At 63.7% G+C, this 56568-nt stretch carries 51 protein-coding genes, 1 tRNA gene and 1 pseudogene (1 of these 53 only partly in view); 20 read left to right on the plus strand and 33 right to left on the minus strand.

Translation table 11 applies throughout. The annotated features are described in order from the left end of the window. A pseudogene (locus tag J9892_RS10910) lies at nucleotides 1-132 on the plus strand (IS5/IS1182 family transposase); the annotation flags it as partial. Nucleotides 133-141: 9 nt separating this feature from the next. On the opposite strand, the gene J9892_RS10915 reads toward J9892_RS10910, so the two are convergent. The 7 genes from J9892_RS10915 to J9892_RS10945 all read right to left on the minus strand — a co-directional run bounded on the left by J9892_RS10915 (nucleotide 142) and on the right by J9892_RS10945 (nucleotide 5910). Continuing rightward, nucleotides 142-561, minus strand: a complete 420-nt coding sequence (locus J9892_RS10915) for an META domain-containing protein (protein WP_052815785.1) — start codon at nucleotides 559-561, stop codon at nucleotides 142-144. Nucleotides 562-739: 178 nt separating this feature from the next. Continuing rightward, nucleotides 740-2101, minus strand: coding sequence for a molecular chaperone (yegD, locus tag J9892_RS10920; protein ID WP_210538313.1), 1362 nt, complete (start codon nucleotides 2099-2101; stop codon nucleotides 740-742). A gap of 106 nt (nucleotides 2102-2207) precedes the next feature. Beyond that, complete coding sequence (locus tag J9892_RS10925) at nucleotides 2208-3197, minus strand: 2-hydroxyacid dehydrogenase (RefSeq protein ID WP_042878605.1); 990 nt, start codon at nucleotides 3195-3197, stop codon at nucleotides 2208-2210. 77 nt (nucleotides 3198-3274) lie between these two features. After that, nucleotides 3275-3754: a CreA family protein gene (locus tag J9892_RS10930; protein WP_041211972.1), complete on the minus strand. Its 480-nt coding sequence runs from the start codon at nucleotides 3752-3754 to the stop codon at nucleotides 3275-3277. Between the two features lie 21 nt (nucleotides 3755-3775). Beyond that, nucleotides 3776-4222, minus strand: a complete 447-nt coding sequence (locus J9892_RS10935) for an Mpo1-like protein (RefSeq protein ID WP_043153437.1) — start codon at nucleotides 4220-4222, stop codon at nucleotides 3776-3778. A gap of 284 nt (nucleotides 4223-4506) precedes the next feature. Then, entirely contained in the window at nucleotides 4507-5367 is an 861-nt protein-coding gene (locus J9892_RS10940; protein ID WP_210538314.1) for a hypothetical protein, read from the minus strand. Nucleotides 5368-5523: 156 nt separating this feature from the next. Beyond that, nucleotides 5524-5910 (minus strand): TraR/DksA C4-type zinc finger protein, encoded by a 387-nt coding sequence (locus J9892_RS10945; protein WP_010676061.1) that lies wholly within the window; start codon nucleotides 5908-5910, stop codon nucleotides 5524-5526. A gap of 462 nt (nucleotides 5911-6372) precedes the next feature. On the opposite strand from J9892_RS10945, the gene J9892_RS10950 reads away from it, so the two are divergent. From J9892_RS10950 to J9892_RS10990, 9 genes are all read left to right on the plus strand, one after another. Next, a complete protein-coding gene (locus tag J9892_RS10950; protein ID WP_010676060.1) occupies nucleotides 6373-7704 on the plus strand; it encodes a glutamine synthetase family protein in 1332 nt (443 codons plus the stop codon). A gap of 290 nt (nucleotides 7705-7994) precedes the next feature. Then, nucleotides 7995-9356 (plus strand): aspartate aminotransferase family protein, encoded by a 1362-nt coding sequence (locus J9892_RS10955; RefSeq protein ID WP_010676059.1) that lies wholly within the window; start codon nucleotides 7995-7997, stop codon nucleotides 9354-9356. A gap of 54 nt (nucleotides 9357-9410) precedes the next feature. Then, nucleotides 9411-10508 (plus strand): polyamine ABC transporter substrate-binding protein, encoded by a 1098-nt coding sequence (locus J9892_RS10960; protein WP_039039663.1) that lies wholly within the window; start codon nucleotides 9411-9413, stop codon nucleotides 10506-10508. A gap of 117 nt (nucleotides 10509-10625) precedes the next feature. Then, nucleotides 10626-11711, plus strand: coding sequence for a polyamine ABC transporter substrate-binding protein (locus J9892_RS10965; RefSeq protein ID WP_201890749.1), 1086 nt, complete (start codon nucleotides 10626-10628; stop codon nucleotides 11709-11711). A 76-nt stretch (nucleotides 11712-11787) separates the two neighbouring features. Continuing rightward, nucleotides 11788-12942 (plus strand): polyamine ABC transporter ATP-binding protein, encoded by a 1155-nt coding sequence (potA, locus tag J9892_RS10970; protein ID WP_010676056.1) that lies wholly within the window; start codon nucleotides 11788-11790, stop codon nucleotides 12940-12942. Continuing rightward, entirely contained in the window at nucleotides 12939-13844 is a 906-nt protein-coding gene (locus tag J9892_RS10975; protein WP_010676055.1) for an ABC transporter permease subunit, read from the plus strand. Before potA ends, J9892_RS10975 begins: the two co-directional genes overlap by 4 nt. Then, nucleotides 13841-14683 (plus strand): ABC transporter permease subunit, encoded by an 843-nt coding sequence (locus J9892_RS10980; protein ID WP_010676054.1) that lies wholly within the window; start codon nucleotides 13841-13843, stop codon nucleotides 14681-14683. Before J9892_RS10975 ends, J9892_RS10980 begins: the two co-directional genes overlap by 4 nt. A gap of 48 nt (nucleotides 14684-14731) precedes the next feature. Then, entirely contained in the window at nucleotides 14732-15457 is a 726-nt protein-coding gene (locus J9892_RS10985; RefSeq protein WP_210538315.1) for an MOSC domain-containing protein, read from the plus strand. A gap of 140 nt (nucleotides 15458-15597) precedes the next feature. Further along, nucleotides 15598-15674: transfer RNA gene (locus tag J9892_RS10990), tRNA-Pro, on the plus strand. Between the two features lie 235 nt (nucleotides 15675-15909). Here the strand turns inward: J9892_RS10990 and J9892_RS10995 are convergent. Next, the gene (locus tag J9892_RS10995; RefSeq protein ID WP_010676052.1) at nucleotides 15910-16437 is read right to left on the minus strand and encodes a hypothetical protein; all 528 of its coding nucleotides are present in this window, start codon (nucleotides 16435-16437) and stop codon (nucleotides 15910-15912) included. Between the two features lie 123 nt (nucleotides 16438-16560). Further along, nucleotides 16561-17025, minus strand: coding sequence for a thioesterase family protein (locus tag J9892_RS11000; RefSeq protein WP_039039661.1), 465 nt, complete (start codon nucleotides 17023-17025; stop codon nucleotides 16561-16563). A gap of 131 nt (nucleotides 17026-17156) precedes the next feature. Between J9892_RS11000 and recQ the strand changes: the two genes are divergently transcribed. Beyond that, the gene (gene recQ / locus J9892_RS11005; RefSeq protein WP_039039660.1) at nucleotides 17157-18992 is read left to right on the plus strand and encodes an ATP-dependent DNA helicase RecQ; all 1836 of its coding nucleotides are present in this window, start codon (nucleotides 17157-17159) and stop codon (nucleotides 18990-18992) included. 99 nt (nucleotides 18993-19091) lie between these two features. Here the strand turns inward: recQ and J9892_RS11010 are convergent, their stop codons facing one another. Then, nucleotides 19092-19394 (minus strand): cytochrome c, encoded by a 303-nt coding sequence (locus tag J9892_RS11010; protein WP_128272669.1) that lies wholly within the window; start codon nucleotides 19392-19394, stop codon nucleotides 19092-19094. Between the two features lie 104 nt (nucleotides 19395-19498). Here J9892_RS11010 and J9892_RS11015 point away from each other — a divergent pair, with 104 nt between their 5' ends. The 3 genes from J9892_RS11015 (at nucleotide 19499) to J9892_RS11025 (ending at nucleotide 22043) form a co-directional block, all read left to right on the plus strand. Further along, nucleotides 19499-20926, plus strand: a complete 1428-nt coding sequence (locus J9892_RS11015) for a protein adenylyltransferase SelO (protein WP_161469567.1) — start codon at nucleotides 19499-19501, stop codon at nucleotides 20924-20926. A gap of 10 nt (nucleotides 20927-20936) precedes the next feature. Further along, nucleotides 20937-21224 (plus strand): DUF3630 family protein, encoded by a 288-nt coding sequence (locus J9892_RS11020; protein WP_041211964.1) that lies wholly within the window; start codon nucleotides 20937-20939, stop codon nucleotides 21222-21224. Nucleotides 21225-21368: 144 nt separating this feature from the next. Further along, nucleotides 21369-22043 (plus strand): 7-cyano-7-deazaguanine/7-aminomethyl-7-deazaguanine transporter, encoded by a 675-nt coding sequence (locus J9892_RS11025; RefSeq protein ID WP_103243904.1) that lies wholly within the window; start codon nucleotides 21369-21371, stop codon nucleotides 22041-22043. A 271-nt stretch (nucleotides 22044-22314) separates the two neighbouring features. Here the strand turns inward: J9892_RS11025 and rraA are convergent, their stop codons facing one another. The 12 genes from rraA to J9892_RS11085 all read right to left on the minus strand — a co-directional run bounded on the left by rraA (nucleotide 22315) and on the right by J9892_RS11085 (nucleotide 36903). Beyond that, nucleotides 22315-22800: a ribonuclease E activity regulator RraA gene (gene rraA, locus J9892_RS11030; RefSeq protein WP_010676045.1), complete on the minus strand. Its 486-nt coding sequence runs from the start codon at nucleotides 22798-22800 to the stop codon at nucleotides 22315-22317. 154 nt (nucleotides 22801-22954) lie between these two features. Next, nucleotides 22955-24379, minus strand: a complete 1425-nt coding sequence (gene mgtE, locus J9892_RS11035) for a magnesium transporter (RefSeq protein ID WP_043153452.1) — start codon at nucleotides 24377-24379, stop codon at nucleotides 22955-22957. A gap of 132 nt (nucleotides 24380-24511) precedes the next feature. After that, nucleotides 24512-25918: a siroheme synthase CysG gene (gene cysG, locus J9892_RS11040; RefSeq protein WP_043153455.1), complete on the minus strand. Its 1407-nt coding sequence runs from the start codon at nucleotides 25916-25918 to the stop codon at nucleotides 24512-24514. Nucleotides 25919-25930: 12 nt separating this feature from the next. Continuing rightward, nucleotides 25931-26743, minus strand: coding sequence for a nitrite transporter NirC (gene nirC, locus J9892_RS11045; RefSeq protein ID WP_210538316.1), 813 nt, complete (start codon nucleotides 26741-26743; stop codon nucleotides 25931-25933). 136 nt (nucleotides 26744-26879) lie between these two features. After that, the gene (nirD, locus tag J9892_RS11050) at nucleotides 26880-27197 is read right to left on the minus strand and encodes a nitrite reductase small subunit NirD (protein WP_043153488.1); all 318 of its coding nucleotides are present in this window, start codon (nucleotides 27195-27197) and stop codon (nucleotides 26880-26882) included. Next, nucleotides 27197-29743 (minus strand): nitrite reductase large subunit NirB, encoded by a 2547-nt coding sequence (nirB, locus tag J9892_RS11055; protein ID WP_043153460.1) that lies wholly within the window; start codon nucleotides 29741-29743, stop codon nucleotides 27197-27199. The genes nirD and nirB overlap by 1 nt, the downstream gene beginning before the upstream one ends. A 295-nt stretch (nucleotides 29744-30038) precedes the next feature. Continuing rightward, a complete protein-coding gene (locus J9892_RS11060; RefSeq protein WP_210538317.1) occupies nucleotides 30039-31139 on the minus strand; it encodes an ABC transporter permease in 1101 nt (366 codons plus the stop codon). Nucleotides 31140-31142: 3 nt separating this feature from the next. Continuing rightward, the gene (locus J9892_RS11065; protein WP_210538318.1) at nucleotides 31143-32252 is read right to left on the minus strand and encodes an ABC transporter permease; all 1110 of its coding nucleotides are present in this window, start codon (nucleotides 32250-32252) and stop codon (nucleotides 31143-31145) included. Beyond that, a complete protein-coding gene (locus tag J9892_RS11070; protein ID WP_210538319.1) occupies nucleotides 32249-34018 on the minus strand; it encodes an ATP-binding cassette domain-containing protein in 1770 nt (589 codons plus the stop codon). Before J9892_RS11070 ends, J9892_RS11065 begins: the two co-directional genes overlap by 4 nt. Further along, the gene (gene hlyD / locus J9892_RS11075; protein WP_210538320.1) at nucleotides 34015-34983 is read right to left on the minus strand and encodes a secretion protein HlyD; all 969 of its coding nucleotides are present in this window, start codon (nucleotides 34981-34983) and stop codon (nucleotides 34015-34017) included. The genes J9892_RS11070 and hlyD overlap by 4 nt, the downstream gene beginning before the upstream one ends. Before the next feature lie 85 nt (nucleotides 34984-35068). Then, a complete protein-coding gene (locus J9892_RS11080; protein WP_043153473.1) occupies nucleotides 35069-35710 on the minus strand; it encodes a helix-turn-helix domain-containing protein in 642 nt (213 codons plus the stop codon). 272 nt (nucleotides 35711-35982) lie between these two features. Then, entirely contained in the window at nucleotides 35983-36903 is a 921-nt protein-coding gene (locus tag J9892_RS11085) for a LysR family transcriptional regulator (RefSeq protein ID WP_210538321.1), read from the minus strand. A 168-nt stretch (nucleotides 36904-37071) separates the two neighbouring features. Here J9892_RS11085 and J9892_RS11090 point away from each other — a divergent pair, with 168 nt between their 5' ends. After that, nucleotides 37072-38496 carry an MFS transporter gene (locus J9892_RS11090; RefSeq protein ID WP_210538322.1) on the plus strand — a complete coding sequence of 475 codons (1425 nt, stop codon included), beginning with the start codon at nucleotides 37072-37074 and terminating at the stop codon, nucleotides 38494-38496. An 88-nt stretch (nucleotides 38497-38584) separates the two neighbouring features. Here J9892_RS11090 and hslU read toward each other — a convergent pair whose 3' ends face one another. The 4 genes from hslU to argS form a co-directional block, all read right to left on the minus strand. Continuing rightward, nucleotides 38585-39913: an HslU--HslV peptidase ATPase subunit gene (hslU, locus tag J9892_RS11095; protein WP_010676031.1), complete on the minus strand. Its 1329-nt coding sequence runs from the start codon at nucleotides 39911-39913 to the stop codon at nucleotides 38585-38587. A 92-nt stretch (nucleotides 39914-40005) separates the two neighbouring features. Beyond that, a complete protein-coding gene (gene hslV / locus J9892_RS11100) occupies nucleotides 40006-40539 on the minus strand; it encodes an ATP-dependent protease subunit HslV (protein WP_005306539.1) in 534 nt (177 codons plus the stop codon). Between the two features lie 186 nt (nucleotides 40540-40725). After that, a complete protein-coding gene (locus tag J9892_RS11105) occupies nucleotides 40726-41574 on the minus strand; it encodes an SPOR domain-containing protein (RefSeq protein ID WP_010676029.1) in 849 nt (282 codons plus the stop codon). 3 nt (nucleotides 41575-41577) lie between these two features. Continuing rightward, nucleotides 41578-43323 carry an arginine--tRNA ligase gene (gene argS, locus J9892_RS11110; RefSeq protein WP_171864734.1) on the minus strand — a complete coding sequence of 582 codons (1746 nt, stop codon included), beginning with the start codon at nucleotides 43321-43323 and terminating at the stop codon, nucleotides 41578-41580. Nucleotides 43324-43637: 314 nt separating this feature from the next. On the opposite strand from argS, the gene J9892_RS11115 reads away from it, so the two are divergent. The 3 genes from J9892_RS11115 to J9892_RS11125 all read left to right on the plus strand — a co-directional run bounded on the left by J9892_RS11115 (nucleotide 43638) and on the right by J9892_RS11125 (nucleotide 45556). Continuing rightward, on the plus strand, nucleotides 43638-44204 hold the full coding sequence (locus J9892_RS11115) for an LON peptidase substrate-binding domain-containing protein (RefSeq protein ID WP_210538323.1): 567 nt from the start codon (nucleotides 43638-43640) through the stop codon (nucleotides 44202-44204). Between the two features lie 124 nt (nucleotides 44205-44328). Further along, complete coding sequence (locus J9892_RS11120; protein WP_010676026.1) at nucleotides 44329-44898, plus strand: sigma-70 family RNA polymerase sigma factor; 570 nt, start codon at nucleotides 44329-44331, stop codon at nucleotides 44896-44898. After that, on the plus strand, nucleotides 44891-45556 hold the full coding sequence (locus J9892_RS11125; protein ID WP_210538324.1) for a ChrR family anti-sigma-E factor: 666 nt from the start codon (nucleotides 44891-44893) through the stop codon (nucleotides 45554-45556). Before J9892_RS11120 ends, J9892_RS11125 begins: the two co-directional genes overlap by 8 nt. 111 nt (nucleotides 45557-45667) lie before the next feature. On the opposite strand, the gene bacA is transcribed toward J9892_RS11125, so the two are convergent. The 6 genes from bacA to galE form a co-directional block, all read right to left on the minus strand. Next, nucleotides 45668-46483: an undecaprenyl-diphosphate phosphatase gene (bacA, locus tag J9892_RS11130; protein WP_010676024.1), complete on the minus strand. Its 816-nt coding sequence runs from the start codon at nucleotides 46481-46483 to the stop codon at nucleotides 45668-45670. A gap of 254 nt (nucleotides 46484-46737) precedes the next feature. Next, nucleotides 46738-47733 carry an aldo/keto reductase gene (locus J9892_RS11135; protein ID WP_210538325.1) on the minus strand — a complete coding sequence of 332 codons (996 nt, stop codon included), beginning with the start codon at nucleotides 47731-47733 and terminating at the stop codon, nucleotides 46738-46740. 143 nt (nucleotides 47734-47876) lie between these two features. Then, on the minus strand, nucleotides 47877-48944 hold the full coding sequence (galM, locus tag J9892_RS11140; protein WP_272939651.1) for a galactose-1-epimerase: 1068 nt from the start codon (nucleotides 48942-48944) through the stop codon (nucleotides 47877-47879). Between the two features lie 27 nt (nucleotides 48945-48971). Then, the gene (galK, locus tag J9892_RS11145; protein ID WP_043153961.1) at nucleotides 48972-50120 is read right to left on the minus strand and encodes a galactokinase; all 1149 of its coding nucleotides are present in this window, start codon (nucleotides 50118-50120) and stop codon (nucleotides 48972-48974) included. Further along, the gene (locus J9892_RS11150; RefSeq protein ID WP_210538326.1) at nucleotides 50117-51175 is read right to left on the minus strand and encodes a UDP-glucose--hexose-1-phosphate uridylyltransferase; all 1059 of its coding nucleotides are present in this window, start codon (nucleotides 51173-51175) and stop codon (nucleotides 50117-50119) included. The genes galK and J9892_RS11150 overlap by 4 nt, the downstream gene beginning before the upstream one ends. A gap of 49 nt (nucleotides 51176-51224) precedes the next feature. Next, nucleotides 51225-52238, minus strand: coding sequence for a UDP-glucose 4-epimerase GalE (galE, locus tag J9892_RS11155; protein ID WP_210538327.1), 1014 nt, complete (start codon nucleotides 52236-52238; stop codon nucleotides 51225-51227). 216 nt (nucleotides 52239-52454) lie between these two features. On the opposite strand from galE, the gene J9892_RS11160 reads away from it, so the two are divergent. After that, the gene (locus J9892_RS11160) at nucleotides 52455-53459 is read left to right on the plus strand and encodes a substrate-binding domain-containing protein (protein ID WP_010676018.1); all 1005 of its coding nucleotides are present in this window, start codon (nucleotides 52455-52457) and stop codon (nucleotides 53457-53459) included. A 122-nt stretch (nucleotides 53460-53581) separates the two neighbouring features. Here J9892_RS11160 and J9892_RS11165 read toward each other — a convergent pair whose 3' ends face one another. Further along, entirely contained in the window at nucleotides 53582-53782 is a 201-nt protein-coding gene (locus J9892_RS11165; RefSeq protein ID WP_210538328.1) for a hypothetical protein, read from the minus strand. A 335-nt stretch (nucleotides 53783-54117) separates the two neighbouring features. Between J9892_RS11165 and J9892_RS11170 the strand changes: the two genes are divergently transcribed. Further along, nucleotides 54118-56568 carry the 5' portion of a beta-galactosidase gene (locus tag J9892_RS11170; RefSeq protein WP_210538335.1) on the plus strand. Its footprint extends 624 nt past the window's final position, so 2451 of the gene's 3075 nt are visible here — the first part of the coding sequence; its start codon is at nucleotides 54118-54120; its stop codon lies off the right edge, out of view.

Raw genomic sequence — 56568 nt, forward strand, 5'->3', positions numbered from 1 at the left:
TGGTTGAAGAAGTTTCGCCGGTTTTCAACGAGATATGAAAAGCTAGCCAAGAGTTTTGCAGCCTTTATCAAACTGGCTTTCTGCCTTCGCTACTTGCGCGAGTTATGTGTGGACAGAAAACCAGCATTTTGAGAACACAGCCTAGTACACCCAGTCTTGCAGTCTGTATTCCAAACGGTGCCGTTTTCCCTGGAGGATCAGGGTCTGGGTGGAACCGCTCAGTGTGGCCCCCTCCGTCAGGGTGGCGAGCACGGCCTGCTCTATCAGATCGAGTTCGGGGGGGCAGGCCATGGCGGTGCTGCCGAGGCTGGTGACCCAGAGCTTGTTCCCCTTGAGGTGACCCTGGCCGAAGTAGCGGTTGCAACCGGCGATGCCGTTGACGGTGAAGTGCTCACCGATCTCGATGTCGGGGGGATTGCTGCGGTGGCTGGCGATGGCCTGGCCATCCAGCCGATCGAGCACCCAGTGATGGTGTTGCAGGTCTTGCGAGGCAAAGCGGGGAGCACTGCTGCAGGCGCTGAGCAGAAGCAGGGCGAGCAACAGTAGCAGGTATCTGGGCATTGAAGGGGCTCCGGTGGTGGGTATGACAAGCATACCCGTCCCCGGGCCCAGGCGGCAGGGCGAGGGGGGAGGAGCCCGACCGCTTCTGTCGCCCCGGGGGAAGAGGGGGTGTCGGCAAATGGCAACACCCGCCCCGAGCGAACCTGTCTACAGGTCCCCCATGGCTCCCCTGGCTGTTTCAGTCCGCAAACAGCCGCTCGGCATAGCGGGCGAGGCCCGAGGCCACCGAACCGAAGTCATCACCCCCCTCCAGCGGTACCTTGGGCAGTTTCTGCTGGATGAAGGCCTTGATGAGGGGGGAGCGGGCACTGCCGCCGGTGACGAAGACCCGGTCAGGCTGCACGCCTGCCGCCAGGATAGCCTCGTCCATCAGCTCGCCAATCTTCTCCAGCAAGGGGGCGGAAGCACTGGCCAGCTGGGGGCGGGTGAGTGCCGCCTCCAGCCCTTTTTCCAGCTCGTTCAGGGTCTGGTGATTGTGCTCGTGGTCGGAGAGGGCGATCTTGCCCTGCTCGGCGCGCCACACCAGTTGATGGCTCAGCTTGTGGGCCCGCAGGCTGGCAAGGCGCGTGAGCTTGCTGCCTGGCTGGCTGTCGAGCTGGAGATCCTGCAACTGGCGGGCGGTATCCAGGCTGTAGAAACGGCTCTGGGCACTGACGTCATTGATGGCGGCGGCGTCCCAGAACAGGGGATGGGGCAGTGGCTTGCCGGTCTTGAGGGTCTCGTGCATGCCGAGCAGCGGCATCATGCCCTCCACGGTCAGGCGGATGTCGAAGTCGTTGCCCCCGATGCGCTGGCCGCTGTGACCGAGCAGATCGCCGCTGCGATCCAGCTGGTCACGGTGGCTCGGGCCCATGCGCAGCACGGAGCAGTCGGTGGTCCCGCCCCCGATGTCCACCACCAGCACCACCGCATCCTCGGTGAGGCGCGCTTCGAACTCGAAGCCGGCGGCCACCGGCTCATAGAGGAACTCCACCCGCTCGAACCCGGCGAGGCGTGCCGCCTCGCTCAGGATGGCGATGGCCTGGCGGTTGCTCTCTTCCCCCGCCAGTCCCTGGAAGTTGACCGGTCGGCCGATCACCGCCTGGCGGATGGTGCTGCCCGTCTGCTGCTCCGCCTCCCGGCGCACGTGCAGCATCATGGCGCAGACGATGTCCTCGAACAGGGCGATCTGGGGAGCCTTGAGGCCATAGGCCCCGAGAAAGGATTTGGGGGACTTGATGTAGTAGCCCTCGTCCGGCTCTTCCAGATAGCGCGCCAGCGCCGCACCGCCGAAGCTCAGCTCGTCGATGAGTCCCTCTTCGCGCATCTGGCGGCGCACCGCCTGGGCCCGGGTCACCACGGGACCGCGCAGCTTGAGGTATTCGCTCTGCTGGACGGGGGCCAGCCCTTCGGCCAGGAGGCCGGCGATGGCGTCCCGGTGGGGGGCGTGCAGGGTGGAGGGAAGGTAATGGGAACCGGAGAGGGTCAGCAGCCTGGGGCTGCCCTGTTCCATCACGGCGACGGCACAGTTGGAGGTACCGTAATCAAATCCGATGAACATGCTGGCCAGACTCCTGTACAAAAAAGGGCTGGTAGCCTACCCGATGCCGCCGGGTCTCACAACCCGGCGGGGCGGGATCAATGGCGTGGCGACAACGCCTCAGGGATCACTCCACTTCGTTGTCAGAGCGGCCCTGGCTCTCGATGGCCTGGATGTTGCTGAGGGTGGTGTCGGCGATGGCGTGCAGTGCCTCCCGGGTCAGGAAGGCCTGGTGACCGGTGAACAGCACGTTGTGACAGGCAGACAGGCGGCGGAAGACGTCGTCGGTGATCACCTCGTTGGACTTGTCCTCGAAGAAGAGGTCTTCCTCCTCCTCGTAGACGTCCAGCCCCAGGGCGCCGATGCGGGAGGTCTTGAGGGCCTCGATGGCGGCGTTGGAGTCGAGCAGGCCGCCCCGGCTGGTGTTGATGATCATCACCCCGTCCTTCATCTTGGCGAAGGCCTCCTTGTTCAGCAGGTGATAGTTCTCCTTGAACAGGGGGCAGTGCAGGCTGATGACATCGGACTGACGGAATAGGGTGTCGAGATCCACGTACTCGGCGCCCAGATCGATGGCCGCCTGGTTCGGATAGGGATCGCTCACCAGCAGGCGCATGCCGAACCCCTTGAGGATGCGCAAGGTGGCGATGCCGATCTTGCCGGTGCCTATGATGCCGGCGGTGCGGCCATGCATGTTGAAGCCCACCAGCCCTTCCAGGGAGAAGTTGGCGTCCCGGGTGCGCTGATACGCCTTATGGATGCGGCGGTTGAGGGTCATCATCAGGCCCACCGCATGTTCGGCAACAGCCTCGGGGGAGTAGGCAGGCACCCGCACCACCTTGAGTCCCAGCTCCTTGGCGGCGGCCAGATCCACGTTGTTGTAACCGGCGCAGCGCAGGGCGATGACCCTGGTGCCGTACTGCGCCAGCTCGGTCAGCACTTCGCGGTCGGCATCATCGTTGACGAACAGGCAGACCACGGGGAAGCCGTGGGCGAGACGGGCCGTCTTGGCCTCCAGCCGCACGTCGAAGAACTCCAGATCGAAACCGTACTGGGCGTTGGCCTGGTGGAAATGTTCCTTGTCGTAGCTCTTGGTACTGAAAACGGCGACTCTCATGGTGCGCTCTCCGTAGATAATGATGTGGTTAAATTACAACAAATAGTGACCGTCATCACGGGATAAGTGGTGCTGTTTCAACCCCAGGGCATGATGGGGACGGCACTCACTGCACTCTTGTACGAACCATCCACCAACTTGGTGCTGTAAGTCAGATAGACAAGGGCATTGCGCTTCTCGTCGTAAAAACGCACCACCTTCTGCTCCTTGAACACCAGCGAGGTGCTGACGTCGAACACCTCTTCCCCCGCCTTCAGCCTGGCGGGCAGGGTGATGGGGCCGATCTGGTGGCACGAGAGGGAAGCGTGGGAGGGATCTTCCGCCAGCCCGAGTCCGCCCTTGACGCCGCCGGTCTTGGGGCGGGCCAGATAGCAGGCGACACCGGCGATTTTAGGGTCGTCGAACGCCTCCACCAGGATCTTGTGGTTGGGTCCGAGGAGCTTGAAAGCGGTGCTCACCTCGCCGACGGGATCGGCCTTGTCGGCCAGCACCGGGCCGGCCATCAGTGCCCCCAGCAGCAGGGGCAGGGTGCGAGCAAGGGTCTGAAGATGTCTCATGGTCTCTCCTGTTGGCCTCCCTCAGAAAGGGATGCCCAAACGACGATAGAGGCTGGCCAGCACCCAGGCGGGGCCTACCAGCAGGAATTGCAGGTCGGTGAGAAAGGAGGGGCGTTTCCCCTCGATATGGTGACCGACGAACTGGGCTATCCAGAACAGCACGAACCCGATAAGGGCAGGCCACAGCAGCGGCCCCTGCCAGACGTGGCAGAAGGCCAGCCCCAGGGCGGTCAGGGCCGTCATCCCCGTAAAGATCGTCAACGACAGCCGCAGGTAGAAGACCAGCACCGGGATGGCCGCCAGCTCCGCCCAGTTGAGGGACGCTGGCAGGGGACCTGCGGGCAGGCACCAGAGCAGTGCCAGGATGCAGAGGTAGATGCCTGGCACCGCCACCTTGTGGATGGCCACATTGACGGGGTGTTGATGGCTCTGGCCATAGTCGCGAAACCAGTCATCCAGTCGTTTCATGGCACCTCCCTGGTGCGCGTATTGAGGACGGGCGACCTCGCGTTCCTGTGCGTCTGCGGCGGGCTGCGCCCACCGGATGGGATGACCCGCGGCTGATCACGCTCCCGGCGGCGGATATTCCCAACGTCGGAGGCCGTGTCCGTTCACGCTCGCAGCGGTGGATATTCCTAACGCCGGATACCGTGTCTGCTCACGCTCGCAGCGGTGGATATTTCCAACACCGGAGGCCGTGTCTGCTCATGCTCGCAGCGGTGGATATTCTCAACGCCGGATATCGTGCCCATTTACTCCTGAGACGGTGGATATTCCCAATATTGGGCCGGAATGCTTTTGAGCAAGGGGGTCATGTCGGGATTGGGCAGGGCGATGGTGACTCTCTGCTCCAGATTGGCGCTGGCCAGGGCCTCGCGGATCTTGGGGTTCTCCCGAAAGAACGCCATGAAGCTACCGTCGGCATAGGCACGCTCGAGGCCGGTCTGGATCGCCTTGGCCAGCTTCGGCGATTCCGGGCTGACGAAGAAGAACTCGGCGAAGGGGTAGCGGATCAGCAGGTGCTGATCGATCACCAGGTTGGGATATTGTGCCGCCAGCTCGCTGCGTTCGGCGAAGATTTCCACCAGACCACGGGGGAAGAAGTCCAGCTTGTCGCCGTCATTCATCAGGCGAAACAGGTTGCTGTAGCGCCCGGCATAGGTGGGAATGCCTGCTAGTTCCAGGATCTTGTTGTCGGCCCAGCCCACTCCCTGGGCGGCTTTCAGTTTCTTGATGTCTGCCAGGGTGTTGATCTGGTTGAACCGCTCCTGGGCATCGGCGTGGATGAAGGAGAGGCGCAGCCCTTCCAGGCCACGAAACAGCGGGATTGGCACTGCGGTGAGGGAGGATTCCAGCGCGCTGGAGGTACCCATCCAGAACACATTGATGACCTTGCCCTTGGCAAGCGCCTGCTGGAGGCTGTACTGGTTGAGATTGAGGTCGACCCGCTCCAGCTTGTAGGGCTGCCCGGCGTGGTTGAGCGCCAGTTCCAGCAGCTTGAGCTGGTATTCGTTGTCGAGATCGTTGATCGGTCGGCTGGGGACCTTGACGGTGAGCGTCTGTGCTTGTGCCAGCAATGGCAGGCACAAGCACAGCCTGATGAGCCATTTCACGCTTTGATCTCCTGTAGGATCCGGGACTTGCCCGGAGTCTAACAGAAGTTGTCATGCTCTTGCTGTGAAAGGGGCCGGGGATCACCCGGCCGCGTCATCTTCGGGCATGGCCTGCCCTGTGCCCGGCTCGTACCGAGGCCGGGCTTGTTCGCCGCATCAGGCGACGCGACGGAACACGTGAGTGTCGTTGAATTCCTTGGTGCTCTGGCATTCAACACAGAAGCGGGACTCGGGACGGGCCTGCAGCCGCTTGAGAGAGATCTCGTCGCCACAGGATTCGCAATAGCCAAAATCCCCTTCATTGATCCGCTTCAACGCCCCTTTCAGCTTGCGCAGGTGCAACTTGTCGTGCTCGATGCGGTTCAGCTCCAGGCGACGGGCCTCCTCGACACTGGCACGGTCAATTTCATCCGCCATCTCGTTGGTATCGGTGGCGATAGCCTGGCTGGCCTGGGAGTTGAGACGTTCTTCGAGCTCAAGGATTTGTCGCTCGATCTGGCCTTTGTAGAAGGTCAGTTGGTCTTCTGTCATGAAATCACACATACGGTTTGCTACCAGTCAGTTTCCCAATGTTACCCATTGATGGGGGCTGTCTGTCGTCAGACCAAGCCCTTGTATCCCGTTTTGCACCAAATCCATGCAGGAGAGTGCAAATCAGGGCGGGCCTTGTACCAAAAAAATGCAGACATGCAAAGGAAATTGGATAAGGAGTGTGCGCCCTTGCAAAGAAATGGGCCTTCTCCGACAGGGTCTGACTGAGTATCGAACGAGATCCCGCCGCCGTTGGCATCGAGCTTGCAGTGGGCTGATCGTGACACAAAGTGTTTAGTATTTGGTGCCGCGCTGGTCATTATACAGGCCGTTGTTTATAGTTTTTTAAACACCGCTGCTTGACAAAGGCCTTTATCACGGGCTTTTATGGTGTGGTCGATTACATTTTCTTAACAAGGGTGTTCCTTATATTAGACACCCTTGACAATGGCAACCGTAAAGTCGGGGTTTAACATGGACAGTATCAAGGGCTGGATGGAGAGCAATCGCATCACGGAAGTGGAGTGCCTGTTTCCGGATTTCACCGGCAATGCCCGAGGCAAGATCATTCCAGCCAACAAGTTTCTGCGCGAGGGGGGCATGCGGCTGCCCGAGGTCATCTTCACCCAGACGGTGACCGGCGAGTACCCGGATGACGACAGCATGATAGACCCGCTGGAGCGGGACATGCAGCTCTATCCCGATCCCAACACCATTCGTTTCGTACCCTGGGCGCTGGAGCCCACCGCCCAGGTGATCCACGACTGCTTTGACGTCAACGGCAAGCTCATCGACATCGCTCCCCGCTCCGTGCTGCGCCGGGTTCTGTCATTCTACGAGAAGCAGGGCTGGAAGCCGGTGGTGGCGCCGGAGCTGGAGTTCTACCTGGTGACCCGCAACGAAGATCCCGACTATCCGCTGGTGCCGCCGGTGGGCCGCAACGGCCGCCCGGAAACGGCCCGCCAGTCGTTCAGCATCGATGCGGTGAACGAATTCGACCCCATCTTCGAGGACATGTACGACTATTGCGAGGCCCAGGAGCTGGAGGTGGACACCCTGATCCACGAATCCGGCGCCGCCCAGATGGAGATCAACTTCCTGCACGGGGATGCCATCGATCTCGCCGACCAGGTGTTTCTGTTCAAGCGCACCATGCGCGAGGCCGCCCATCGCCACGGCATCTATGCCACCTTCATGGCCAAGCCCATGAGCAACGAACCGGGTTCCGCCATGCACATCCACCAGAGCCTGGAAGACATGGATGGCAACAACCTGTTTGGTACCAGCGAAGGGGGCAACTCCGATCTGTTCATGCATTTCATCGCCGGCCTGCAGAAATACACCCCGGCAGTGACCGCCCTGCTGGCGCCGAACGTCAACTCCTACCGCCGCCTCACCTTTGGCGAGAGTGCGCCGCGCAACGTGCAGTGGGGGGTGGAAAACCGCACCTGCGGCCTGCGGGTACCCTTCTCCGAACCGAGCGCCCGTCGGGTCGAGAACCGCTTCGCCGGGGCCGATGCCAACCCGTATCTGGCCCTGGCCGCCACCCTGGCCTGCGGCTACCTCGGCATGCTGGAGAAGCTCGAACCCATGCAGGAGATGAAGGCGAGTGCCTATGACCTGCCCTACAGCCTGCCCCGCTCGCTGGAGGAATCGCTGAGCCACCTGGAGCAGTGTGAACCCATCAAGGACATGCTGGGGGAGCGCTTCATCCGCGCCTTCGTGGCCGTCAAACGCAAGGAGTACGAGACCTATTTCGGCGTGATCAGCCGCTGGGAACGGGAATTCCTGCTGCTGAACGTCTGATCTGTCCCCGGGGGAGGCGAGGCCTCTCCCCGTCATATCGCAAGCAAGGGGCCGAAGGCCCGTCTCGCGGCGGCGCCCGCGACCCGGAAGGCACCGAGTATAGGTGAGGGCCACTCTCGCAATGGAGAGGGGGTCACCTGCAATCAACTGGCGACGATGTTCGCCCCATGGAAAGGCATCGAGCAGGCAAGAGAGTGCCAGCCCCGTGAATGGCAGTGACCGGGCAGGCCATCCGTGCCCTCATGAATGGCGACAAGATTCGCCGAATCGAAGGAACCGAGGAGCAAGCAATGCAGCACACCACCCGTGAGTGGCAGCAACTGGAAGCCAGCCATCATCTGCATCCGTTTACCGATTTTCAGGCCCTGAACAAGAAGGGCAGTCGCATCATCACCAAGGCCGAAGGCGTCTATCTGGAAGACTCCGAAGGCAAGCGCATTCTGGACGGGATGGCGGGTCTGTGGTGCGTCAACATGGGCTACGGCCGTCAGGAGCTGGTGGATGCCGCCACTCGCCAGATGCAGCAGCTGCCCTACTACAACCTCTTCTTCCAGACCAGCCACCCCCCTGCTGCCGAGCTGGCCACCCTGCTGGCCGAGATCACCCCTTCCCACCTCAACCACGTCTTCTTCACCGGCTCGGGCTCGGAGTGCAACGACACCGTGCTGCGCATGGTGCGCCACTACTGGGCCAGCAAGGGACAACCTGACAAGCAGGTGATCATCAGCCGCCACAATGCCTATCACGGCTCCACCGTGGCGGGGGCCAGTCTGGGCGGCATGAAGGGGATGCACGCCCAGGGCGGCTTGCCCATTCCGGGCATAGTACACATCGACCAGCCCTATCACTTCGGTGAGGGAGAGGGCATGAGCGCCCACGAGTTCGGTCTGGCCCGTGCCCGCCAGCTGGAAGAGAAGATCCTGGCACTGGGGGTGGACAAGGTGGCCGCCTTCATCGGCGAGCCTATCCAGGGTGCGGGGGGGGTCATCATTCCCCCCGAGAGCTACTGGCCGGAGATCCAGCGCATCTGCGACCAGTACGGCATCCTGCTCATCGCAGACGAGGTGATCTGCGGCTTTGGCCGCACCGGCCACTGGTTTGCCAGTGAAGGTTTTGGCATCAAACCGGACCTCATGTGCCTGGCCAAGGGCATTACCTCCGGCTATCTGCCGATGGGCGCCGTGATGGTGGGGGACAGGGTAGCCAGGGTGCTGGTGGAAGAGGGGGGGGAGTTCAACCATGGCTTCACCTATTCCGGTCATCCGGTCGCCTGCGCCGTGGCCATTGCCAACATCCAGCTTATGCAAAGGGAGAGCATAGTTAAGCGAGTTCATGATAGTATCGGCCCCTATTTGCAGCGCCGCTGGGCTGAGCTGGCGGACCATCCTCTGGTGGGGGAAACCCGTGGAAAAGGCCTGGTCGCCGCGCTGGAAATAGTGCAGGACAAGCAGACGAAACGTCGCTTCCCGGCCGAGCTCCATGCCGGGATGACCTGTCGGGAGTTCTGTTTTAACAATGGCTTGGTGATGAGGGCTGTCGGCGATACCATGATCATATCGCCCCCCTTGGTGATCACCGAGGAACAGGTGGATGAATTGGTCAAACTGGCCAGGCTCAGTCTGGACCTGACGGCTGCAAAGCTGCGGGAATAGGCGGGAACCGGGCAGGTTGGCTTACGCATACAATTTGCTTAGGAGACAAGGACTATGTCTTTTAAAAAGGGAATGATGGCTGCTTCCGTGGCGCTGGTCATGATGAGTACCGGGGCGATGGCCGACGAGAAGGTGCTGCACGTCTACAACTGGAGCGACTATATCGCGCCGGATACGCTGGAAAACTTCCAGAAGGAGACGGGCATCAAGGTGGTCTACGACGTGTTCGACAGCAATGAAGTGCTGGAAGCCAAGTTGCTGGCTGGCAAGTCGGGCTATGACATCGTCGTACCGTCCAACCCCTTCCTGGCCAAGCAGATCAAGGCAGGTGTCTTCCAGAAGCTGGACAAGTCCAAACTCTCCAACTGGCAGAACCTGGACGTCGACCTGCTCAAGGCGCTCGAACCGAGCGATCCGGGCAACCAATACTCCATCCCTTACCTGTGGGGCACCATCGGCTATGCCTACAACGCCGAGAAGGTGAAGGCCGTGCTGGGGGCCGATGCTCCGGTGGACTCCTGGGATCTGGTGTTCAAGCCGGAGAACATGGCCAAGCTGAAGGAGTGCGGTGTCTCCTTCCTCGACTCGCCGACCGAAATGCTGCCGGCCGCCCTGCAATACCTGGGCTTCAAGCCGGACAGCCAGAAGCCGGATGAACTGAAGAAGGCAGAGGAGCTGTTCCTCTCCATCCGTCCCTATACCGCCTATTTCCACTCTTCCAAGTACATTTCGGATCTGGCCAATGGCAACCTGTGCGTGGCGGTCGGTTACTCCGGTGACCTGCAGCAGTCCAAGGCGCGTGCCGCCGAGGCCAAGAACGGTGTCAGCCTGACTTACACCATTCCGAAAGAGGGGGCAGGCAGCTTCTTCGACATGATCGCCATCCCGGCGGATGCCAAGAACGTCGAGGCGGCCCACACCTTCATCAATTACCTGATGAAGCCGGACGTGATCGCGAACATCACCAACGTGGTGCAGTTCCCGAACGGCAACAAGGCGGCCACGCCGCTGGTGGACGAGGCGATCCGTACCGACCCGGGTATCTACCCGACGCCGGATACCCTCAAGAAGATCTACACCTTCCCGGATCTGCCGGCCAAGGTGCAGCGTCTGATGACCCGCAGCTGGACCAAGATCAAGTCAGGCAAGTAAGAGTGACGAGTACCCCTCCCGGTCCGCAGTTCGGCCGGGAGGGTGGTGACCACCCGACAGGTTGGACGGCGCGTATGGATGCGCGACTGGCAAAATCACACAAATGAGGACTGATAAGTGCACATGACCAAGATGGCAACGCTGGCCCTGACCCTGGGGTTTGCAAATCTGACCCAGGCAGCCCCTGTGGTTCATTTTTACAACTGGTCCGATTATATCGGCGAGACCACCCTCAGTGACTTTCAGCAGAAGACCGGGATCAAGACCGTCTACGACGTGTTTGACTCCAACGAGACGCTGGAAGGCAAGCTGCTGACCGGACGCACCGGCTACGATCTGGTCGTGCCCTCCAACAATTTCCTGGCCAAGCAGATCAAGGCGGGGGCCTTCCAGAAGCTGGACCTCACCCTGCTGCCAAACCTGAGCAACCTGGACCCCTTGCTGCTCAAGCAGCTCGAGAAGGTGGATCCGGGCCATCAGTACGCCGTGCCCTACCTCTGGGGCACCAACGGCATCGGTTACAACGTCGACAAGATCAAGGAAGTACTGGGTGTCGACAAGATTGACTCCTGGGCGACCATTTTCGAGCCGGAAAACATGAAGAAGCTCTCCCAGTGCGGCGTAGCCTTCCTCGATTCGGCGGACGAGATGATCCCGGCGGCCCTCAACTACCTGGGGCTCAACCCCAACAGCCATGAGCCGGCGGATATCAAGCGGGCCGAAGAGCAGCTGCTCAAGGTGCGCCCCTATGTGGCCTACTTCCACTCCTCCAAGTACATCGGTGATCTCGCCAACGGCAACATCTGCGTGGCGGCGGGTTTCTCCGGCGACATCCTGCAGGCGGCGTCCCGGGCCGAGGAGGCGGGCAAGGGGATCAATATTGCCTACAGCATCCCCAAGGAGGGTGGCAATCTCTGGTTCGACATGATGGCGATCCCGGCCGATGCCACCAACGTGAAAGAGGCTCACGCCTTGATCAACTACATTCTCGAACCGCAGGTCATCGCCAAGGTGAGCGACTATGTGGGTTACGCGAACCCGAACATCAAGGCGGGAGAGTTCATGGACAAGGCCGTGCGCGAGGACGAGTCTGTCTATCCCCCCCAGGCGGTGCTTGAGCGTCTGTATGTGCAGGAAGCACATCCCCGCTCGGTGCAGCGCCTGATCACCCGGAGTTGGACCAAGATCAAATCCGGAACCTAACCTTGGCGCCCATCCCGGGGCGCCAGATTGTATTGATGGATCGGCCCAGGCCGGAATCACCTTTGGGAGTTTGGTAATGGCGATAGCCTCCAGTGCCTACAAGAAAGCCCTCGAGGGCAGCCAGCAGCGTAAAGAAGTGCTGGTCAAAATAGACAGGGTAAGCAAGCAGTTCGACGAAACGCTGGCGGTCGACAACGTGTCTCTCAACATCCACAAGGGCGAGATCTTCGCCCTGCTGGGTGGGTCCGGCTCCGGCAAGTCCACCTTGCTGCGGATGCTGGCCGGGTTCGAGCGACCCACGGAAGGACGGCTGTTCCTCGACGGCGTCGACATTACCGACATGCCGCCCTATGAACGCCCCATCAACATGATGTTCCAGTCCTATGCCCTGTTCCCCCACATGACGGTGGCCCAGAACATCGCCTTCGGCCTCAAGCAGGATGGCCTGCCCAAGGCGGAGATCGATGCCCGGGTGGAAGAGATGCTCAAGCTGGTGCAGATGACCCAGTACGCCCGCCGCAAGCCGCACCAGCTCTCCGGTGGTCAGCGTCAGCGGGTGGCCCTGGCCCGTTCCCTGGCCAAGCGTCCCAAGCTGCTGCTGCTGGACGAGCCCATGGGGGCGCTGGACAAGAAGCTGCGCTCCACCATGCAGCTCGAGCTGGTCGAGATCATCGAGCGGGTGGGCGTGACCTGCGTCATGGTGACCCACGATCAGGAAGAAGCCATGACCATGGCCGAGCGGATCGCCATCATGCACCTCGGTTGCATCGAGCAGATCGGCAGCCCGATGGACATCTACGAAACCCCGGCCAGCCGGCTGGTGTGCGAGTTCATCGGCAACGTCAACCTGTTTGACGGCCTGCTGGTGGAGGATGAGCAGGACCACGCCATCATCGCCTGTGCGGATCTGGAGCAGCCCATCTATGTGGGTCACGGCATCAGCTCCCGGGCGGAGAACAAGAAGGTCACCTATGCCCTGCGTCCGGAAAAACTGCTGATGAGCCTGCAAAAGCCGGAAGAGATCGAGCATCCGGACTTCAACTGGACCAAGGGCGAGGTTTATGACATCGCCTATCTGGGCGGCCATTCCGTGTATCACATCCAGTTGCCCTCGGGCAAAATCGTTCAGGCTTTCATCGCCAATGCCGAACGCCACGGCAAACGGCCGACCTGGGATGACCAGGTGTTCCTCTACTGGGAAGATGACAGCGGCGTGGTGCTGCAATCATGAAGGCATTGAGACGACTCAAACAGGTGGGAGGGCGGCAGCTGGTCATCGGCATCCCCTTCTTCTGGCTGTTCCTCTTCTTCCTGCTGCCCTTCATTATCGTCGTGAAGATCAGCTTCGCCGAAGCGGACGTGGCCATCCCGCCCTACACGGACGTGGTGAGCTGGGCAGACAATCAGCTCACCATACTGCTCAACCTGGGCAACTACCTGCTGCTGCAGGAGGATGAGCTCTACATCGCGGCTTATCTGGGGTCCCTCAAGATAGCCCTGGTCAGTACCCTGCTCTGCCTGTTGATCGGCTATCCCATGGCTTACGCCATTTCGCGGGCCAACAAGGAGACCCAGACCGTTCTGTTGCTGCTCATCATGATGCCGACCTGGACGGCGATCCTGATCCGGGTATACGCCTGGATGGGGATCCTCAGCAACAACGGCCTGCTCAACAGCGTCCTGCTGGGCATCGGGGTGATCGACGAACCGCTGCAGATCCTCAATACCAACCTGGCGGTCTATATCGGCATCGTTTACTCCTACCTGCCGTTCATGGTGCTGCCGCTTTATGCCAACCTGGTCAAGCACGACCAGAGCCTGCTGGAGGCGGCCTCCGATCTGGGTGCCCGCAACCTGACCCGGTTCTGGCAGATCACGGTGCCACTCTCCAAGAACGGCATCATCGCCGGTTGCATGCTGGTCTTCATCCCGGTGGTGGGCGAGTTCGTCATCCCCGAGATGCTGGGTGGTCCGGAGACCCTGATGATCGGCAAGGTGTTGTGGCAGGAGTTCTTCAACAACCGTGACTGGCCGGTGGCCTCCGCCCTGGCGGTGGTGATGCTGGCGGTGCTGATCATTCCCATCATCCTGTTCAACCGCAACCAGGCCAAAGAGCTGGAGGGCAAGGCATGAGACGTTTCGGTTTTGCCAAGCTGATGCTGTGGCTGGGGCTGCTGTTCATCTACCTGCCCATGATCATCATGGTCATCTACTCCTTCAACGCCTCCAAGCTGGTGACGGTGTGGGGAGGCTGGTCGCTCAAGTGGTACTTCGGCCTGCTCGACAACAAACAGTTGATCGGGTCCGTGTTCCGCTCCCTGGAGATCGCCTTCTACACCGCCATCGCGGCGGTGGCGCTGGGGACAGTGGCGGCCTTCGTGCTGACCCGGATCCCTCACTTCCGTGGCCGGACCCTGTTCGGCGGCATGGTGACGGCGCCGCTGGTGATGCCCGAGGTGATCACCGGTCTCTCCCTGCTGCTGCTGTTCGTGGCCATGGCCCAGCTGGTGGGTTGGCCCGCGGAGCGGGGCATGCTGACCATCTGGATAGCACATACCACCTTCTGTACCGCCTATGTGGCAATCGTGGTGTCGGCGCGGCTGCGGGAGCTGGATCTCTCCATCGAGGAGGCGGCCATGGACCTGGGAGCCAAGCCCTGGAAGGTGTTCTTCCTGATCACCATCCCGATGATAGCCCCGTCGCTGGCGGCGGGTGGCATGATGTCGTTTGCCCTGTCGCTGGATGATCTGGTGCTGGCGAGCTTCGTCTCCGGCCCGGGCTCGACCACCCTGCCGATGGAAGTGTTCTCGGCGGTGCGCCTCGGCGTGAAGCCCGAGATCAACGCCATCGCGAGCCTGATCCTGCTGTCGGTATCCCTGTTCACCTTCGGTAGCTGGTATCTGATGGCTCGGGCGGAGAAACGCCGCCGTGCCGAAATCGCCATGACCACCCAGATGCAGGCAGTTGCCTGACCTGCCCCGTGATAAGATCCGCATTCCCCCATCCGTCAGGAGAATGGAATGCGGATCTCCCTCTTCATCGGCCAGAGCGCCGAACTGAACCCAGAGCAGGCCCCCGGCCTCATCAGTGCCATCCACAAGCAGCCTGCCGACGCCCCTCTGTGGTGTGATTTCCTCGGCCTTCGCGGGGATGAGCAGAGCGACAGACGCCATCATGGCGGCCCGGATCGGGCCCTGCACCATTACCCGGCGGAGCACTACGCCTGGTGGAAAACCTGGCAAACCGCGCTGGGACTGCCTGTACCACGCACACCCTGGCAGCCTGCCGCCTTTGGCGAGAATCTCTCTGGTTCGGGGCTGACGGAGGCGCAGGCCTGCATCGGCGATGTCTATCGACTTGGGGAGGCGCTGATCCAGATAAGCCAGCCCAGATCCCCCTGTTTCAAGCTCAACCAGCGCTTTGGCTATGGCCAGCTCTCCCAGGTGATGCAGCTGAGTGGCCGCTGTGGCTGGCTGCTGCGGGTGCTGGAAGAGGGAAGGGTGGAGCCGCAGGGGGAGCTGACACTGGTGGACAGACCCTACCCTGAGCTGACGGTGAAGCGCACGGCCGACATCCTGTACAACCAGGCTCGCAACGAGGAAGACCTGCAACTGCTGCTGGAGAACCCGGCGCTCTCTCCCAACTGGCGCCAGCATGCGGCTCATTGGCTGGAACATGGAGTGGTGGCGGATTGGAGCCGGCGTTTGCTGGGGCCGACCGAGTTCAGGTTGTCTCGACAGGGCTGAAGGCAGGCGGAAAGATGCCTTGTGGCGATTTTTGCTGCGGCTCGCTGAATTATTGAGCGTAAAGCCATTTTTTTAGAGTGAATGCAAAAAAAGGCTTGTGTCGGGTCGGGGCTTTCGGTAAATTCTCGCCCCGCAGACATCGGTGTGTAGCGCAGCTTGGTAGCGCACTTCGTTCGGGACGAAGGGGTCGGAGGTTCGAATCCTCTCACACCGACCACATTTGAAAAGGCCGCTCAATGAGCGGCCTTTTCGCATTTGGTCTGTTGAAGCAAAGCTGACATTTCCATTGTCGATTGCTGCTCCTGCTCCGATCCCCCTCATTTGCCCAACTAAAAGGGCCACCGCTCGGTGGCCCCACTGGTGGAGTCTGATCCTGACTCCGGCACTCTAGATTGTGACAATCTCGTTATGGGTCTTGTCGATGGTGCCCTCCTTGCGCCCCAGGCGCTCATTCAGATATGCCAGTGTTGATGCCGCAATGCCTTGAAACCGTGTTGGGTTTGCAGGGCCGCATGCTTGGGGTACTCACTAATGAAATGTGCTATTCCCTCCATCAGTTGTGAACGCAGCGAAGACACGGGCTCATGCCAGGCTTGCAGGCAGAGATGACCAGGGATCAGCTGCTCTCGATACGCTTCCAGCAGTGATTCCGGCCAGGGCTCGATATGGGAATCGTGACGCAGTAAATAGTGGGCGGCGGGTTCACGGGCATAGATGAACTGAACTTGGGCCAGGTCGCGTTGGCTTAGCGTTTGGCTGCCGATATGGCAAGTCAGATATTTTCCCGTCTTCAGATTCAGGAAGTGACCGCGTTGCCGACAGGCAATGATGCGATACCAGGGCAGGGGTGAACAGAGAGAATACCCCTCCAGCTCCTGTTCCAACCAGTGACGGCACTCTGGGGTCTGCACTTCTTCACGCATGGCCTCAAGTCGTGTCAGCAAGGCTCTGGATGGTTGGGTAGCCAGTATCGCGCTCATCGTCTGCAATCCTCCCTCTGCACAGAATCCCGACTTTCAGTATGGACCCTGAGCGGAAGAGGGGGTGAGAATTCTAATGATTAAAATCAGCTTAGAAGCGCACTTTTTATGCAATAAAAACCGTTAGCCGACGAGGTAGGTCCCCGTGCCGAAGGCGATGTGAGTGCCCTCTTCGTTGTGCAGCTCCATGCGGGCGACCGCGACCTTGCTGCCTGCCCGGATGATGTGGGCGGTGGCGATGAACTCGTTGCCGCGACCGGGACGAAGATAGTCCACTCGCAGATCGATGGTGCCAAGCCGCGAGAAGCGCTCCTTGAGATAGCTGGGGGAGAAGTCCTCCAACTCGTCGATGCAGGAGGCGGCGACTATCATGCCGCCCGCCACATCGAGCAGGCTGGCGGTGACGCCGCCGTGCAGTATGTTGTGGAAAGGGTTGCCGATGAGCTTCTGTTCCATCTTGATGCGCAGCTCCACCTTGTCGAAGTCGTAGTGGGTGACTTGCATGCCGATCAGCTTGTTGAAGGGCATTTTTTCGGCGAACAGGTTGGCTATGCCACTGAGCGCCATCTTCTTGAGCATCTGTTTCATTCCTTCAGTCCGCCCTGTCATCAAAGCCGAGTAAAAACTCCAGCCAGTCTGCAACACTTCCTTAACACTCGCAATGGCAGGTTTATTGTGGGCGGCGGCTGCTTTAGAATGGCGACCCCAAAGGAGAGCCCATGACCGTCATTGCCGAAACCCTGCCTGACCCTCAGCCAGAGAATCCCCTTGCCCTGTTGCAGGCGGTGTTTGGCTATCAGCAGTTTCGGCCGGGCCAGCTCGAGATCATCGAGCAGATAGTGGCGGGGCGCGATGCCCTGGTGCTCAAACCCACCGGCGGCGGCAAGTCGCTTTGCTACCAGATCCCGGCGCTGCTGCGACCCGGGCTCGGTGTGGTGGTCTCCCCCCTCATCTCGCTGATGAAGGATCAGGTCGACACCCTGCGCGCCAACGGCGTGGCGGCGGTCTACATCAACTCGGCACTGAGCCGGGAAGAGATGATCCAGAACTTCGCCGCCATGCGCCGGGGCGAGATCAAGCTGGTTTATGTTTCCCCCGAGCGTTTGCTGCAGCACGAGTTCATGGACCGGTTGGCGGAGCTGCCCCTCGGCCTGTTCGCCATCGACGAGGCGCACTGCGTCTCCCAGTGGGGGCACGATTTTCGGCCGGAATACGCGGCGCTGGGACGGCTCAAGCAGTGGTTCCCCCAGGTGCCGGTGGTAGCGCTCACCGCCACCGCCGACGAGGCGACCCGCAGCGACATGCTGCACCGGCTGGAACTGAACGATCCCTTCATCCACACCGCCAGCTTCGATCGGCCCAATATCCGCTACAGCCTGGTGGAAAAGTTCAAGGCGGCGGAGCAGCTGCTGCGCTACGTGCAGAGCCAGAAGGGCAACTGCGGCATCGTCTACTGCTCCAGCCGCAACCGGGTGGAGGAGGTGGCCGAGCGGCTATCCCGTCACGGCTGCAAGGCGGCACCCTATCATGCCGGTCTGCCGCTGGAGCTGCGTCAGCAGACCCAGGAGGCCTTCCTCAAGGATGACATCGAGATCGTGGTGGCGACGGTGGCGTTCGGCATGGGCATCGACAAGCCCAACGTGCGCTTCGTGGTGCACTACGACATCCCGAAGAACATCGAATCCTACTATCAGGAAACCGGCCGTGCCGGGCGCGACGGCACCCCGGCCGAGGCGCTGCTGCTCTACGATCCCGCCGACATCGGTCGGGTGCGCCGGCTGCTCGACAACATCGAAAACCCACAGCAGTTGCAGGTGGAGCAGTACAAGCTCAACGTGATGGCGGCCTTCGCCGAGGCGCAGACTTGCCGCCGTCAGGTGCTGCTCAACTACTTCGGCGAGTACAACGACAAGCCGTGCGGCAACTGCGACATCTGCCTCGATCCGCCCCAGAGTTATGACGGCACCGAAGACGCCCAGAAAGCGCTCTCCTGCGTCTGGCGGGTGGGACAGAATTTCGGGGTGGGTTATGTGGTGGAGGTGCTGCGCGGATCGCTGAACCAGCGCATCAAGGATCACGGTCACGACAAGCTGTCGACCTACGGCATCGGCAAGGATCAGAGCCACGAATACTGGATGAGCGTCATCCGCCAGCTGATCCACAAGGGGTTGCTGACCCAGAACATCACCCGCAATCTGGTGTTGCAGCTGACCGAAGCGGCTCGACCCGTGCTGCGTGGCGAGATGAAGCTGGAACTGGCAGTCCCCCGCCTGCAGCCCATCTCCAGCCGCAAGGAGAAGCGCAACGGCCTGCTCGACAACGCCAATTATGACAAGCGGCTGTTCAAGGAACTGCGCGCCCTGCGCAAGCAGATCGCCGAGGATGAAGAGGTGCCGCCCTATGTGGTGTTCAACGATGCGACTCTGGTGGAGATGGCGCAGCTCATGCCGATGACCGAGGAGGAAATGCTGGCGGTCAACGGTGTCGGTCACCGCAAGCTGGAGCGCTTCGGTGAGGCCTTTATGGACCTGATCATCGACTACTGCCGCCGGTAGGGTCGGCCCTGGTAGACCTTGTCATCGACCGCAGCAGGCCCAGGCCGGTAGGCTGGCACAACAAACAGTGGAAAGGCGCCCGTTGGTCGGCGCCATGCATTATTTGAGGCTGGCGTAATAGGCCGCCAGATTCTCCATGTCCGCCTCGGTCAGCATCGCCATGAAGGGAACCATCAGTGGCTCGGTACGGGAACCCTCCTTGAACGCCTTCATCTGCTTGAGCAAATAGGCCTGGTTCTGGCCCGCGAGGTGGGGGTAGGTCGGGACGCTCGCCTTGCCATCCGCGCCATGACAGGCGGCACAGACCACGGATTTGGCCTTGCCTGCGTCTATGTCGGCCGCCTTGGCCTGATGGCCCCAGGCAAGCGCCAGCAGGGGCAGGGTATAGACCCACTTTTGCATCGTCTTCTCCTTGAAATGAATAATCGTGATCGCCTGTTAGCCTCGACGAGCCGACGGCGGTATAAAGAGTGACACGAGCATACGCAGGGACAACCCCCATCACCATGAAGTTGATCAACACTTTTGCCACCGAACTCCCCTGGGCTTGCGAGCCTGTTGCCCCGCAGCCGCTGCATGGCCCCAGATTGCTGCATCTGAACCGTGCGCTGCTTGGGGAGCTGGGGCTCGGGGAGGTGAGCGAGGCGCAGTGGCTCGCCTGTTGCGGCCAGGGGCAGCCCCTGCCGGGTATGCAGCCGGTGGCCCAGGTCTATGCGGGCCACCAGTTCGGCGGTTACAGCCCGCGCCTCGGGGATGGCCGCGCCCTGCTGCTGGGGGAGCAGCTGGCGCCGGATGGCAGCCGCTGGGACCTGCACCTCAAAGGGGCGGGCAAGACGCCATTCTCCCGCTTCGGCGACGGCCGTGCCGTGCTGCGATCCAGCATTCGCGAGTACCTGGCTTCCGAGGCGCTGCATGCCCTCGGCATTCCCACCACCCGGGCTCTGGTGCTGCTGGGCAGTGACGAGCCTGTCTACCGGGAGCAGGTGGAGAGCGGGGCGACCGTGCTGCGCACCGCGCCGAGCCATCTGCGCTTCGGTCATTTCGAGTATTTCGCCTGGAGCGGGCAGGGGGAGAAGATCCCGGCCCTCATCGACTATGTGCGGCGTTACCACTTCCCCGAGCTGGCCGATGGCGCCGAGCTGTTTGCCGAAGTAGTGCGCCGCACCGCGCGGCTCATCGCCAAGTGGCAGGCGGCGGGGTTCTGTCACGGGGTGATGAACACCGACAACATGTCCCTGCTCGGGCTGACCCTGGATTACGGCCCCTACGGTTTCATCGACGCTTATGTGCCGGACTTCGTCTGCAACCACTCGGATCCGGATGGTCGCTATGCGCTGGATCAGCAGCCTGCGGTCGGATACTGGAACCTGCAGAAGCTGGCACAGGCGCTGGCCGGCCATGTGGATGGCGACGCGCTCGCGTCGGCCCTGGCCCAGTACGAGCACCAGCTGATGTTGCACTACTCCGAGCTGATGCGCGCCAAGCTGGGGCTGGCGGTGTGGGAAGAGGAGGATCCGGCGCTGTTCCGCGAGTTGTTCCGGCTGCTGGCGGCGCACAAGGTGGATTACCACCTCTTCCTGCGACGTCTCGGTGAGGTGACGCGAGAGGGAGCGTGGCCCGCCAGCCTGCTGGCGCTGCTGCTGGAGCCTGCCGCTTGGCAAGGGTGGCTTGAGGCCTATCGGGCGCGCCTCGCCCGGGAAGGGAGCGAGGATGGCGTGCGCAAGGGGCAGATGGATGCAGTCAATCCCAAGTATGTGCTGCGCAACGCGCTGGCCCAGCAGGTGATCGAGGCGGCAGAGCAGGGCGACATGGCGCCGTTCGAGCGGCTGTTTGCGGCCCTGCAGCATCCCTATGATGAGCAACCGGCATACGAGGATCTCGCCACTCCGCATCCGGGCTGGTATTGCGGGGGCGAGCTCTCGTGCAGCAGTTGAGGAACCACAGATGAACTGGCGTATCACGCAGACAGACAGGGAAGCCGGGGTGGTGATGCTGACCTGCCCGGGCCTTGACTGGGACAGCTTCCCGACCTTGGCCGAGGCCCTGTTGCAGGAGTGGGAGCTGGCAGCCCTCGAGCGGGAGTGGGGGGCGGATCGCCACAGCTGGCTGCTGGAGTTTGAAGGCAGCCGCTTTCGGCTCGAGTACGAGCATTACAGCGGCTGCTGGCTGGCGGCGGTGCAGCCGGACGACGCGGAGGCGCTGCTCTGGCTGGCTCGGCAGTCCCGGGAGTGAGCTTTGCGTGCGATGCGAGTCAATCCCTTGAGATAACCGCATAAAGATTGAACTATCAATTTTGGGGCGTATAATCTCGCCCCTTGATTATCGCCATGGTGGCGATATGGGTTCCCTAACCCCATTAACCAAAAAGGTCACAATATGAACCTGACTCCGGCTCAGTACCAGACGGCACTGATGCGTCTCTCGTTGTTCCACATCCTGATCATTGCCAGCAGCAACTACCTGGTGCAGCTGCCGATCACCATCTTTGGCTTCCACACCACCTGGGGTGCCTTCAGCTTCCCGTTCATTTTCCTGGCCACCGATCTGACGGTGCGGATCTTCGGCGCCGGCCTGGCGCGCAAGATCATCCAGACCGTGATGCTGCCGGCATTGACCGTGTCCTACGTGCTCTCGGTGCTCTTCTTCGAAGGGAGCTTCCAGGGGGTGGGCAATCTGGCAGAGTTCAATCTCTTTGTTGCCCGGATCGCGTTAGCCAGCTTTATGGCCTATCTGGTGGGCCAGTTCATGGATGTGGTGGTGTTCAACCGCCTGCGCCTGCTGAAAGCCTGGTGGGTGGCACCGGCGGCCTCCACCCTGTTCGGCAATCTGGTGGATACCATCGCCTTCTTCAGCATCGCCTTCTGGCGCAGCGCGGATCCCTTCATGGCCGAGCACTGGGTCGAGATCGCGACCGTGGATTACGTATTCAAGTTACTGATAAGTATGGGGTTGTTTGTGCCGCTTTACGGTGTGCTGCTGCGCTATCTCAGCCGCAAGCTGGTGGGGGAGGCCGGATTGGCTGGCCTGCAAGCTGCTACGCGACAAGCCTGACGAGATTGACCACCCCCATGGGTGGTCAATTTTTTTGCGATCTTCGCAAATAAGGCTTGCACAGTTAAATGAGAATGATTATTGTTACCTTGTTTTCCGGGAAAGACTTCATTCGTTCCAACGTGATGGGCTTCTTGTGAAGGCACGACATTGCTCACATTGCTTCCAGTTAAGGGGCCAGTAGTTTACTGGCCCTCTTTTTTTGCGTCTTTTCCGCCATCAGCGGGCATAAAAAATGGGAGCCAGGGCTCCCATTTTCACTCAGCGCTGTTTACTCGATGTCGAGGGCATCGGGGGAGAGGATCACCCCAGTGGTATCGGCATAGAGGTGGTCATCCGGCAGGAAGGTGACGCCGCCGAAGTTGACCGGCAGATCGGTTTCCCCGATATCCTTGCTGTCGGCGCCCACCGGAATGGCCGCCAGGGCCTGAATGCCGATGTCGAGATCTTCCAGGATATCGACCTCACGGACGCAACCGTAGCAGACGATCCCTTCCCACTCATTTTCCGCCGCCGTGGTGGCGATCTCGCTGTCGATCAGGGCACGACGCATGGAGCCGCCACCGTCGATCAACAGCACGCGACCAACGCCGTTCTCCTTGACCAGTTCACGGATAAGACCGTTCGATTCGAAGCACTTGACCGTGGTGATGACGCCGCCGAAAGAGGCGCGGCCGCCGAAGGAGCAGAGCATGGGTTCGAGCACATCCACCATGTCCTGATAGATGTCGCACAGTTCTGAAGTGTTGTATTCCATTGTGTCAGATCCACCGCTGGAAACAGGTGGATCCAGTATAAGGAGTGGGGTTGGCATTTCAACGACTATTCCTTGCCCAGTGGCGTGAAATGCCGTTTTTGCGCGAAAGCGGCCCCGTGTCATGGCAGGAGCCGCAGACGGTCAGCCTTGGGCCCTAGAGCAGGAACAGGGTCGCCAGCCCCAGGAAGATGAAGAAGCCGCCGGTGTCGGTGATGGCGGTGATCATCACGCTGGCCCCCACCGCCGGGTCGCGCCCCAGCCGACTCATGGTCATGGGGATGATGACCCCCATCAGCGCCGCCACCAGCAGGTTGAGGATCATGGCGAGCGTCATCACGCCTCCCAGCGCCGCATCCTGATAGAGTAGGAAGGTGGCGATGCCCATGATGCCGCCCCACACCAGGCCGTTGATCAGGGCCACCCCCAGCTCGCGCCACAGCAGGAAGGAGACGTTGCCGGTCTGGATATGCTGCAGCGCCAGCGCCCGCACTATCATGGTGATGGTCTGGTTGCCGGTGTTGCCGCCGATCCCCGCGACGATGGGCATCAGCGCCGCCAGCGCCACCAGCTGGGAGATGGTGTGCTCGAACAGGCCGATCACCCGCGATGCAACGAAGGCGGTGCAGAGGTTGATGGCGAGCCAGGCCCAGCGGGTCTTGACCGCCTTGGAGACGGGGGCGAAGACGTCTTCTTCCTCGCTGATCCCCCCCATGCGGCGCAGGTCGGTGTCGCTCTCCTCATAGACCAGGTCCACCACCTCGGCGACGGTGAGCCGGCCCATCAGCTTGCCCCTTGCATCCACCACGGCGGCGGAGACCAGGTCGTCCCGCTCGAAGGTGCGGGCGGCGGCCTCGTCGTTGTCTTCCGGATCGAAGGTGACCGGATCCTTCTCCATCGCGTCGCTCACCAGGGTCTCGGGCTTGTGCAGCAGCACGGCGGTGAGGGGCAGCTCCCCCTGCAGCCGGTTGCGCCGATCGGTGACGAACAGCTTGTCGGTGTTGGCGGGGATCTGGCCGCGCAGGCGCAGATAGCGCTGGACGGTGGCCAGGGTCACGTCGGGCCGCACCGTGATGAGCTCGAAGTCCATCATGGCGCCGACCGTGTGCTTGCCGTAGCGGATCACCTCCCGCACCTTGTCCCTGTCCACCGGCGCCATGGAGGTGAGCAGCCGCCCCATCAGGTTGCGGGGAAGGTGCTGGCCCAGGTAGATCTGGTCGTCGATGTCGAGGGTGCTCAGGGCGTGCAGCAGCTCCTTGTCGCTCATGCCGCTGATGAGGCTGTCCCACACCGTCTCCGACGCTTCCACCAGGATCTGGCCGTGCTTGTCTGCATCCACCTGCTGCCACAGCACGTGGCGCTCGTCCGGCGGCAGGGATTCCAGCGCATCGGCGATATCGGCGGCGGGCAGGCTGTTGACCAGCCGGGTCAGCTCGCTGGTCTGGTCCCGAAGCGCTGCGTCCTGCTCCCCTTGCGGGTCGAGCAGGCTCTCGGTGAGGGCATCATCAGCCAGCAGCAGCGTGAGGATGCGGGCTCTGTCGTGTTCACGCTGTTTGGCGCTGTTCTTGGGGGGGAGGGACATGAAGCAGAATTCCTGAATTCGGTGATCCGGCGGACAGTCCCCATAGGATACCAGACTCAAAACAAGAGGTTATGACAGTAAATGCAGAAAAAGAAACGCCACCCGAGGGTGGCGTTGGAATGGATGCAGCGATCAGGCCGAAGCCAGGGCCGCGTCTGTGGCGCCTCCTTGCCCGAACCAGGCGAGCTGGTCCGCTAGGGTCACCACAGATCCCACCATGATGAGGGCCGGGCTCTCGACCCCCACCGCCAGCGCGGGCAACTGATCGAGGGTACCGCGAATGACCCGCTGGCTTGGCTGGGTGCCGCGCTCGATTAGCGCCACCGGGGTGTGGCCCGCCTTGCCGTGGGCCAGCAGTTGCTCGCGGATGGTGGCGCAGGATGAGAGCCCCATATAGAACACCAGCGTCTGTTTGTCCTTGGCCAGCAGCGGCCAGTCGAGATCCCGGGCGCCCCCCTTGCCGTGGGCGGTGACGAAGCGGACGCTCTGGGCGTGGTCGCGGTGGGTCAGCGGAATACCGGCGTAGGCCGCGCAGCCGCTGGCAGCGGTGATCCCCGGCACCACCTGAAAACCGATGCCGCTGCCGACCAGCGTCTCCAGCTCCTCGCCACCACGGCCGAAGATAAAGGGGTCACCCCCCTTCAGCCGCACCACCCGCTGGCCCTTCTTCGCCTCTTCCAGCAAGAGCTGGTTGATCCCCTCCTGCGGTACGCAGTGGTTGCCCGCCTGCTTGCCGACGAAGATGCGCTTGGCGTCGCGGCGCACCAGTGCCATCACCTCGTCCGAGACCAGCCGGTCATAGACCACCACGTCGGCCTGCTGCATCTGGCGCAGGGCGTGCAGGGTGAGCAGACCCGGATCGCCGGGGCCAGCCCCCACCAGCACCACTTCGCCACCGGTCTGGCTTTCATCGGCAAACAGGTTGTCGGCCAGCTGATTGGCAGAGGCGCTATCGCCCCGTGCCAGCGCCTGACCGAGCCGATCCGCCCCGAGCAGCCGTTCCCAGAAGCGGCGCCGCTCGCCCATGTTGGCGAAGCGGGCCTTGACCCGCTCCCGCAGGCTGCCGGCGAAGGCCGCGACGGCACCCAGATGCTGCGGCAGCAGGGCTTCGAGTTTTTCCCGCAGCAAGCGGGCCAGCACCGGGGCCTTGCCGCCGGAGGAGATGGCCACCATCAGCGGCGAGCGGTCGATGATCGACGGCATGATGAAGCTGGAGCGTTTCGGGTCATCCACCACGTTGGCAAAGATCCGCGCCTGATTGGCGCTCTGGTAGACCAGGGCGTTCACCTCGCGCCGATCGGTGGCGGCCACCACCAGCCACTTGCCCGCCAGTTGCTGCGGCGCGAATTCACCGGCCAGCCACTCGATGCTCCCGTTGGCAGCCAGCTCCGCCAGCTCTGGGTCGAGATCGGGCGCGACCACGGTGAGCTGGGCACCGGCATCCAGCAGCAGGCGCGCCTTGCGCTCCGCCACCTCGCCGCCGCCGACCAGCAGCACGGGTTTGTTGTCGAGTCGGCAAAAGATGGGCAAGTAGTCCATGGGGCCTCCGGATCAGGCGGTTCGGGTCTGGTTGGCGGTGCTGGTGGTCTCGCTCACCGCGACCGGGCGCTCAGCCTTGGGAGTGGCATACCAGTAGCCGAGGCCCATGAAGAGGGCACCGGAGACGGTGTTGCCCAGGGTCACCCACAGCAGGTTGTGGCCGATGCCGCCCAGGGTGTAGGCCTCGGAATGGGCACCGAACCAGGAGAGGGCGAACAGGGTCATGTTGGCGATGGAGTGCTCGTAGCCGGAGGCGATAAAGGCCAGCAGACACCACCAGATGGCGATGAACTTGGCGGCCCCTTCGGTGCGCAGCGCCATCCAGATGGCGAGGCAGACCAGCCAGTTGCACAGCACGCCCTTCATGAACAGGGTCAAGGCAGGTGCCTGGGTCTTGGCCAGCGCCACCTTGTGGGCCAGACTGCCCGCATCCGGTAGCAGGCTGCCGCCGTAGGAGTAGATGAGCGCCACCACAATGGAGCCAATCAGGTTGCCGGCCCAGGTCTGCGGCAGGATACGCAGCAGGTCGGCCATGGTGATCTTGCCCGTCTTCACCCCGAAGGTGAGGAACATGGTGTGGCCGGTGAACAGCTCGGAGCCGGCGATGACAACTAAGGTCAGGGCGATGCCGAAGGTGGCCCCCATCACCAGCGGACGGATGGCGGGATCCACCAGGTTGCCCAGGGTGAAGATGAGGATGATGCCAAGGCCAACATAGGCCCCCGCCATGGCCGAGCTGAGCCAGAAGCCGAGCTTGTCGCTGCGCTCGAAGCGATTGATGCGGGCCGCGTTGGCGGCGCACTTGTTGATGGTTTCGGTATACATCTTTGTTTCCTTCAAGAGGGCCGCCCGCGGGCAGCCCTGACTGTTTTTTAACCCCCTCCCTGCCTCCCCCTTGTCAAGGGGGAGGGGCTTTTTGCTCCCTCCCCTGTGAAGGGGAGGGCCGGGGTGGGATCTGGTGTTAGACGGCGACCCAGACCTGCTGGTCGCGCACTTCAACGGGGTAGCTCTGCACCGACATGACGGGGTTGTCGAAACAGTGGCCGTCGCTCAGGCGAAAGCGCTGCTTCTTGAGCGGGCTGGCGACCCAGAGCTCGCCGTCGTGCTCGCAGATCAGGCCCCGCGACAGCACGTTGGCGGCGAAGAAGGGGTCCCGGTTGTCGATGGCGAACACCTCGGCCGCCGCGCTCGGGCGGAACAGGGCGATCTGGCGACCTTCGATCAGGGCGCAAACCCCGGTGCCTGGGAAAATGTCATTGAGTTGGCAGGCTAATTTCATCATTTGGTCTCCACCTCGATCTGGTAGACGGGGATGCGCTCGGCCGGGGTCGCCGGTCGGTGCTGGTCGCGTTCGCTGACGAACTGAACGTCCGGGTCGCGCTTGTCGCTGTTGATGAAGTGGCTGAAGCGCTTGAGTGCTTCCTCTTCGTTGAGGGTGCGCGACCATTCGCACTCGTAGCTGTCGATGAGGGTCTGGATATCGCGCTCCAGGGTGTCGGCCAGCCCCAGCTTGTCGTCGACGATCACTTCGCGCAGGTAGTCGACGCCCCCTTCCAGATTGCCGAGCCAGACCGAGGTGCGCTGCAGTTTGTCGGCGCTGGTGACGTAGAACATCATAAAGCGGTCGATCAGCTTGATGAGGGTCTCGCGGTCGAGGTCAGACGCCAGCAGGTCGGCGTGGCGCGGCTTCATGCCACCGTTGCCGCCCACATAGAGGTTCCAGCCCGCATCGGTGGCGATGATGCCAACGTCCTTGCCCTGCGCTTCCGCACACTCGCGGGTACAGCCGGAGACGCCGAACTTCATCTTGTGCGGGGTGCGAATCCCCTTGTAGCGGTTCTCGAGGAAGACCCCGAGGCCGACGCTGTCCTGCACGCCGAAGCGGCACCAGGTGCTGCCGACGCAGGTTTTGGCCATGCGCAGCGCCTTGGCGTAGGCCTGACCGGTCTCGAATCCGGCTGCCAGCAGCTTGCGCCAGATGGCGGGCAGATCATCCTTCTGGGCCCCGAACAGGCCGATGCGCTGGGCGCCGGTGATCTTGGTGTAGAGCTTGTAGTCGCGGGCCACTTCGGCCACCGCCAGCAGCCCCTCCGGAGTCACTTCGCCACCGGCCATGCGCGGGATGACGGAGTAGCTGCCGTCTTTTTGCATGTTGCCGAGGAAGATATCGTTGGTGTCCTGCAGCGGGATGTTGCGCGGGCTCAGCACATGCTCGTTCCAGCAGGAGGCGAGGATGGAGCCGACGGTCGGTTTGCACACCTCGCAGCCATAGCCTTGGCCATGCTTGGCCAGCAGTTCGTCGAAGCTCTTGATCCCCTCCACCTTGACCAGATGGAACAGCTCCTGACGGGAGTGGGGGAAGTGGGCGCAGAGGTGGTTGTTGACCTCGATGCCCTGCTTCACCAGCTCGGCGTTGAGCACCTGACTGATGAGCGGCACGCAGCCGCCGCAGCCGGTACCGGCCTTGGTGTGCTGCTTGATGGCGGCAAGGGTGGTGTGGCCCTCGGCCACCGCCTTGGCGATGTCACCCTTGGAGACGTCGAAGCAGGAGCAGATCTGGGCGCTCTCCGGCAGGGCATCCACCCCCAGCGTCGGCTTGGCACCGGCGTAGGCGGGCAGGATCAGAGTATCCGGGTGGCTCGGCAGCGGCAGGGCGTTGAGCATCATCTGCAGCAGGTTGCCGTAATCTTCCACGTCACCCACCAGCACGGCGCCGAGCAATCGGCTGTTGTCTTCGCTCACCACGATCTTCTTGTAGACGCCGGCTTGATCGTCCTGAAACACATAGCTGTGGCTGCCCGGAGTGCGGCCGTGGGCATCACCGATGGAGCCGACGGAGACGCCGAGCAGCTTGAGCTTGGCGCTCATGTCCGCCCCTTCGAAGCGGCTGTCTCCGCCCTGCAGATGGTCGACGGTGATCTGGGCCATCTTGTAGCCCGGTGCCACCAGCCCGAAGAAGCGGCCCTGCCAGGCGGCGCACTCGCCGATGGCATAGATGTCGGGGTCTGAGGTGAGGCAGTGATCGTCGATGACGATGCCGCCGCGCTCGGCGATGGCGAGATCACCGTAGCGGCCCAGGGTATCTTGCGGTCGAATGCCGGTGGAGAAGACCACCACGTCCACTTCCAGCTGGCTGCCGTCAGCAAAGGCGAGGCGGTGTTTCGCCTGCTCGCCGCCATGCATCAGGATTTCGCTGGTGCTCTTGCTGGTGTGTACCTGCACCCCCATGGATTCAATCTTGCGGCGCAGCAGCTGGCCGCCCTGACCGTCGAGCTGCTCGGCCATCAGCACAGGAGCAAACTCCACCACGTGGGTTTCGAGACCCAGCGCCTTGAGGGCACCGGCGGCTTCGAGGCCAAGCAGACCGCCCCCGATCACCACCCCGCTCTTGCCGCTCCTGGCGGCGCTGCGAATGGCTTTCAGATCCTCGATGGTGCGATAGACGAAGCACTCGTGGTGCTGGCTGCCCTGGATGGGCGGCACCCAGGGGTAGGAGCCGGTGGCCAGCACCAGCTTGTCGTACCCGACCACAGTGCCCTTGTTGGAGTGCACTTCGCGGTTGGCCCTGTCGATTTTTTTCACCGCTTCGCCGAGCAGCAGGCGGATGCCGTGCTTGTCGTAGAAGCCGGGTTTGACGAGGGAGAGATCTTCGCTGGTGTGATGGGAGAAATAGGAGGAGAGATGGACGCGATCGTAGGCGGGACGGGGTTCTGCACCGAAGACGGTGATCTCGTAGCGGCCCGGGTCGGCCCGCTCGATCAGCTCTTCGATGAAGCGGTGCCCCACCATGCCGTTGCCCACAACGACCAGTCTGACTTTGCTCATAGTTGCCTCAAGTTTGGAGTAATAAAACATCATTCTGGGGCTAGGCTACCCAGTCGGCAGGGGTGGGCGATTGATGCAAATCAAGTGTCTATTTATATATCTCCTCAGGGGTAATTCGAGAAAATTCAACACTATACAAAAATAGGTATACCAGTTAATGATTTCTGGGCTGGCTCGGGGTGAGGGATGGTGGAGGGAAAGCCCGGTTTACCCACGGCCGGGGAGTGAAAACTTATGTCGGAAAAAGGCCGGTCTCGCACTGGCGAGACCGGCATCAGCTGATCAAGGCGGCGCGTCAGGCGATATGGCGGCGGAACATGGCGAGCGCCAGCGACAGGGTGACGCCGGCGATGGCGAGCAGCGGCCAGAGCAGGGGCCAGGCGGCCGACCAGTCGAACCCCTTGAGGAAGACCCCCTTGAGCAGCACGATGAAGTGGGTGAGAGGGTCGATGGCAGCCAGCCACTGGAACACCTGCGGCATGTTCTCCACCGGTGAGATGTAGCCCGAGAGGATCACCGCCGGGACGGTGAAGGAGAAGACCCCGAGAAACGCCTGCTGCTGGGTCGAGCAGAACGACGAGATGAAGAGCCCGATCCCGGCCAGTGCCAGCCCGTAGCAGACCATGCCCGCCATCAGCAGGCTGAGGCTGCCGGCAAAGGGAAGGTGAAAGACAAAACGGGCGGCCAGCGCGACTATGCACCCTTGTCCCACCGCCACCAGGATGCCGGGCACCGCCTTGCCCGCCATGATCCAGCCTGCGGTGAGGGGGGAAACCAGCAGCTGATCGAAGGTGCCCTCTTCTCGCTCCCGCGCGACCGAGAGGGCGGTGACGATAAGACAGCCGGTGGTGGTGATGATGGCCACCAGGGCCGGCAGGATATGCCAGTGGAACTCGATATTGGGGTTGTAGAGGTTGCGCACCGCGAGGGTCGGCGGCGCCTTGCCTGCGTTCCCTTCTTCATTCTGCCAGCGGGCGATCACCTGACTGATGTAGCCCGCCGCCACCTGACCGCCGTTGGAGCGGCGGCCGTCGATGATCAGCTGCACCTTGGCCGGTTCGCCCCGCGCCAGCCGGCGTGAAAAATCCCCCGGAATAATCAGCCCGAGCAGTGCCTGTTGCCCGGTGATGGCCTCGGTCATGCCCGCCTCGCCTTGCACCGGGATGATGGTGGTAAAGGCGGGCATATGGGTGAGGCGTTCCAGCAGCTCGCGGCTCTGGGCGCCGCCATCCTGGTTGTAGATGGCCAGCGTGTTGCCGGTCACCTCCAGAGTGGCGGCGAACGGGAAGAGGGCGGTTTGCAGCAGCACCGGCATGATGAGCAGAAAGCGCCCCTGGGTATTGCCCATCAGGGCCTGCAGCTCTTTTCGGATCAGCCACCAGAGTCGGATCAGCATGGGTTACTCCAGAGTGCGCCGCGTCTTGCGGGCGGTCAGGGCCAGCCAGAAACCGGCCAGCAGCAGCAGACAGAAACCGTTGACCAGCAGGATCGAGAAGACGCTACCCGCCTGATAGAGGGTCTGCAGCGAGCTTGCGAAGTAACGGGCTGGAATGAGGTGGGTGATGGCCCGTAGCAGCGGTGGCATGCTGGCGATCTCGAACACGAAGCCCGACAGCATCACGGCGGGCAGAAAGGCGGCGATCAGCGCTGCCTGCGCGGCGTTGAACTGGCTGCGCATCACGGTAGAGAGGAACAGCCCGAGCCCGAGGGCGCTGCCGAGAAAGACGCTGGTGACCAGAAAGAGCAGCAGCAGGGAGCCGCGCCACGGCACCGCCATCACCGCCACCGAGAAGAGCAGGCAGAGCAGCATGGCGATGATGCCAAGGCCATAGTAGGGCAGCAGCTTGGAGAGCAGCAGCTCCCCCTTGGTGACCGGGGTGGCGAGCAGCGCCTCCATGGTGCCGCGCTCCCACTCCCGCGCCACCACCAGCGAGGTGAGCAGGGCCCCAATGATGGTCATCACCACCGCAATGGAGCCCGGCACCAGAAAGTTTCGGCTCACCAGCGCCGGGTTGAACCAGGCGCGGCTCTCTATCGACACCTGCATGGCGACCCCCTCGCCAGCGAGCCACCCCTGCCAGATCCCCTGCACATAGTTGGTGACGAAGTTGGCGGTGTTGGGCTCGGAGCCGTCGGTCAGCAGCAGCGCCTGCGGCGTGCCATTGCCCTGACCGGCCATGGCGCGGGAGAAGCCGTCGTCGATCACCAGCAGGCCGCGGATCTCGCCACGGGCCAGACTGGCGAGCAGGGACTCCTTGCTCGGGCCGCTGTGGATCTCCAGCGCGGTAGAGCCGCGCAGGGCCTGCTCCAGCCGCACCGCCGGGGCGCCGCTATCGGTACGCCAGATGCCGAGGCGCAGGTGGTCCACATCCAGATTGATGGCGTAACCCATTACCACCAGCAGTACTACCGGCATGATGAAGGCGATGAGGATGCTGCTCGGGTCACGGACGATTTGCAGCGTCTCCTTGCGGCAGAGGGCCAGCAGTCGCCGACGGTTGATGCTCATGCGTCCTCCTCGCTGGCCCGCTCGACCAGGGTGATAAAGGCCTCTTCCATTGTTGGCAAAGAACAGGTCGGCAAGGAGCCGGTTGGCAAAGAGGTCGCTGCCTCTTTGGCTGCCAGCCCCTTGAGATCGTCCGGGGTGCCGAGCGCCAGCAGCTTGCCGCGATAGATGAGGGCAATGCGGTCGCAATACTCCGCCTCATCCATAAAGTGGGTGGTGACCAGCACGGTGACGCCGTGGTCGGCCAGCGCGTTGATGTGCGACCAGAACTCGCGCCGGGTTACCGGATCGACCCCGGAGGTGGGCTCGTCGAGAAACAGCAGCGGTGGCTCGTGCAGCAGGGCGCAGGCCAGCGATAAGCGCTGGCGCAGGCCGAGTGGCAGGGATTCCGCCTTCTGATCGAGCCAGGGGGTGAGGGCAAAGGCAGTCACCATGGCATCGATCCGCGTCTGCTGGTGGCGGCCGAACAGGCCGTAGATACCGGCGAAGAAGGCGAGGTTCTGGGCCACGGTGAGCTGCTTGTAGAGGGAGAACTTCTGCGCCATGTAGCCGAGGCGCTGGCGTGCCGCCGAGGGGCTATGAGCCAGATCGATGCCGGTCACCAGCGCCTGCCCCTCGCTCGGGCGCAGCAGACCGCACTCCATCTTGAAGGTGGTGGACTTGCCCGCCCCGTTGGGGCCGAGCAGGCCGAAGATCTCGCCGCGGCGCACCGCAAAGCTGACATCATCGGTGGCGGCAAAATCGCCGAAGCGCTTGGTGAGGTGGCGCGCCTCGATCACCGCTTCGGGGGAGACCCCCTGCGGCAGTTCGGCTTCCCGCATCCCGGCTGCCAGACTCGACTCCCCGCCGGGGCCGCCGCCGAGCAGGTCGATAAAGGCATCCTCCAGCCGGGGCTGGGCCGGTTGAAAGGCGCCGTTGGCGAGATGCAGCTCTGCCAGCGGTGGGGGCGTCATGCCCGGGTGCAGCAGCAGGCGCACCCGCTCCCCCGCCACCGCGCCGTCCATCACTGCTGGGTGGGCCAGTGCCCGGCGCAGCAGGGCGCGTCGCTCGCGGCCATCCAGTTGCCCCGCCTCCAGCAGCCAGCAGCGGCTGGCCATGGCCCCCATCAGATCGGCCGGCGTGCCGCTGGTGCGCACCTCGCCATCCGCCATCAGCAGCACGTGGTCGCACAGCTCCGCCTCATCGAGATAGGCGGTACTCCAGAGCACCGTCATCCCCCCTTTTGCCAGCTCGCGCACCATCTGCCAGAGGGCGCGGCGGGAGATGGGATCGACCCCGACCCCGGGTTCGTCGAGCAGCAGCACATCCGGGGTGCCGAGCAGGGCGCAGGCCAACCCGAGCTTCTGTTTCATCCCGCCAGAGAGCTTGCCTGCCGGTCGCGCGGTGAAGCGGGCGAGGTCGGTGAAGGCGAGCAGCCGCGCGAAGGTGGGCGTGCGTTCGGGCTCCAGTACGCCGCGCAGGTCGGCATAGAGGGTGAGGTTCTCCAGCACGCTGAGATCCTCATAGAGGCCGAACTGCTGGGGCATGTAGCCGAGGCGCTGACGCAACAGATCCCCCTCGCTCACCGGATCCAGCCCCAGCACCCGGATGGTGCCCGCTTCTGGGATCAGCAGACCGGCCAGCAGGCGCAGCAAAGTGCTCTTGCCCGCGCCGTCGGGGCCGACTAGCCCGGTGATGCCGCCAGCCGGAATGGTGGCCGAGATGGCGTTGAGGGCGACCCGCTCACCAAAGCGTTTGGTGAGCCCCTCAAGGGAGATGGCGCTGTTCATGGAACCAGCCTGACGGTGACCGGCATCCCTTGGCGCAGGGCCGGGTCGGGATCCTGCACCACGATGCGCAGCCGGTAGACGAGGTGAGTGCGCAAGTCAGGCGTCTCCACCGATTTCGGGGTGAACTCGGCGGTCGGCGAGACAAAGCCCACCACCCCGTGATAGGGCTGATCAGGCCGCGAGTCGGTGGTGAGGGTCACTTTGGCGCCGCTCGGGAAGTGGCCGAGCCAGGGCTCCTCCACATAGGCGCGCACCCAGACTGGCGCGGTCAGGGAGAGGTTGAAGGCGGTCGCTCCGCTCTGCACCATGCTGCCATTCTCGACGGCGCGGCTGATGATGATACCATCGCTGGGGGCGGTCAGATTGGCATCCGCCAGCGCCAGTTCGGCACTGGCGAGCGCCGCTTTGGCCCCTTCCAGCTGGGCATCGGACTGGGCGATTTCCTCCGGGCGATAGCCGGTTTCGAGCTGGGCGAGCTGTTCGCGGGCCGAGCGCACCTGCGCCTGGGTCTGATCCCGCTGGGAGCGGGCGGTATCGAGCTGACCGCGGGAGATAGCGCCGGTGGCGGCCAATGCGCTCTGGCGGCGCCACTGCTGGTCGGCCTCCAGTGCAGCGGCTTCGGCGGCGGCAAGTGCGGCCCGGGCGCGGTCGGTCTCTTCGCTGCGATAGCCTTTGTGGATCAGGGCGTTGGCGGCAGTGAGTGCAGCCAGATTGGCGCGGGCGCTGTCGCGGCTGTGGGTGAGGGGAGCCGGATCGAGGCGGGCCAGCAGTTGACCGGCTTTTACGCTATCCCCCTCATCGACCAGCACCTGATCGACGCGGCCGCCGACCCGAAAGGCCAGATTGACGTCGCGAATATCGACGTTGCCGTAGAGGATGGAGCCGTCGGCCGGGCGCCCCTGCCACCAGAGGTAGCCACCGATAACGGTTAGCAGCAGGGCCACGATTGCAATGCGTTGTTTCATGCTGCTTCTCCTTGAGGATGGCTCTGCAGCCAGAGGTCACCACCGAGAACGGCCAGCAGCAGAGCTAGCATCGCGATGCGTTGTTTCATGCCGTTTCTCCTTCTTTCATGTCGGTGGGGCGCAGGCCGCGCAGTGCCCATACCAGCCGCTGTCTGGCGGCCTCGGGGTTGTCTATCTGGCTGAGAAAGGGGGCGGCCTCTTCGGGCAGCCAGCCGAGCTGACGACCGCTGCCTGCGATCACCAGCGGCAGGCCGACCGACCCCATGATGAAGATCATCAGCTGGAGCGGGTGACCGGCGACCAGCGACCCTTCCGCCTGTGCCATCCGTACCTGCTCGATCAGCAGCAGGGGGTGACGGCGCGGCAGGCTGAGCAGAAAGCGCTGGGCCGCCCCTTCACCCGCCAGGGCATCGCCAAACAGGTGGTTGATGAAGCCGCGCTGGCGCGCCACCAGCCCGATCAGCGCCTCCATGGTGGCCTCGAACATGGCGATGGCAGAGGGGTAGGAGCCTTTGGCTGCCACGGCCTTGAGCTCGTCATAGAGGGGGGCGTACCAGAGCTCCACCAGCTCGTCGATAAAGGCGTCGCGGTTGCCGAAGTGGTAGACGAAGGAGCCGAGGTTCACCTCGGCCGCCGCCGCCAGCTCGCGCACCGTCAGGCCGCGCAGCCCCTTATCAGTGGCGATGGCGAGGCCGGTATCGAGCAGTTTCTGACGGGTGGGGTGCATCTGGCTGGTGCTCCTGGTGTATGCATTTTGTACGCAATTATACGACCCTATAAAAAATGCGGAAGCGGGCGACAGGATCTTTTTGCCCGCAATGTGATCCGCCCCGCTCTGAGGGGCCGTGATCCCCGTCCGGCAGGGGGAAGGATCCACCGCTTGTGCCCAAGCCTCAGGCATGTCGGTGTGATGGGGTGGTGACAGGCGCTTCAGGCCCCGGGTGCGGGCGCCCGGGCCACAAGGGGCCTGTGATGGAGCCGGGCGCTGCCTGACCCGGATCAGGGGGTGTCGGTGGCCCCGGTGTGATAGGGGGGCCGGGCGCAGGTGTCCCGTATCAGGGCGCGCAGCCAGCGGTGGCCCGGATCGGCATCCTGACTGGGGTGCCAGAGCAGGGCGACCCGGATCCCTGGCAGAGTGAAGGGCAGGGGCAGGGTGACCAGATCGCCGAGCAGGCTGGCGCAGTGCAGGTGCGGCACCGTCGCCACCAGATTGCTCTCCCTGACCAGGGCCAGTGCCGTTGCAAACCCGGGAACCAGGGTGGTGATGGTGCGCCGCCTCCCCTGGCCTGCGAGAATTTCGTCGATGGGGCTGTGAGGCTGGCCCCGGCGGGAGACCAGCACGTGGCGCGCGGCGGCATAGCGCGCCACGGTCAGGGTGCCGTCGCAGAGGGGGTGGTCCGGGTGCACCACGGCGACGAAGTGGTCCTGGAACAGGGCCTGAGTGCGCAGCTCAGGGGCCGTGGTGGTGCCGATGACCCCGGTCTCGAAGTCCAGCTCGCCACGGCGCAGGGGGCCGCTCTCCTTGTCGGGTTTGGCCAGAAAGTGCAGCCGCACCCCGGGGGCCTCGACGGCGAGGCGCGCCAGCAGGGCGGGGCCTACCGCCTCCACGAAGCCGTCGCTGGATCGCAGGCGGAAGGTGCGCTCCAGGCTCGCCGGGTCTACTTCCTGCTGGGGGCGCAGCACGGCCCGGGTCTCCTGAACCAGGCGGGCAACCTCATCCCGCAGGATCTGCGCCCGGGGGGTGGGGATCAGGCCGCGTCCCGCCCGCACCAGCAGCGGATCCCCCGTGGTCTCCCGCAGCCTTGCCAGGGCCCGGCTCATGGCGGAAGCACTCAGGCCTAGCCGTCTGGCGGCGCCCGCCACACTGCCCTCTTCCAGCAGGGCATCCAGGGTGATCAGCAGGTTGAAATCCGGGGTCATGGTCGTCTCCTCGCAGGCGGCGCCTGACGGGCCGACCCCTTCATGATACGCGAGTTGCCATCTCTTCATATGGCGTCTGGTGCAACTATAAGCTGCAAATCGTGCATCTTCCGCCTTGTCACTACCCCCGCTAGCCTGGGTGCATCATCACTTGCCGGAGAGACTGCCATGTCCACACCACTTCTTGTTTCCCCTCCCGTGACGCGCCGTCTTGGTCTCGCGGGGCTCGGGCTCGCCACCCTGCTACCCATGCTGGCGGGCAGCATGGCCAACCTGGTGCTGCCTGCCCTGGGGCAGGACTTCGGCGTGCCCTTCGCCAGCCTGCAATGGGTGCTGGTGGCCTACCTGCTTGGGATCACCAGTCTGACGGTGGTGGCGGGTCGGCTCGGGGATCGTCTGGGGCGGCGTCGCCTGCTGCTCTGGGGGACCGGGGTCTTTGCGCTGGCTTCCCTGCTGTGCGCCCTGGCCCCTTCCATCGGCTGGCTCATTGCCGCTCGCACCCTGCAAGGGGCGGGTGCGGCCTGCATGCTGGTGCTCTCGCTGGCCATGGCAGGAGAGCTGGTGCCGCCAGCCCGACGGGGCTGGAGCATGGGATTGCTCGGCACCCTGTCGGCCTGCGGCACGGCGCTCGGCCCCTCCTTCGGCGGCCTGTTGATCGGCGGATTTGGCTGGCAGGCACCCTTCCTGCTGCTGCTCCCCCTGGCGTTGCTGGCACTGGGGTGTGCCTGGCGGGATCTGCCCCGGGATGAGGCGGGCTCTGCCGAGGGAAGCCTCCCGCTCACCAGTCTGTTGCTGCTGGTGACGGCGCTGCTCTGCTACGGGCTGGCACTGACCCGGGGCAGCCCGCTCGGAGCCTGGCCGGGGATAGGGGCGCTCGTCGCCATGGCGCTCTTCGTACGTGCCGACTCGGGCGCCCGTCGCCCCCTGCTGCCCCTGGCGTTGCTGGGGGCGTCCAGGCAAAGAGGCGGGATCATCGCCAGTGCGCTGGTGGCCAGCGTCATGGTGGCGACGCTGCTGATCGGTCCTTTCTACCTGCACGGCGCCTTTGCCCTCGACATGGGGACGGTGGGGCTGATGATCTCCATGGGCCCGCTGCTGGCGGCGCTGTCCGGCATGCCCGCCGGCTGGCTGGTGGACAGGGTGGGGGCGAACCCTGTGGTGCGCCTCGGCCTGGGACTCATGGTGGTGGCCGCCGTCTTGCTGGCTCTCCTGGACTGGGCGCTCGGGCCCCTCGGCTACCTGCTGCCCATCCTGCTGCTCACCGCCGGTTATGCCCTGTTCCAGACCGCCAACAACAGCGCCGTGGTGGGGGAGGCGGAGGGGGCGAGCCGTGGCGCCGTGGCCGGGCTGCTGACCCTGTCGCGCAACCTGGGCCAGCTGACGGGGGCGGCGGGGCTGGGGGGCCTGTTCGCCGCCCTGGTAGGGCGGCCCGATCTCGCCCTCGCGACGGCGGACGAGCTGGCGTTTGCCACCCGGGTCACCTTCGCCCTGACGGCCTTGCTGCTGATGAGTGCGCTCTGGTTGGCGGGAAGGGAGGAGCGTGCCGTGCAGGGTGATGTGGCCCGGGACTGCTGCGAGTCGGGAGAACGCTGAAAACGAAGACGCCTCCACAGGGGAGGCGTCTTGCTATGGGGTTGAGCAGGATAGTTAACCGCTCGGATCCTCGTTATCGATCAACCTGTTACAGAATGAAGCGGCTCAGGTCCTCGTCTTCAATCAGCTTGCCGAGGTGGGCGTTGACGTAGTCGGTGTTGATGACGAAGGTCTCGCCGGACTTCTCGGAGGCGTCGTAGGAGATGTCTTCCATCAGCCGCTCCATCACGGTGTGCAGACGACGGGCGCCGATGTTCTCGGTGCGCTCGTTGACCTGCCAGGCCGCTTCGGCCAGACGGCGGATGCCATCCTGGGTGAACTCGATGTTGACCCCTTCGGTGGCCATCAGCGCCTTGTACTGATCGGTCAGGGAGGCGTTCGGCTCGGTCAGGATGCGCTCGAAGTCTTCGGTGGTCAGGGCGGTCAGCTCGACCCGGATCGGCAGGCGGCCCTGCAGCTCGGGGATGAGGTCGGACGGCTTGGCGATCTGGAAGGCGCCGGAGGCGACAAACAGGATGTGATCGGTCTTGACCATGCCGTGCTTGGTGTTGACGGTGCAGCCCTCGACCAGCGGCAGCAGGTCGCGCTGCACCCCTTCACGGGAAACGTCCGGGCCCGAGCTCTCGCCGCGCTTGCAGATCTTGTCGATCTCGTCGAGGAAGACGATGCCATTGTTTTCGACGGAGGCGATGGCCTTCTGCTTCAGCTCTTCCGGGTTGACCAGGCGGGCCGCTTCCTCTTCGATCAGCGCCTTCATGGCCTCCTTGACCTTGATCTTGCGCTTCTTCTTCTGGTTCTGGCCCAGGTTCTGGAACAGTCCCTGCAACTGGTTGGCCATCTCTTCCATGCCCGGCGGGGTCATGATTTCGACACCCATGGGGGAGGCGGCCAGATCCAGCTCGATCTCTTTGTCATCCAGCTGACCTTCCCGCAGTTTCTTGCGGAAAATCTGGCGGGTGTTGGAGTTGTCGGCTTTCTCTTCCTCACCCCAGCTGTTGCGCGGGTTGGGCAGCAGGGCGTCGAGGATGCGCTCTTCGGCGGCTTCCTCGGCGCGGTATTTCATCTTCTCCATCTCGGTCTCGCGCACCAGCTTGATGGCGACATCGGTCAGATCGCGGATGATGCTGTCCACTTCCTTGCCCACATAGCCCACTTCGGTGAACTTGGTCGCTTCCACCTTGATGAAGGGGGCGTTGGCCAGCTTGGCCAGGCGACGGGCGATCTCGGTCTTGCCGACGCCGGTCGGGCCGATCATCAGGATGTTCTTCGGGGTCACCTCGTGGCGCATCTCCTCGGAGAGCTGCATCCGGCGCCAGCGGTTGCGCAGGGCGACGGCGACCGCGCGCTTGGCATCGGCCTGACCAATGATGTGTCTGTCCAGCTCGTGGACGATTTCTCTCGGGGTCATCTCGGACATGATGGCGTTCCTGTATCCGGGGCGGGCAGGGCCCACCCCTTGGAAAATGGGGTTTGGCTGGCGGCCTTATTTGGCGGCCCTATTTCGCCGACTTATTTAGCTGAATAGTCCAGCACTTCGATGGTGTGGTTGCCGTTGGTGAAGACGCAGATGTCGCCCGCAATCTTGAGGGACTTCTCGACAATGCTCTTGGCGTCGAGCTCGGTGTTCTCCAGCAGGGCGATGGCGGCGGACTGGGCGAAGTTGCCGCCGCTGCCGATGGCGATGAGATCGTGCTCCGGCTGCACCACGTCACCGTTGCCGGTGATGATGAAGGATTTGTGCTCGTCGGCGACGGCCAGCAGCGCCTCGAGGCGGCGCAGGGCGCGATCGGTGCGCCAGTCCTTGGCCAGCGCCACGGCGGCGCGCTCCAGGTTGCCCTGATGGGCCTGCAGTTTGGCTTCGAAGCGCTCGAGCAGGGTGAAGGCGTCGGCGGTGCCGCCGGCGAAACCAGCCAGTACCTTGCCGTTGTAGAGGCGATGAACCTTGCGGGCGTTGCCCTTCATGACGGTGTTGCCAAGAGAAACCTGGCCATCGCCACCGATGACGACCTGACCGTTGCGGCGAACTGAAACTATGGTAGTCACTTTACTTACCTCGCTTGAGCCGAATGACGGCCTGACTGTGCATGGAGGAAAAGATGGGGATGGCAAAACGGCTTTTCAAGCCTGTGTCGAGCACGGATCGCGGGGGAGGGATCGGGTGGGCGCGGGATGGCGCCAAAAGAAACAGGGCCGGGTGTTGCCACCCGGCCCTGTGCATGGACGCGGCGATCACCCCTTCTTGGGGATGCAGCCGCTGATGCCCGAGCCCTGCAGCTTGCGGTTGGCCGCATCGGCCGCCGCCTTGCCGTTGAAGGGGCCCACCATCACCTTGTAGACGGCGCCACCGGCCCCGTTCACCACCTGCAGACTGGAGGAGAGCCCGGCGGTGAAGGCGATGCGCGCCTTGAGGGATTCTGCGGAATCCTGGGAGCGCAGGGCGGCACACTGCATCATGTAGCGGCCGCCGTCGGCGGCTGCGGTCTGTGCAGTCTGGGTCGCTGCCTTGGCCCTGGCGGCCTCGGCCCGCTCCCGCTCCAGTTCGGCGCGGATCTCCCGCTCCATCCGCTCACGCTCGGCCTTCTGGTCGATCACCTGCTCCCGGGCGCTGGCGACCGGGGCGCCGGTGGCCGGCTTGGTCGGCTGCACCGGTTGCGGCTGATAGGGCTTCACCTGACCGATGGGAGTCCCCGGCTGGGGGATGTCGGTCGCGACCGGCTTGGGCAGCTTCTCCGGTTGCAGGGTCATGGTCTCGGCAGGCGGGGGCGGCAGCACGCCCGGCTGGGGCGGCGGCTCTATGATGTCCACCTGCTTGTTCTCCAGCCGCTCGATGTAGCTCCACTTCTCCTGGGGCAGGGTATTGCCCTGTGCCTTGGGTTTGTTGGCCTTCACCTGCTCTTCGATGGTGGGGGCATCGGCGCCCTTGCCGTTGATGAGGTAGAGGAAGGCGCCGAAACCGACGACCAGGGCCCCGGCCAGCAGTGCCGGGATAACAGGAAAGCGGCGAGGGGCCGCTTTCTTGATGTTACGGCCACCCGCCCGTCGTCTCGGGCTGTTGCCGACGTAATCCCGGGTCGCCATCTATTACATGCGCTCCAGGGTGTGGATGCCCAGCACGCCCAGGCCCAGCTTGAGCACCTTGGCGGTGGCGGCGCACAGCAGCAGACGGCTCTGGCGGGTCGCCTCGTCCACGCCGTCCTTGTTGATCGGGCAGGCTTCGTAGAAGGTCATGAAGTTGCCGGAGAGCTCGTACAGATAGGTACAGAGCAGGTGCGGCATCCCCTTGTCCGCCACGCCGTTGACCGCGTCGGAGAACTGGATCAGCTTCTGGGCCAGGGTCTCTTCGGCGTCTTCGCTCAGGACCACCTTGCCGCTCAGGGTGTCGGCATCGACGCCGGCCTTGCGGAAGATGGACTGGATACGGGTGTAGGCGTATTGCAGGTAGGGGGCGGTGTTGCCTTCAAACGACAGCATCAGATCCCAGTCGAAGATGTAGTCGGTGGTGCGGTTCTTGGAGAGATCCGCATACTTGACCGCGCCCATGGCGATGGCGTGCACCACCTGGGCCTTCTCTTCGGCAGAGAGGTCGCTGTTGCGGCTCTCCAGCAGGGCGCTGGCGCGCTCTTCCGCTTCATTCAGCAGGTCAACCAGCTTGACGGTGCCGCCGGAGCGGGTCTTGTAGGGACGGCCGTCCTTGCCCAGCATCATGCCGAAGGCGTGGTGCTCGAGGGGCACGGACTCCGGCACATAGCCCGCCTTGCGGGTGATGGTCCAGGCCTGCATCAGGTGCTGGTGCTGACGGGAGTCGATGAAGTACATGACCCGGTCGGCGCCCAGGCTCTCGTAACGGTATTTGGCGCAGGCGATGTCGGTGGTGGTGTAGAGGAAACCGCCGTCGCTCTTCTGGATGATGACGCCCATGGGCTCGCCATCCTTGTTCTTGAACTCGTCCAGGAAGACAACGGTGGCGCCTTCGCTCTCGACCGCCAGCCCCTTGGCTTTCAGGTCGGCCACGATCTGCGGCAGCATGTCGTTGTACATGGACTCGCCCATGATGTCCTTGTTGGACAGGGAGATGTTCAGACGGTCGTAGTTGCGCTGGTTCTGCTCCATGGTCATGTCGACCAGCTTCTTCCACATGGTGCGGCAGTACTCATCGCCACCTTGCAGTTTCACCACGTAGTTGCGGGCGCGCTCGGCGAAGGCTTCGTCTTCGTCATAGTGACGCTTGGCCTGGGTGTAGAAGGCTTCCAGGTCCTTGAGCTCCATGTCGGAGGCGTGCTCGTTGGCCATCTTCTCCAGATAGGCGATCAGCATGCCGAACTGGGTGCCCCAGTCGCCGATGTGGTTGGCACGCACCACCTTGTGGCCCAGGAATTCGAGGGCGCGGGCGGCCACGTCACCGAGCACGGTGGAGCGGATGTGGTGCACCGCCATCTCCTTGGCCACGTTGGGGGCGGAGTAGTCCACCACCACGGTCTGCGGCGCCGGCAGCTTCACGTTGGCGTTGTCGGAGGTCACCATGGCTTCCACCTGACCGGCCAGCCAGCTCGGGTCGAAGAAGAAGTTGATGAAGCCGGGGCCGGCGATCTCGACCTTGGCGATCAGATCGGAGGCAGGCAGGTGCTCGATGATGGCAGCGGCCAGCTCGCGGGGATTCTTGCGGGACGGTTTGGCCAGCAGCATGGCCAGGTTGGTGGCCAGGTCGCCGTGAGCCTTCTCCTTGCATCGGTCTACTTGCACCCGGGCTTCCAGGTCGGCGGGCAGGACGCCTGCGGACTTGAGATTGGCTACCGTTTGTTCAAGTAGATGATGAATATGCTCTTTCATAACTGACCACCGAGGTTGCGCGTCGAAAAGTGACTGACTGGATAAGGGCGTGAATTTTACCCGCATCGGGCCGAGAAAACTATAGGAACGGCCCGCACCCGTAGGTGTGGCGGATATTTCACTGCGTTTTCCACCACATTGCAGGATATTGATTTGGATAAGTGGTGGTTATCCATTTCTACTGCATAACGAAACGGCTTGTCCAGGCTATTTTCCCCTGATTATGACAGGGTTATTTATACCGATTCGATCTGAATGATCCCGCTTCCCGTGGCGGTCGTATCCTTTGAGGACGCCGTTGGAGGATGATTCCCATGACACTGGTACTGTTTCCACTCTCCGCTCACCTGCTGCCGGGCGGCATCATGCCGCTGCGCATCTTCGAGCCCAGATACCAGCGCATGATCGCCGAGTCCCGGGAGCGGGAGTTCGCGTTCTGCATGCTGGACCCCCGCCAGCCCGACGCGCTGCGCAACATGTACCCCATCGCCACCCGGGTGCGCATCATCGATTTCGATCTGCTGCCCGATGGTTTGCTCGGCATCACGGTGCTCGGGGTGGAGCGGGTGCGCATCACGGATCTCTGGCAGGAAGAGGACGGTCTGCGGGTCGGCGAGGTGGATCCCCTGCCCCCTTGGCAGAGCGGCAGGCTCCAGGCGGATCAGCACTCCCTGGCCAAGGCGTTGCAGGACGTGTTCAACGACTATCCGGAGTACGCGGCCCTCTATCCGGAGCCGGACTGGGAGGATGCGAGCTGGGTCGCCCAGCGCTGGCTGGAGGTGCTGCCCATCCCGGTGGAGCAAAAACAGTGGCTGGTGGCGGCCAAGGACAACCAGCCCACTCTCTCCCTGCTGAGCGGTCTGCTGGTCGCGAGCCATTGAATTCCCCTTCCCGGTGATCCATTTTCCTCGCTCACCGTATTGGGGGTGAACACCACACGCGAGGGATGGCGCAATGGCATATACTGGCCAACCACAATCGGCTCCACGCAGGACATCGCCCCCCATGGACAACCCAGACGGCGACCTCACATCTTTGCTGGTCCGGGTGGCCGAGCGTGCCGACAAGGCTGCCTTCGCCACCCTGTTCCACCACTTCGCGCCGCGCATCCGCAGCTATGGGCTGCGCCACCTCGGCAGCGAAGCCAACGCCATGGAACTGGTGCAGGAGACCATGCTGCTGGTCTGGCAGAAGGCACGGCTCTATCACCCCGACAAGGGCGCCGCCACCACCTGGATCTACACTGTGATGCGCAACCAGAGCTTTGACATGCTGCGCCGCCGCCGCGCCAGCAAGGAGGAGCTCTGCGCCGAGGAGATCTGGCCGTTGCTGGAGTTCCGGGCCGAAGAGGAGCACCTGAGCGGCGGTGAAGACGCGGTGCTGACCCGCCAGATGGCCCACTATGTCGCCACGCTGCCGGAGCCGCAGCAGCAGGTGGTGCGCGGCATCTACCTGCAGGAGCTCTCCCAGCAGGAGCTGGCCGACCGGCTCGGCGTGCCCCTTGGCACCATCAAGTCCCGGCTGCGGCTGGCACTACAGAAACTGAAGGAACAAGTGGAGCAAGGCCATGATTAAGACCCATCCGACTGAACCCATGCTGCGCGCCTTCGCCGCCGACGAGCTGCCTCTGCCGCTGGCCGTCGGTGTCTCCGCCCATTGCGAGTTCTGCCCCGAGTGCGCCGCCCGGGTGAAGGAATTTGAAGAGGCGCTGGCGTGCCAGCATCTCGCCCCTGACGTGCCGGACGAGGCGCTGCCCGCCGGATTCGATGCCATGCTGGCGGGCATACTGCAACAGCCGGTGGCGACGGAGGCGGCGCTCGCCCTTCCCGAGAGCCCGAGGCCAGAGCTCAGGGTGGCGGGTCACAGTTACCGGCTGCCGCGGGCATTGGCACGGCATCATGCCCCCAGGTGGCGCCATCTCGGGGCCATCCGTCAGGTCAGCCTGCCGCTGGACGAGATGGGTGCGCGGGCCAACCTGCTCCACATCGGGGCGGGGGGGCGGATCCCCGAGCACACCCACAAGGGATATGAGCTGACCCTGCTGCTGGCGGGCACCATCGAGGATGGCGACACCCGCTATCAGGCGGGGGATTTCATCTGGCGCGACGCCAGCCACGCCCACAGCCCCCACACCCCGGACGGCTGCCTCTGCTACACGGTGCAGGATGCCCCCGTGCAGTTCACCAAGGGGCTGTCACGGCTGCTCAACGGCATCAGTCAGCACCTCTATTGAGTTGGGTCACGGCTGCCCGGTGATCGCGTGCTGCCGCGCGACTGAGGCGGTATCACGGCATGAAAAAAGGGACCCTCGGGTCCCTTTTGTGTTGCTTGGCGGCGAAGCCCATCAGGCCACGAAGACCAGGTAGACGACGAAGGCCAGCAGGAAGCGGTAGATGGCGAACGGGATGAAGTCGAGACGACGGATCAGCGCCAGGAAGGTCTTGATGGCGACCATGGCCACCACGAAGGCGGTGACGAAGCCCACCGCAAACATGGGGAAGTCCGCCATGGAGAGGAAATCGCGGCTCTTGTAGAGATCCAGGCCGCTGGCCGCGATCATCATGGGTACCGCCATGATGAAGGAGAATTCCGCTGCCGCGTGGCGGCTGATGCCCATCAGCATGCCGCCGCTGATGGTGGCGCCGGAGCGGGAGAAACCGGGCCAGAGTGCCAGGCACTGGAACAGGCCGATGCCGAAGGCCTGCTTGTAGCTGATGTCGTCCAGGGTCTCCGCGGTCACGGCGGGGCGGAACTTTTCGGCGATGATGAGCAGGATGCCACCAGCCACCAGGGCATACATCACGGTTTCCGGCCCGAACAGATTGGCCTTGATCCAGCTGTGGATAGCCAGCCCGACGACCACGGCAGGCAGCATGCCGAGGATGACGTGCACCAGGGAGAGGGTCGCGTGGCCCGGGGTGGGTTTCTGACCGAAGTGAATGCCGATGAGTCCGAACAGGCGGCGCCAGAACATGACGACCACTGCCAGGATGGAGCCGAGCTGGATCACCACCTCGAAGGTGGCGGCCTTGGGTCCTTCAAACCCGAGGAGGTGGCCGACGATGATCATGTGGCCGGTGGAGGAGACGGGGAGGAACTCGGTCAGGCCTTCCACTATGCCCAGCACAAAGGCGACGAACAGGGCGTAGGATTCGGTCATGGTGCAGATCTCTTGGTTATGGGGTCTGGATAAAATCAACCCCGAACGGGTCGGGGCGGCCAATGATGGCGGAAAATCGCGCGGGCAACCAGTGAATATTGGGGATTTTAGCGCCCTGTTCCGGCCGGGAAAGGGCGCTGGCGGACCATGCAGGGCGCGGCTTGCCGCATGCTGTCAGAAGCCATGACTGCCCCGTCACGTTCTGACAGGTCAGTTACGCCAGATGCCCTCGTCTTTATGACCTTTTTGTGCTGTCAGGCCAGTATGGACAGGATTTTCTGTTGAAGGTCATCGTCCAGAGGGGGCTGCCCCAGGGCGTCGACGGCGCTCGTTATCTGTTGGGGATGGCTGGCGCCGATCAGGGCGCAGCTCACCACGGGGTCGCGCAGCACCCATTGCAGTGCGAGTTGCGACAGGGACTGACCCCGTTGCAGGGCCAGTGCATGCAGGGCGCGGACGGTGGCGAGCTTCTCCTCGGTGATCTGGTCCGCCGTGAGGAAGGGGCTGGCACTGGCGGCGCGGGAATCCGCGGGAATGCCCGCCAGGTAGCGATCGCTCAGCAGCCCCCCCGCCAGGGGGGAGAAGGCGACCACCCCCATGCCGTGCTCCCGGCAGGCCGGCAGGGTGTCGGGCTCAATATCGCGCTGGAACAGGGAGTATTTGAGCTGGTTGACCAGGCAGGGGGTGCCGAGCTCCGCCAGCCGAGCGGCAGCCTTGGCCGCGAGCGGTGCCGGGTAGTTGGAGAGGCCGATGTAGAGCGCCTTGCCCTGGCGCACCATCAGGGCCAGGGCCTGGCAGGTCTCCTCGAGCGGGGTGCGGGGATCCGGCCTGTGGTGATAGAAGATGTCCACGTAGTCGAGGCCCAGACGGCGCAGGCTCTGGTGCAGGCTGGCGAAGAGGTACTTGGCGCTGCCGCCATCGCCGTAGGGGCCGTCCCACATCACGTAGCCCGCCTTGCTGGCGATGATGAGCTCGTCCCGATAGGGAGCCAGGCTCCTCTTTAGCAGCGTGCCGAAGGTCAGTTCGGCAGATCCCGGCGGCGGCCCGTAGTTGTTGGCGAGATCGAAGTGGGTGATCCCCAGATCGAACGCCTGATGCACCATGGCCTTCGCGGTGGCGGGATCGCTCCCGGCGCCGAAGTTGTGCCAAAGGCCCAGACCGATGCCGGGCAGGCGCAGGCCGTGGCGGCCCGCCGATCGGTAGGGCTGGCGCTGGTAGCGGTCGGGGGCGGCGAGGTAGTTGTCATCCATCACGGTGCGGTTCCTTGGGCTGGTGTGCAATGAGGAGCGACGGGCCCTGCGGCGGGCCTCACTCCGGCTGATTCGGCGGTGCCATCGGGGCCGCCATGACGTGGCGGCGCGCCCGGGCCCCTTCGTCTGCCCGAGCGGGGCTGTCAGGGGGCAGGAATAAAGCGATAACGGGTCTGGTGGCGATAACGCTGCCCCGGCAGCAACCAGGGATCGCCGAGGGCGGGCCGGTTCGGGCTGTCGGGCAATTGCTGGGCCTCCAGGCAGAAGCCGTCGTAATCCCGGTAGGGTCGGCCCTGACGATCCGGTGTGCCGGCCAGCCAGTTGCCGCTGTAGAACTGCAGGGAGGGCTGATTGGTGTAGACCGCCATCGCCAGCTTGCCATCCCCCGAGATCACCCGGGCGGCCCATGGCTGGCTGGACCCACCAAACGGCTCATCAGCAGGATCGAAATCGCTGTTGTTGAGCAGAAATGCGTGATCGTACCCCTTGGCCAACTGCTGCTGGGGGTGGTCCAGCCACGCCTGGCCGATGGGGCGGGGGGCGCGCAGATCGAAGGGGCCTTCCACCGGGGCGATGGCCAGCGGCAGGCTCTGGTCATCCGTGGGCAGGTAGCGGTCGGCGTCGAGGCTGATGGTGTGGTGGCGGATGTCGCCACCGCCATCCAGGTTGAAGTAGGCGTGGCTGGTGAGGCTGACCGGGCTGGGGGCGTCCGTGCTGGCGCAGAAATCGACCACCAGATCGCACTGCTCCAGCCGATACTCCAGGCTCACCCTCAGATTGCCGGGAAAGCCCTGATCCCCCGCCCGGGAGAGGAGCGCCAGCTTGACCCTGTCCGCCTCCTGCTCCTTGATCTGCCAGGTGCGGCGATGGAACCCGTCGCGCCCGCCGTGCAGGCAGTTGGCCCCCTGGTTGGCGTCCAGCGTCCAGCACTGGCCTTCCCGCTCAAGGCGGGCGCCGCCGATGCGGTTGGCAAAGCGCCCCGCCACGGCACCCAGCCATACCTGCTGGGTGAGGTAGGCCTCGTCGGCGCAGCCCAGCAGCACCTCCCGCCGCTCTCCCGCCACCGGCAGGGTGAGGGAGGTGAGGGTGGCCCCGTATGCGAGACCGCGCAGCCGCAGTCCCTCCTCGTTTTCCAGCTCGAATCTCATCATGGTTTGCGGTTCCCCGTCGTGATCCCGTCGCCCCCTGCCGGCGTCGCGAGTGCCGGGCAGGGGGCGTCACCCGTTGTCAGGCGTGCGTTACAGTCTGCCGGCCCCTGCGCTGGCACGGCAGACGTAGCAGTCCGCCTTGAGGCCGAAACGGGCCGGGTATTCCGCCTCCACCACGGCGATCACCTCGGCCACCTTCTCGGGGCGCAGCAGGGCGACCACGCAGCCGCCAAAACCGCCGCCGGTCATGCGCACACCGCCTTCGCTGCCGAGCCGGGCCTTGATGATCTCCACCAGGCCGTCGATGGGGGGCACGGTGATCTCGAAGTCATCGCGCATGGCGGCGTGGGACTGGCCCATCAGCTCGCCGAGGCGCACCAGATCGCCCTGTGCCAGCGCATCGGCCGCCGCCAGGGTGCGGGCGTTCTCGCCGACCACGTGGCGGGCACGGCGATAGCAGGCCTCGTCCAGACCGGCCTTGCCCGCTTCCAGGGTCGCCAGATCCAGGTCGCGCAGGGCCTTGACCCCGTAGTGACGGGCGGCGGTTTCGCACTGCTGGCGACGGGTGTTGTATTCGCTGTCCACCAGGCCGCGGCGCACGTTGGAGTTGACGATGAGCACCGCCAGATCGGTGGGCATGGGGATGAGCCGGGTCTCCAGGGAACGGCAATCGAGCAGCAGGGCGTGATCCTGCTTGCCGCTCGCGGAGATCATCTGATCCATGATGCCGCAGTTGCAGCCGACGAACTGGTTCTCCGCCTGCTGGCCGTTGAGGGCGATTTCCGCCTGGCTGATGGCCAGCCCCTGGGCCTCCTTGAAGGCCTGGCCGATGGCCACCTCCAGGGAAGCGGAGGAGGAGAGACCCGTCCCCTGGGGCACGTTGCCGGAGACCACCAGATTGAGGCCGCGCAGGGCGTGGCCCCGTGCCTGCAGGTGTTTCACCACGCCGCGGATGTAGTCGCTCCAGCGCTGGCTGGGGTGGTGCTCGATGGGTTGATCGAGACTGAACCGGTCGCGCTGGTTGTCGTAGTCGGCGGCGATCACTTCGACCAGGTTGTCGCCGCGCAGGCCGATGGCGACGCAGGTCTCGTAGTCGATGGCGCAGGGCAGCACGAAGCCGTCGTTGTAGTCGGTGTGCTCGCCGATGAGGTTGACGCGGCCTGGAGCCCGTACCAGCAGGTCGGGTTGTTGCTCAAACTGCTCGGCAAACACGGCGCTGACGCGCTGGCTCGGGGTCATAGGGCCTCCTCGTTGGCCTGGTTCTGGTCGTTGTAGTGGATGGGACTGAGGGCGCGCAGCCGTTCCGCCGCCTGTTCCGGGGTGAGATCGCGCTGGGTCTCGGCCAGCATCTCGAAGCCCACCATGAATTTGCGCACCGTGGCGGAGCGCAGCAGGGGCGGATAGAAGTGGGCGTGCAGTTGCCACGCCTCGGGGCAGTCGGAACGGGGCGGGGCGAAGTGCCAGCCCATGGAGTAGGGGAAGCTGCACTGGAACAGGTTGTCGTAGCGGCTGGTGAGCTCCTTGAGCGCGATGGCCAGATCCTGTTGCTGTTCCCGGGTGAGATCCAGCATGGAGGGAACATGGGCCTTGGGCAGCAGCAGGGTCTCGAACGGCCAGGCCGCCCAGAAGGGCACCACCGCCAGCCAGTGGGCCGTCTCCACCACGATGCGGGAGCGATCCGCCAGCTCCCGCTCCACATAGTCCAGCAGCAGGGGGCGGCCGTGTTCGGCCAGCCAGGTGCGCTGGTGCGCCTCTTCCCGGGTAATCTCGTTGGGCAGGAAGTCGCTGCCCCAGAGCTGGCCGTGAGGGTGCGGATTGGAGCAGCCCATGACGGCGCCCTTGTTTTCAAAGACTTGGACCCATTCCCACTGGTCAGAGAGCTCGGCCACCTGGTCCATCCAGGTGGTGATCACCCCTTCGATGGCGGGCAGGGGCAGCTCGGGCAGGGTCTTGCCGTGATCCGGCGAGAAGCAGATGACCCGGCTGGTGCCCCGGGCGGCTTCCAGCTTCAGCAGGGGATCCGGCGCCGCGTCAGCGGCCGGGGTGTCCTGCATCAGGGCGGCGAAGTCGTTGGTAAAGACGAAGGTGCCCTGATAGTCGGGGTTGATATCGCCGGTCACCCGGGTGTTGCCCGCACAGAGGAAGCAGTCGGGATCATGGGCCTGGCTCGGCGCCAGGCTCACCTTCTCGACCTGGCCTTGCCAGGGGCGCTTGGCCCTGTGAGGGGAGACCAGCACGTACTGGCCGGTGAGCGGGTTGAAGCGGCGGTGGGGGTGATCAACGGGGTTGAACATCATCACTCCAGTGTGTGAGTTGAATACATCCGAAGGCGCAGGGCAGGGCCTACGCCTCGTAACCATTGGGGTTGGCGGACTGCCAGCGCCAGCTGTCGGCGCACATGGCGGCGAGATCCCGGCTGGCGTGCCAGTCCAGTTCCCGAGCGGCCTTGGCGGGATCGGCCCAGCACTCGGCGATGTCGCCGGGGCGCCGTGGCTCGATCCGGTAGGTAAGGGGCCGACCGCAGGCGGCCTCGAACGCCGCGACCATCTGCAACACGCTCTGGCCCTGGCCCGTGCCCAGGTTGTAGGCGTGGACACCGCCCCGTCCGGCGCAGTGTTCCAGAGCCTTGACGTGTCCTTCGGCGAGATCCATCACGTGGATGTAGTCGCGCACCCCGGTGCCGTCGATGGTTGGGTAATCGTTACCAAAGACCGAGAGGCAGTCGCGTCGGCCGATGGCGACCTGGGTCAAAAACGGCATCAGATTGTTGGGGATGCCCTGGGGATCCTCCCCCAGGGTGCCGGACTCGTGGGCGCCGACGGGATTGAAATAGCGCAGCAGTGTCATGCTCCAGTGGGGCTCGGCCCGCTGCAGATCCTCGAGGATCTCCTCGATGATCAGCTTGGATCGGCCGTAGGGGTTGGTGGCGCTGCGGGGGAAATCCTCCCGGATCGGGGTGCTGGCGGGATCGCCGTAGACGGTGGCCGACGAGCTGAACACCAGATTGCGTACCCCGGCCCGTTTCATCGCCTGCAGCAATACCAGGGTGCCGCTCAGGTTGTTCTCGTAGTAGTCCAGCGGGATGCGGGTCGACTCGCCGACCGCCTTGAGGGCGGCGAAGTGGATCACGGCGTCGATGTGCTGCTCCCTGAAGATGCGATCCAGCAGGGCCGGGTCACGGATGTCCCCCACGTAGAAGCGGGGCTCGCGCCCGCTGATGGCGGCGACACGGGTCAGGACGCTCGCCTTGCTGTTGCAGAGGTTGTCCACCACCACGGGCTCCATGCCTGCGGCCTGCAAGGCCAGACAGGTGTGGCTGCCGATGTAGCCGCAACCGCCGGTGACCAGTACTTTCATCCGTTGTTCCACCCTCAACTCCTCGCATCAGGAAAGCCTGAGCAGGAGTCTAGCCGAGGGGCTGACGGGCAAACTGTGAGCTGCTTAACAAATATGTGTAAACGATTACACTTGTTTTCATCGACCAATGTGGCAAGTTCTGATTTTTCCCCCTGTTATCAGTGACATTGAACGGTATAATGCGGCCAGTTGCAGCGTGAAATAAGTGAAAACAGCATGAGCACCATCAAGGATGTCGCCCGTTTGGCCAATGTGTCAGTGGCAACGGTTTCACGGGTGATGAACAACTCACCCAAGGCCAGTGCCGCCTCCCGCGAGGTGGTGCTGAAGGCCATGGCCGAGCTGGGCTATACCCCCAACGCCAACGCGCGGGCCCTGGTCAGCCAGACCTGTGACACCATGGGAGTGGTGGTGGGGGACGTGGCGGATCCTTTCTTCGGCGCCCTGGTCAAAGGGGTCGCGGCAGTGGCGGTGGAGCAGGGCTTGCACCTGTTGATGGGTAATGGTTTTCACCGCGCCCAGCAGGAGCGGGAGGCCATCGAGCTGCTCATCGGTAAACGCTGCGAGGCACTGGTGGTGCACAGCAAGGCGCTCGGTGATGAGGAGCTGGTCGACTACGCCCTGCGCGCCCCCGGCATGGTGCTGATCAACCGCGACATTCCGAGTCTGAGGGGGCGCTGCATCGCTCTCAACAACCGCCAGGGTGCGGCGACCGCCACCCGTCATCTGCTGGATCTCGGCCACCGCCATATCGCCTTCCTGAGCTCGGATCACGCCATCGAGGATGCGCTGTTGCGCCATCAGGGCTATCAGGATGCCCTGGCGGAGGCGGAGGTCTTCGCCGATCCCGAGCTGGTGGAGAGCGGCATGCCCAATGAAGAGGGGGGTGAGCGCGCCATGCTCAACCTGCTGGCCAAGGGGTTGCCCATCACGGCGGTGGTGGCCTACAACGACGCCATGGCGGCAGGGGCCATCTCTGTGCTGGCGGACAACGGCCTCAAGGTGCCGGAAGAGGTGTCTGTGGTGGGCTTCGATGACATCATCTACGCCAGATACCTGAGGCCCAAGCTCTCCACCATGCGCTATCCCATCGAGCTGATGGCGGCCCAGGCGGCCAAGCTGGCGCTGCAACTCGCCGCAGGGGAGAGCGAATCGGTGCAGAGCCGCATCTATACCCCCACCCTGATCAACCGCCATTCGGTCGCTCCCGTCAGGTCCTGATCGCAGCGCTTGCGCCCCCGTCGGCGCAAGCGCTGCACCTGGCGAACCCGTACTGCAGCATATAAAGCACCCCCATAGCTCAGACGATAGATAGCTCAGACCATGGATAGCTGAGAGCATGGCTAGCGCAGACCACAGAGGGTTGCCTGAGGAGTGACAACCGTCCCCTCACGCTCCCTGCCTGCCGAACTCGGCAGCTCTTCCCGCTCGTCTGTCACGAGCCCCTCTCCCCCGGCCTGCCGAGCCTCACTTCCGGCCAGATCCTGCCAGACGCCTGCCATGGCGTTCTCTGCGCCGGGCAGGGGCTCTCGTGGTCTCTGCACACTCCTTCGAGAGGCCGGGCTGTGTGCCCGGAACCGGGTTGAGGCGCTCCAGCGCCTGATGGAGCGAGGGGGGCGTGATGTCGGGTCTTTGCCATGGCTTGCTCCGCTTGTTCGGCCATTGCCTCCCGGTTTCACACTCCCGGGCATCTTTTGCCCTTCCGAAGGTCCGCTTTTTCCCCCGTGGGTTATTTACCCGGATTTATCCGATTTTTACTCCGTTTTACTTAACAAAATGAGTGTAATCGTTTACATCTGTGTGAGCGGGATCGCCGATCCACGGCCAAAACTTCCCTACACTGCAATGGTTTTCAGCGCTCATGCAGGGAGAGAAAGAGATGCTCAGGGAGATAGTGGCCCGTCAGGACTGGCAGACCCAGGCGATTACGTCGGTGAATCGGCTGCCCGCCCATACCCCCTTGTCCAGTTGGCGCAGTGAAGGGGAAGCCAGGATGGGGGGGTTGTCACCTTCCCGCCTGCTGCTGGACGGCGAGTGGCAGTTCTCCTGGTTCGAGGTCCCGGAGCGGGTGCCGGAGCAGTGGCTGGTGGAGGATCTGCCGGATGCCTGCCCCATCAAGGTGCCGGGCAACTGGCAACTGGCTGCGGCCTACCCGGGGGCGCGGCCCGTCACGGATGTGCCCATCTACACCAACATCAAGTACCCCTTTCCCTGCGACCCGCCCCGGGTGCCTGCCGAGAACCCCACCGGTTGCTACTCCAGCGAGTTCACCGTTGCTGCGGACTGGCTGGCCGAGGGGCAGACCCGGATCATCTTCGACGGAGTGGACAGCGCGTTTCACCTCTTCTGCAACGGCCGCTGGGTCGGCTACTCCCAGGACAGCCGGCTGCCGGCGGAATTCGATCTGACCCCCTTCCTTCAGGCCGGGGCCAACCGCCTCGCCGTCCTGGTGCTGCGCTGGTCTGACGGCTCCTATCTGGAAGATCAGGACATGTGGCGCATGAGCGGCATCTTCCGCTCCGTCAGCCTGCTGCACAAACCGGCCCGTCATCTGATGGATATCCGGGTGACGCCAGAGCTCGACGCCTGCTACCGGGATGCCCGCCTCAAGGTTGAATTGCAGGCGGCCAACGGAGCCGGTCTGTCGGTGGAGGCCAACCTCTATGATGGCGACGAGCGGGTGGCGACCCTGCGCCAGCGGATCGGCACCCAGGCCATCGACGAGAAAGGGGTGTATGACGATCGCGCCGAGTTGTGGCTGACGGTAACGGCGCCACACAAGTGGAGCGCCGAGACCCCGCACCTCTATCGCCTGACCCTGACCCTGCTGGACGAGCAGGGAAGCGCTCTCGAGAGCGAGGCCCATGACGTGGGCTTTCGGGCGGTGGAGATCCGTGGCGGCCTGCTGCGGGTCAACGGCCAGCCCCTGCTGATTCGTGGTGCCAATCGCCATGAACACCATCCCGCCACGGGTCACGTGGTGACCCCGGCCGACATGGAGCAGGATCTGCTGCTGATGAAGCGGCACAACTTCAACGCGGTGCGCTGCTCCCACTATCCCAATCAACCCGAGCTCTATCGCCTGTGCGACCGGCTCGGCCTCTATGTGGTGGACGAGGCGAACCTGGAGACCCACGGCATGACCCCCATGGGGCGGCTGGCGCGGGATCCCGCCTGGAGCAACGCCTTTCTGGAGCGGGTCACCCGTATGGTGGCCCGGGACTTCAACCACCCCTGCATCATCATCTGGTCCCTGGGGAACGAATCAGGTTATGGCCCGGCCCACGACGCTATGTATCGCTGGGTGAAGGGGGCTGATCCCAGCCGCCCGGTGCAGTACGAAGGGGGCGGGGCCGACACCCCGGCCACCGACATCATCTGCCCCATGTATGCCCGTACCCATCAGGATCAACCCTTCCCGGCGGTGCCCAAGTGGGCACTGGCCAAGTGGATCGGCCTGTCGGAAGAGACCCGGCCGCTGATCCTGTGCGAATACGCCCACGCCATGGGCAACAGCCTGGGGGGCTATGCCCATTACTGGCAGGCATTTCGCGATCATCCGCGGCTGCAGGGTGGGTTTGTCTGGGATTGGGTCGATCAGGGGCTGGACAAGCAAACCGACGATGGCCGCCATTTCTGGGCCTATGGTGGCGACTTCGGCGACACTCCGAACGATCGCCAGTTCTGCTGCAACGGCCTGCTGTTCCCCGATCGCACCCCCCATCCCTCCTTGTTTGAAGCCCGGCGTGCCCAGCAGCCCTTCGTTCTGACCCTGCAGGGTCGCCAGCCGCTGACGGTGGAGATCCGCAGCGAATACCTGTTCCGCGAGACGGACAACGAACGCCTGCTGTGGCGTCTGTGTGAAGACGGCGTGGTGGTGAGCCAGGGTGAATGCCTGCTTGAGCTGGCTCCCCGGGGGAGCGTGACGCTGACCCTGCTGGAGCAACTGCCGGCCTTTGCGCCGGGGGCGCTCGCCTGGCTGGATCTCGCCATCGTGCAGCCCACCGCCACGGCCTGGGCCGGAGCGGGTCACGAGGTGGCTCGCCAGCAATGCCTGTTGCCCGCGCCCCTGGCGCTGCCGTCGGCCTGCCCGGCGGTCAGCCTGACCGAGCAGCGCGATCACTGGGTGCTTGGCGCCGCAGATTCCCTGTGGCAGCTCGACAAGGCCAGTGGTCGCATCGTCAGCTGGCAGAAACAGGGCCGCGAGCGGCTGTGCGACGCCATCGCCGATCACTTCTATCGGGCGCCGCTCGACAACGATATCGGCACCAGCGAGGCGGATCACGCCGATCCCAACGCCTGGATTGCCCGCTGGCAGGAGGCCGGACTC

Source organism: Aeromonas sp. Prich7-2 (assembly GCF_017939255.1).
Taxonomy (GTDB): Bacteria; Pseudomonadota; Gammaproteobacteria; order Enterobacterales; family Aeromonadaceae; genus Aeromonas; species Aeromonas caviae.

What these genes read in the sequence shown, in the direction of transcription:
- argS (WP_171864734.1), bottom strand. Translation starts at nt 43,323, where the DNA reads ATGAAAGAGCATATTCATCATCTACTTGAACAAACGGTAGCCAATCTC.
- J9892_RS10960 (WP_039039663.1), top strand. Translation starts at nt 9,411, where the DNA reads ATGTCTTTTAAAAAGGGAATGATGGCTGCTTCCGTGGCGCTGGTCATG.
- bacA (WP_010676024.1), bottom strand. Translation starts at nt 46,483, where the DNA reads ATGACCGAATCCTACGCCCTGTTCGTCGCCTTTGTGCTGGGCATAGTG.
- J9892_RS10925 (WP_042878605.1), bottom strand. Translation starts at nt 3,197, where the DNA reads ATGAGAGTCGCCGTTTTCAGTACCAAGAGCTACGACAAGGAACATTTC.
- J9892_RS11125 (WP_210538324.1), top strand. Translation starts at nt 44,891, where the DNA reads ATGATTAAGACCCATCCGACTGAACCCATGCTGCGCGCCTTCGCCGCC.
- J9892_RS10985 (WP_210538315.1), top strand. Translation starts at nt 14,732, where the DNA reads ATGCGGATCTCCCTCTTCATCGGCCAGAGCGCCGAACTGAACCCAGAG.
- J9892_RS11025 (WP_103243904.1), top strand. Translation starts at nt 21,369, where the DNA reads ATGAACCTGACTCCGGCTCAGTACCAGACGGCACTGATGCGTCTCTCG.
- nirD (WP_043153488.1), bottom strand. Translation starts at nt 27,197, where the DNA reads ATGAAATTAGCCTGCCAACTCAATGACATTTTCCCAGGCACCGGGGTT.
- J9892_RS11080 (WP_043153473.1), bottom strand. Translation starts at nt 35,710, where the DNA reads ATGCACCCCACCCGTCAGAAACTGCTCGATACCGGCCTCGCCATCGCC.
- J9892_RS11010 (WP_128272669.1), bottom strand. Translation starts at nt 19,394, where the DNA reads ATGCAAAAGTGGGTCTATACCCTGCCCCTGCTGGCGCTTGCCTGGGGC.
- J9892_RS11085 (WP_210538321.1), bottom strand. Translation starts at nt 36,903, where the DNA reads ATGACCCCGGATTTCAACCTGCTGATCACCCTGGATGCCCTGCTGGAA.
- nirB (WP_043153460.1), bottom strand. Translation starts at nt 29,743, where the DNA reads ATGAGCAAAGTCAGACTGGTCGTTGTGGGCAACGGCATGGTGGGGCAC.
- J9892_RS10950 (WP_010676060.1), top strand. Translation starts at nt 6,373, where the DNA reads ATGGACAGTATCAAGGGCTGGATGGAGAGCAATCGCATCACGGAAGTG.
- J9892_RS11070 (WP_210538319.1), bottom strand. Translation starts at nt 34,018, where the DNA reads ATGAACAGCGCCATCTCCCTTGAGGGGCTCACCAAACGCTTTGGTGAG.
- J9892_RS11000 (WP_039039661.1), bottom strand. Translation starts at nt 17,025, where the DNA reads ATGAAACAGATGCTCAAGAAGATGGCGCTCAGTGGCATAGCCAACCTG.
- J9892_RS10980 (WP_010676054.1), top strand. Translation starts at nt 13,841, where the DNA reads ATGAGACGTTTCGGTTTTGCCAAGCTGATGCTGTGGCTGGGGCTGCTG.
- J9892_RS11105 (WP_010676029.1), bottom strand. Translation starts at nt 41,574, where the DNA reads ATGGCGACCCGGGATTACGTCGGCAACAGCCCGAGACGACGGGCGGGT.
- J9892_RS11160 (WP_010676018.1), top strand. Translation starts at nt 52,455, where the DNA reads ATGAGCACCATCAAGGATGTCGCCCGTTTGGCCAATGTGTCAGTGGCA.
- J9892_RS10975 (WP_010676055.1), top strand. Translation starts at nt 12,939, where the DNA reads ATGAAGGCATTGAGACGACTCAAACAGGTGGGAGGGCGGCAGCTGGTC.
- cysG (WP_043153455.1), bottom strand. Translation starts at nt 25,918, where the DNA reads ATGGACTACTTGCCCATCTTTTGCCGACTCGACAACAAACCCGTGCTG.
- mgtE (WP_043153452.1), bottom strand. Translation starts at nt 24,379, where the DNA reads ATGTCCCTCCCCCCCAAGAACAGCGCCAAACAGCGTGAACACGACAGA.
- J9892_RS11135 (WP_210538325.1), bottom strand. Translation starts at nt 47,733, where the DNA reads ATGGATGACAACTACCTCGCCGCCCCCGACCGCTACCAGCGCCAGCCC.
- J9892_RS10915 (WP_052815785.1), bottom strand. Translation starts at nt 561, where the DNA reads ATGCCCAGATACCTGCTACTGTTGCTCGCCCTGCTTCTGCTCAGCGCC.
- J9892_RS11150 (WP_210538326.1), bottom strand. Translation starts at nt 51,175, where the DNA reads ATGTTCAACCCCGTTGATCACCCCCACCGCCGCTTCAACCCGCTCACC.
- J9892_RS11115 (WP_210538323.1), top strand. Translation starts at nt 43,638, where the DNA reads ATGACACTGGTACTGTTTCCACTCTCCGCTCACCTGCTGCCGGGCGGC.
- J9892_RS10930 (WP_041211972.1), bottom strand. Translation starts at nt 3,754, where the DNA reads ATGAGACATCTTCAGACCCTTGCTCGCACCCTGCCCCTGCTGCTGGGG.
- J9892_RS10995 (WP_010676052.1), bottom strand. Translation starts at nt 16,437, where the DNA reads ATGAGCGCGATACTGGCTACCCAACCATCCAGAGCCTTGCTGACACGA.
- J9892_RS10945 (WP_010676061.1), bottom strand. Translation starts at nt 5,910, where the DNA reads ATGTGTGATTTCATGACAGAAGACCAACTGACCTTCTACAAAGGCCAG.
- recQ (WP_039039660.1), top strand. Translation starts at nt 17,157, where the DNA reads ATGACCGTCATTGCCGAAACCCTGCCTGACCCTCAGCCAGAGAATCCC.
- J9892_RS10935 (WP_043153437.1), bottom strand. Translation starts at nt 4,222, where the DNA reads ATGAAACGACTGGATGACTGGTTTCGCGACTATGGCCAGAGCCATCAA.
- J9892_RS11120 (WP_010676026.1), top strand. Translation starts at nt 44,329, where the DNA reads ATGGACAACCCAGACGGCGACCTCACATCTTTGCTGGTCCGGGTGGCC.
- yegD (WP_210538313.1), bottom strand. Translation starts at nt 2,101, where the DNA reads ATGTTCATCGGATTTGATTACGGTACCTCCAACTGTGCCGTCGCCGTG.
- J9892_RS11090 (WP_210538322.1), top strand. Translation starts at nt 37,072, where the DNA reads ATGTCCACACCACTTCTTGTTTCCCCTCCCGTGACGCGCCGTCTTGGT.
- J9892_RS10955 (WP_010676059.1), top strand. Translation starts at nt 7,995, where the DNA reads ATGCAGCACACCACCCGTGAGTGGCAGCAACTGGAAGCCAGCCATCAT.
- J9892_RS11015 (WP_161469567.1), top strand. Translation starts at nt 19,499, where the DNA reads ATGAAGTTGATCAACACTTTTGCCACCGAACTCCCCTGGGCTTGCGAG.
- hlyD (WP_210538320.1), bottom strand. Translation starts at nt 34,983, where the DNA reads ATGAAACAACGCATTGCAATCGTGGCCCTGCTGCTAACCGTTATCGGT.
- galE (WP_210538327.1), bottom strand. Translation starts at nt 52,238, where the DNA reads ATGAAAGTACTGGTCACCGGCGGTTGCGGCTACATCGGCAGCCACACC.
- galK (WP_043153961.1), bottom strand. Translation starts at nt 50,120, where the DNA reads ATGACCCCGAGCCAGCGCGTCAGCGCCGTGTTTGCCGAGCAGTTTGAG.
- nirC (WP_210538316.1), bottom strand. Translation starts at nt 26,743, where the DNA reads ATGTATACCGAAACCATCAACAAGTGCGCCGCCAACGCGGCCCGCATC.
- J9892_RS11020 (WP_041211964.1), top strand. Translation starts at nt 20,937, where the DNA reads ATGAACTGGCGTATCACGCAGACAGACAGGGAAGCCGGGGTGGTGATG.
- J9892_RS11065 (WP_210538318.1), bottom strand. Translation starts at nt 32,252, where the DNA reads ATGAGCATCAACCGTCGGCGACTGCTGGCCCTCTGCCGCAAGGAGACG.
- potA (WP_010676056.1), top strand. Translation starts at nt 11,788, where the DNA reads ATGGCGATAGCCTCCAGTGCCTACAAGAAAGCCCTCGAGGGCAGCCAG.
- J9892_RS11060 (WP_210538317.1), bottom strand. Translation starts at nt 31,139, where the DNA reads ATGCTGATCCGACTCTGGTGGCTGATCCGAAAAGAGCTGCAGGCCCTG.
- hslU (WP_010676031.1), bottom strand. Translation starts at nt 39,913, where the DNA reads ATGTCCGAGATGACCCCGAGAGAAATCGTCCACGAGCTGGACAGACAC.
- rraA (WP_010676045.1), bottom strand. Translation starts at nt 22,800, where the DNA reads ATGGAATACAACACTTCAGAACTGTGCGACATCTATCAGGACATGGTG.